Origin of the sequence: Desulfovibrio sp. MES5 (genome assembly GCF_002237645.1) — a bacterium.
Lineage (GTDB): Bacteria > Desulfobacterota > Desulfovibrionia > Desulfovibrionales > Desulfovibrionaceae > Desulfovibrio.
On the sequence record NZ_MJUZ01000014.1, the window covers coordinates 1 to 57,671 of the forward strand.

The 57,671-nt window shown below is 56.3% G+C and carries 46 protein-coding genes and 1 pseudogene (1 of these 47 running past the window's edge); 33 read left to right on the forward strand and 14 right to left on the reverse strand.

Annotated elements, in window-relative coordinates:
* Positions 1-119: pseudogene (locus tag BCS36_RS05115) on the reverse strand (IS3 family transposase); the annotation flags it as partial.
* A gap of 511 nt (positions 120-630) precedes the next feature.
* On the opposite strand from BCS36_RS05115, the gene BCS36_RS05120 reads away from it, so the two are divergent.
* The 3 genes from BCS36_RS05120 (at position 631) to cueO (ending at position 7,306) form a co-directional block, all read left to right on the forward strand.
* The gene (locus tag BCS36_RS05120) at positions 631-2,661 is read left to right on the forward strand and encodes a methyl-accepting chemotaxis protein (protein WP_291301836.1); all 2,031 of its coding nucleotides are present in this window, start codon (positions 631-633) and stop codon (positions 2,659-2,661) included.
* Between the two features lie 491 nt (positions 2,662-3,152).
* Positions 3,153-4,910: a gamma-glutamyltransferase gene (gene ggt / locus BCS36_RS05125; protein ID WP_291301837.1), complete on the forward strand. Its 1,758-nt coding sequence runs from the start codon at positions 3,153-3,155 to the stop codon at positions 4,908-4,910.
* A gap of 638 nt (positions 4,911-5,548) precedes the next feature.
* Complete coding sequence (gene cueO, locus BCS36_RS05130; protein ID WP_291301838.1) at positions 5,549-7,306, forward strand: multicopper oxidase CueO; 1,758 nt, start codon at positions 5,549-5,551, stop codon at positions 7,304-7,306.
* 334 nt (positions 7,307-7,640) lie between these two features.
* On the opposite strand, the gene BCS36_RS05135 is transcribed toward cueO, so the two are convergent.
* Both BCS36_RS05135 and cooS read right to left on the reverse strand, forming a co-directional pair.
* The gene (locus BCS36_RS05135) at positions 7,641-8,441 is read right to left on the reverse strand and encodes a P-loop NTPase (protein WP_291301839.1); all 801 of its coding nucleotides are present in this window, start codon (positions 8,439-8,441) and stop codon (positions 7,641-7,643) included.
* 120 nt (positions 8,442-8,561) lie between these two features.
* On the reverse strand, positions 8,562-10,457 hold the full coding sequence (gene cooS, locus BCS36_RS05140) for an anaerobic carbon-monoxide dehydrogenase catalytic subunit (RefSeq protein ID WP_291301840.1): 1,896 nt from the start codon (positions 10,455-10,457) through the stop codon (positions 8,562-8,564).
* Between the two features lie 160 nt (positions 10,458-10,617).
* Here cooS and BCS36_RS05145 point away from each other — a divergent pair, with 160 nt between their 5' ends.
* On the forward strand, positions 10,618-10,911 hold the full coding sequence (locus BCS36_RS05145) for a hypothetical protein (protein WP_291301841.1): 294 nt from the start codon (positions 10,618-10,620) through the stop codon (positions 10,909-10,911).
* Here BCS36_RS05145 and BCS36_RS05150 read toward each other — a convergent pair.
* Complete coding sequence (locus BCS36_RS05150; protein ID WP_291301842.1) at positions 10,908-11,591, reverse strand: Crp/Fnr family transcriptional regulator; 684 nt, start codon at positions 11,589-11,591, stop codon at positions 10,908-10,910. The genes BCS36_RS05145 and BCS36_RS05150 overlap by 4 nt on opposite strands.
* 448 nt (positions 11,592-12,039) lie before the next feature.
* Positions 12,040-13,662, reverse strand: coding sequence for a sigma 54-interacting transcriptional regulator (locus tag BCS36_RS05155; RefSeq protein ID WP_367209212.1), 1,623 nt, complete (start codon positions 13,660-13,662; stop codon positions 12,040-12,042).
* A 630-nt stretch (positions 13,663-14,292) separates the two neighbouring features.
* Here BCS36_RS05155 and nifH point away from each other — a divergent pair.
* The 11 genes from nifH (at position 14,293) to BCS36_RS05210 (ending at position 27,326) form a co-directional block, all read left to right on the forward strand.
* The gene (nifH, locus tag BCS36_RS05160) at positions 14,293-15,114 is read left to right on the forward strand and encodes a nitrogenase iron protein (RefSeq protein ID WP_291301843.1); all 822 of its coding nucleotides are present in this window, start codon (positions 14,293-14,295) and stop codon (positions 15,112-15,114) included.
* 165 nt (positions 15,115-15,279) lie between these two features.
* On the forward strand, positions 15,280-15,606 hold the full coding sequence (locus tag BCS36_RS05165) for a P-II family nitrogen regulator (protein WP_291301844.1): 327 nt from the start codon (positions 15,280-15,282) through the stop codon (positions 15,604-15,606).
* Positions 15,607-15,615: 9 nt separating this feature from the next.
* Positions 15,616-15,993, forward strand: coding sequence for a P-II family nitrogen regulator (locus tag BCS36_RS05170; RefSeq protein ID WP_291301845.1), 378 nt, complete (start codon positions 15,616-15,618; stop codon positions 15,991-15,993).
* An 11-nt stretch (positions 15,994-16,004) separates the two neighbouring features.
* Positions 16,005-17,594: a nitrogenase component I subunit alpha gene (locus tag BCS36_RS05175; protein ID WP_291301846.1), complete on the forward strand. Its 1,590-nt coding sequence runs from the start codon at positions 16,005-16,007 to the stop codon at positions 17,592-17,594.
* Between the two features lie 2 nt (positions 17,595-17,596).
* On the forward strand, positions 17,597-18,961 hold the full coding sequence (locus BCS36_RS05180) for a nitrogenase component 1 (protein WP_291301847.1): 1,365 nt from the start codon (positions 17,597-17,599) through the stop codon (positions 18,959-18,961).
* A gap of 59 nt (positions 18,962-19,020) precedes the next feature.
* Positions 19,021-20,463 carry a nitrogenase iron-molybdenum cofactor biosynthesis protein NifE gene (gene nifE / locus BCS36_RS05185; RefSeq protein ID WP_291301848.1) on the forward strand — a complete coding sequence of 481 codons (1,443 nt, stop codon included), beginning with the start codon at positions 19,021-19,023 and terminating at the stop codon, positions 20,461-20,463.
* A gap of 36 nt (positions 20,464-20,499) precedes the next feature.
* Positions 20,500-23,433, forward strand: a complete 2,934-nt coding sequence (gene nifB / locus BCS36_RS05190) for a nitrogenase cofactor biosynthesis protein NifB (protein WP_291301849.1) — start codon at positions 20,500-20,502, stop codon at positions 23,431-23,433.
* An 84-nt stretch (positions 23,434-23,517) separates the two neighbouring features.
* Positions 23,518-24,630: a hypothetical protein gene (locus tag BCS36_RS05195; protein ID WP_291301850.1), complete on the forward strand. Its 1,113-nt coding sequence runs from the start codon at positions 23,518-23,520 to the stop codon at positions 24,628-24,630.
* Positions 24,623-25,486 (forward strand): hypothetical protein, encoded by an 864-nt coding sequence (locus BCS36_RS05200; RefSeq protein WP_291301851.1) that lies wholly within the window; start codon positions 24,623-24,625, stop codon positions 25,484-25,486. The genes BCS36_RS05195 and BCS36_RS05200 overlap by 8 nt, the downstream gene beginning before the upstream one ends.
* A gap of 59 nt (positions 25,487-25,545) precedes the next feature.
* Complete coding sequence (locus BCS36_RS05205; protein ID WP_291301852.1) at positions 25,546-26,268, forward strand: Fe-only nitrogenase accessory AnfO family protein; 723 nt, start codon at positions 25,546-25,548, stop codon at positions 26,266-26,268.
* Positions 26,265-27,326, forward strand: coding sequence for a hypothetical protein (locus BCS36_RS05210; protein ID WP_291301853.1), 1,062 nt, complete (start codon positions 26,265-26,267; stop codon positions 27,324-27,326). Before BCS36_RS05205 ends, BCS36_RS05210 begins: the two co-directional genes overlap by 4 nt.
* 79 nt (positions 27,327-27,405) lie before the next feature.
* On the opposite strand, the gene BCS36_RS05215 is transcribed toward BCS36_RS05210, so the two are convergent.
* On the reverse strand, positions 27,406-28,287 hold the full coding sequence (locus BCS36_RS05215) for a hypothetical protein (RefSeq protein WP_291301854.1): 882 nt from the start codon (positions 28,285-28,287) through the stop codon (positions 27,406-27,408).
* Positions 28,288-30,019: 1,732 nt separating this feature from the next.
* Here BCS36_RS05215 and BCS36_RS05220 point away from each other — a divergent pair.
* Positions 30,020-30,373 (forward strand): helix-turn-helix domain-containing protein, encoded by a 354-nt coding sequence (locus BCS36_RS05220; RefSeq protein ID WP_291301855.1) that lies wholly within the window; start codon positions 30,020-30,022, stop codon positions 30,371-30,373.
* A 178-nt stretch (positions 30,374-30,551) separates the two neighbouring features.
* On the opposite strand, the gene BCS36_RS05225 is transcribed toward BCS36_RS05220, so the two are convergent.
* Positions 30,552-32,558, reverse strand: a complete 2,007-nt coding sequence (locus BCS36_RS05225) for a bifunctional diguanylate cyclase/phosphodiesterase (RefSeq protein WP_291301856.1) — start codon at positions 32,556-32,558, stop codon at positions 30,552-30,554.
* Between the two features lie 882 nt (positions 32,559-33,440).
* Between BCS36_RS05225 and BCS36_RS05230 the strand changes: the two genes are divergently transcribed.
* Entirely contained in the window at positions 33,441-34,403 is a 963-nt protein-coding gene (locus BCS36_RS05230; protein ID WP_291301857.1) for a GGDEF domain-containing protein, read from the forward strand.
* A 397-nt stretch (positions 34,404-34,800) separates the two neighbouring features.
* On the opposite strand, the gene bioF is transcribed toward BCS36_RS05230, so the two are convergent.
* Positions 34,801-35,967, reverse strand: coding sequence for an 8-amino-7-oxononanoate synthase (gene bioF, locus BCS36_RS05235; RefSeq protein WP_291301858.1), 1,167 nt, complete (start codon positions 35,965-35,967; stop codon positions 34,801-34,803).
* Between the two features lie 2 nt (positions 35,968-35,969).
* Complete coding sequence (locus tag BCS36_RS05240) at positions 35,970-36,671, reverse strand: 6-carboxyhexanoate--CoA ligase (RefSeq protein ID WP_291301859.1); 702 nt, start codon at positions 36,669-36,671, stop codon at positions 35,970-35,972.
* Between BCS36_RS05240 and BCS36_RS05245 the strand changes: the two genes are divergently transcribed.
* The 3 genes from BCS36_RS05245 to BCS36_RS05255 all read left to right on the forward strand — a co-directional run bounded on the left by BCS36_RS05245 (position 36,670) and on the right by BCS36_RS05255 (position 38,171).
* Positions 36,670-37,140 carry a hypothetical protein gene (locus BCS36_RS05245; protein ID WP_291301860.1) on the forward strand — a complete coding sequence of 157 codons (471 nt, stop codon included), beginning with the start codon at positions 36,670-36,672 and terminating at the stop codon, positions 37,138-37,140. The genes BCS36_RS05240 and BCS36_RS05245 overlap by 2 nt on opposite strands.
* The gene (gene tatA / locus BCS36_RS05250; protein WP_291301861.1) at positions 37,128-37,322 is read left to right on the forward strand and encodes a twin-arginine translocase TatA/TatE family subunit; all 195 of its coding nucleotides are present in this window, start codon (positions 37,128-37,130) and stop codon (positions 37,320-37,322) included. Before BCS36_RS05245 ends, tatA begins: the two co-directional genes overlap by 13 nt.
* 663 nt (positions 37,323-37,985) lie before the next feature.
* On the forward strand, positions 37,986-38,171 hold the full coding sequence (locus BCS36_RS05255; protein ID WP_291301862.1) for a molybdopterin-binding protein: 186 nt from the start codon (positions 37,986-37,988) through the stop codon (positions 38,169-38,171).
* Between the two features lie 482 nt (positions 38,172-38,653).
* On the opposite strand, the gene BCS36_RS05260 is transcribed toward BCS36_RS05255, so the two are convergent.
* The 5 genes from BCS36_RS05260 to BCS36_RS05280 all read right to left on the reverse strand — a co-directional run bounded on the left by BCS36_RS05260 (position 38,654) and on the right by BCS36_RS05280 (position 43,222).
* Positions 38,654-38,953, reverse strand: coding sequence for a hypothetical protein (locus BCS36_RS05260; protein ID WP_291301863.1), 300 nt, complete (start codon positions 38,951-38,953; stop codon positions 38,654-38,656).
* A gap of 1 nt (position 38,954) precedes the next feature.
* On the reverse strand, positions 38,955-40,307 hold the full coding sequence (locus BCS36_RS05265) for an acyclic terpene utilization AtuA family protein (protein ID WP_291301864.1): 1,353 nt from the start codon (positions 40,305-40,307) through the stop codon (positions 38,955-38,957).
* A gap of 128 nt (positions 40,308-40,435) precedes the next feature.
* Entirely contained in the window at positions 40,436-41,287 is an 852-nt protein-coding gene (locus BCS36_RS05270) for an ABC transporter permease (protein ID WP_291301865.1), read from the reverse strand.
* Between the two features lie 6 nt (positions 41,288-41,293).
* The gene (locus BCS36_RS05275) at positions 41,294-42,325 is read right to left on the reverse strand and encodes an ABC transporter substrate-binding protein (protein ID WP_291301866.1); all 1,032 of its coding nucleotides are present in this window, start codon (positions 42,323-42,325) and stop codon (positions 41,294-41,296) included.
* A gap of 117 nt (positions 42,326-42,442) precedes the next feature.
* Positions 42,443-43,222, reverse strand: coding sequence for an ABC transporter ATP-binding protein (locus BCS36_RS05280; protein WP_291301867.1), 780 nt, complete (start codon positions 43,220-43,222; stop codon positions 42,443-42,445).
* Between the two features lie 855 nt (positions 43,223-44,077).
* Here BCS36_RS05280 and BCS36_RS05285 point away from each other — a divergent pair.
* The 13 genes from BCS36_RS05285 to BCS36_RS05345 all read left to right on the forward strand — a co-directional run.
* The gene (locus tag BCS36_RS05285; protein ID WP_291301868.1) at positions 44,078-44,947 is read left to right on the forward strand and encodes a PD-(D/E)XK nuclease family protein; all 870 of its coding nucleotides are present in this window, start codon (positions 44,078-44,080) and stop codon (positions 44,945-44,947) included.
* Entirely contained in the window at positions 44,947-45,603 is a 657-nt protein-coding gene (locus tag BCS36_RS05290) for a hypothetical protein (RefSeq protein ID WP_291301869.1), read from the forward strand. Before BCS36_RS05285 ends, BCS36_RS05290 begins: the two co-directional genes overlap by 1 nt.
* Positions 45,604-45,964: 361 nt before the next feature.
* Complete coding sequence (locus BCS36_RS05295; protein ID WP_291301870.1) at positions 45,965-47,374, forward strand: phosphomannomutase; 1,410 nt, start codon at positions 45,965-45,967, stop codon at positions 47,372-47,374.
* A gap of 138 nt (positions 47,375-47,512) precedes the next feature.
* On the forward strand, positions 47,513-48,940 hold the full coding sequence (locus tag BCS36_RS05300; RefSeq protein ID WP_291301871.1) for a mannose-1-phosphate guanylyltransferase/mannose-6-phosphate isomerase: 1,428 nt from the start codon (positions 47,513-47,515) through the stop codon (positions 48,938-48,940).
* 116 nt (positions 48,941-49,056) lie between these two features.
* A complete protein-coding gene (gmd, locus tag BCS36_RS05305) occupies positions 49,057-50,205 on the forward strand; it encodes a GDP-mannose 4,6-dehydratase (RefSeq protein WP_291301872.1) in 1,149 nt (382 codons plus the stop codon).
* A 6-nt stretch (positions 50,206-50,211) separates the two neighbouring features.
* Positions 50,212-51,153: a GDP-L-fucose synthase gene (locus BCS36_RS05310; RefSeq protein ID WP_291301873.1), complete on the forward strand. Its 942-nt coding sequence runs from the start codon at positions 50,212-50,214 to the stop codon at positions 51,151-51,153.
* A 5-nt stretch (positions 51,154-51,158) separates the two neighbouring features.
* The gene (locus BCS36_RS05315) at positions 51,159-51,980 is read left to right on the forward strand and encodes an ABC transporter permease (RefSeq protein WP_291301874.1); all 822 of its coding nucleotides are present in this window, start codon (positions 51,159-51,161) and stop codon (positions 51,978-51,980) included.
* Positions 51,981-51,989: 9 nt separating this feature from the next.
* Positions 51,990-53,255 carry an ABC transporter ATP-binding protein gene (locus BCS36_RS05320; RefSeq protein ID WP_291301875.1) on the forward strand — a complete coding sequence of 422 codons (1,266 nt, stop codon included), beginning with the start codon at positions 51,990-51,992 and terminating at the stop codon, positions 53,253-53,255.
* 75 nt (positions 53,256-53,330) lie between these two features.
* Entirely contained in the window at positions 53,331-54,293 is a 963-nt protein-coding gene (locus tag BCS36_RS05325) for a hypothetical protein (RefSeq protein ID WP_291301876.1), read from the forward strand.
* Positions 54,274-55,446, forward strand: coding sequence for a glycosyltransferase (locus tag BCS36_RS05330; RefSeq protein WP_291301877.1), 1,173 nt, complete (start codon positions 54,274-54,276; stop codon positions 55,444-55,446). The genes BCS36_RS05325 and BCS36_RS05330 overlap by 20 nt, the downstream gene beginning before the upstream one ends.
* A gap of 14 nt (positions 55,447-55,460) precedes the next feature.
* Positions 55,461-56,351, forward strand: coding sequence for a class I SAM-dependent methyltransferase (locus BCS36_RS05335; protein WP_291301878.1), 891 nt, complete (start codon positions 55,461-55,463; stop codon positions 56,349-56,351).
* Between the two features lie 18 nt (positions 56,352-56,369).
* The gene (locus BCS36_RS05340; RefSeq protein ID WP_291301879.1) at positions 56,370-57,440 is read left to right on the forward strand and encodes a glycosyltransferase; all 1,071 of its coding nucleotides are present in this window, start codon (positions 56,370-56,372) and stop codon (positions 57,438-57,440) included.
* Positions 57,441-57,587: 147 nt separating this feature from the next.
* Positions 57,588-57,671 carry the 5' portion of a glycosyltransferase family 2 protein gene (locus tag BCS36_RS05345; RefSeq protein WP_291301880.1) on the forward strand. 768 nt of this gene lie beyond the right edge of the window, so the window shows 84 of its 852 coding nt (coding positions 1-84); its start codon is at positions 57,588-57,590; its stop codon lies off the right edge, out of view.

A 57,671-nucleotide genomic window follows, 5' to 3' on the forward strand; every position in this document is an offset into this window, starting at 1 on the left:
TGCTCGGTTACAGCAATTTTGCGGCAAGCCAGGGCAATACTTTCGCCTTGTCCCACAAGAACTTCAACCTCGCGAAGCTTGAAAATGATTTGCTCTGGAGTAAATGCTTTGCGACCCATTTGATGCCCTCCATGGCTCCACCTTATACTAACTTTTTAGGCGGACCAGTTTTTTGGGGGCAGGTCAGCCACCGCCACAGCCGCAGATGTAAAAAGCCCCACACCCCCGACAGATGAAGCTTGTCATGCAGGCGTGATCGGCTTTCCTATCTTCTCGGTGGGACATGCAGGCCATTGCCGCGTACCGTTGTTTTTCGGCATTGCGCTGAGATGACATATTTTTATTCGATTTTTTATCTATCCTTTTGACTCCGGCTATAATGCATTTTATAGTCTTCCCTAAATAATTATCCCTCCCCAATAATGCGATGTTTAAAAACGCCCCGCATTAGAGCAATTCTTGATTCTGGCAAATTTCGTCTGTATTATTGCATGGTTGCAATTTTTTCACACACAGACTTTACTAAGGAGTCGCCTTTGTAACAATTCTATTCTGCTGCATGTATCTCCAGCGTGTTTTTATTGAGGCAATGACATAATTTCAATATGCCGCAAGCATGAGGAGTGGCAGATGCGTTTGAGCCTTACCCACAAATATGTCGGATCCCTGTTTTCAGCTCTCATTACCTGTTGCGCCATTGTTTTGTTTGTATCCATCTATTACATGAAGAAGCCGATACATGAAGAAATGCGCAACAGCATACACCGCATGCAGAATATTGTTCACTCCGCCAATGAAATGACCATCCAGCGGTTTGCTCAAAGTGCCGCCTTTATTGCCGATAACGAGCGCCTGGCCCGCGCGATGGCCTCCAGTGATCATGATGAAGTGTTTACCCTTTCTGAAAAAGCCATGAAGATGGCCAACTCAGACTTTATGTCTGTGACGGATGCCCAGGGTATCGTTATTGCGCGGGGGCATGCCAAGGACAAATACGGCGACAGCATCGCCAAGCAGGAAACCGTCGCCAAAGCCATGATGGGTGTGCCTGCACAGGCTGTGGTGACAGGCCCGCTCAATCCCTTCACGTTGCGCGCATCACAGCCGGTTCTTTACGAAGGGCGGCTGGTGGGAACCATATCCATCGGCGTATCGCTCACCACCCCTGTCTATCTGGACTGGCTCAGTCAGCTTGCCGGGGCCGCAGTCACCATTTTCAAGGGTGATACGCGCGTCATGACAACCATTCTTTTTGAGAACAAACGCGCCGTGGGTACAAAGCTTGATGCCCCGAACATTATTGACGCAGTGCTCGAGCGTGGCGAAACGGTTTTTGTGCATGACAGCATTCTTGGTGTCCCGTATCAGTCAGCGTATTGGCCGGTGAAGGCTGCCGATGGAAAAATTGTTGGCATGTGGTCTACCGGAGCGCCCATCAGCGAACTGAAAAAACTTGAAAACGAGGCGATGTTTACGGCCATCAGTGTGGCCGCCGCTTTGCTGCTGGTGCAGTTGGGCATTTCGGTCTTTGTCGGCTTGCGTGTGAGCGCGCCGGTACGAAAAATAACCAGGTATGCCCTTGATGTGGCCGATGGCAAACAGGATAGCGCGCTGACGGTGCGCGGTTCGGATGATATGGGCATGCTGGCCGATGCCTTGCGCGGTATGGAAAAAAACTTGCGCACACTGGTGTTGGAAACCACTGAAAAGGCCCGAGAAGCCGAAAAGAGCGGTGAAGCCTGTAGAAAGGCAATGCAGGAGGCAGAGTTGGCCAAGGCAAAGGCGGAGCAAGCCAGATGTGATGGCATGTCAAGCGCGGCGGCGCATATTGAAGAAGTTGCCGCCAAGCTCAGCGATTCGGTTTCAGACATTGGCGAGCAGGTGGAAAATACTGATCTCGCTCTGAACCGCGCTGTGTCCAAGCTGGCCGAAATAGCTTCAGCCATGGAAGAAATGAACTCCACAGTGCTTGCGGTCGCCACCAATGCGAGCGGCGCTGCGGATATTTCAGATGCGGCGCGCAAGCTGGCGGAATCTGGCTCCGGCGTGGTTTCTCAGGCCGTATCCAGCATCCAGCAGGTGCAGCAGCAATCGCTGGGCCTCAAGGGCGGCATGACCCAGCTTGACGAACATGCAAGGGCCATCAGCCGCATCATGAACGTCATTTCCGATATTGCCGACCAGACAAACCTGCTGGCCCTTAATGCAGCCATTGAAGCTGCCCGCGCTGGCGACGCTGGCCGGGGATTTGCCGTTGTGGCTGACGAGGTTCGCAAGCTGGCGGAAAAAACTATGACATCCACCACGGATGTGGGCGAGGCCATCCGGGCTATCCAGTCCAGTGCGGCGCAAAGCATTCAGCAGGTTGATGACGCCGTGAACAATATCTCTGTAGCCACGGATTATTCCAATAAATCCGGTCAGGCGCTGCAAGAGATCGTGGGCATGGTGGATAAAACTGCTGACGAGGTGCGCGCCATCGCCACAGCCAGTGAGCAGCAGTCAACCGTAAGTGACGAGATCAGCAAGTCCATTAACGATGTGAACTATCTGACCCACAATACTTCAGAATCTATGAAAGTGGCCCTGCATGAGCTTGATGCGCTACGCCAGCAGACGCAGAGCCTTATGGATCTGGTGGAAAATCTAAAAAAATCCTGACCAGCTGCCTGATTGCGACGCCTTAAAAGAGAAAAGGCCGCGATCGGGTCAAGCCCTGATATGCCCCCATCGGAGCAGACAACGGTATAAAGGCCAGCCCGGCTGAACGTTGTCCCCGATGGGGGCATTTTATGATTAGCAGAAAAAGGCTTTTACAACATTGCGTTCACGCAGAAAACGGCCGGCGATACCCTGAAGAAGACATTCTGGGCAGGGGCGGGCAATGAGAAGTCACGTCCATTGTCGCTAACGTGGCTTGCTTACAAAGCCCCAAATAGCAGTACAGTCGCGCATGAGCGCCTCCACTACGGAACAGGAAAACTTGTAACAAAAATGTTTTGTTGGTGAAGGCGTAAAACAATAATGTATTACGTGACAGCATTAAAACTATTCAACACGTTAATATAAAACACTATTTAAAGTGGAACAAGTAATGCAATTGTTCGAGGCAGTTATACGTCATAAACATCCCGTTCAATAAGGAGTACCTGATGTTCATGAGTTTTCTGTCTCTGGCAAAACGCAAGACATTGCCGGTCATGGTGGCCTGTGGCCTGCTCGTGCCCACCACGGCAAGCCCGGCGCAAGACGCGCCCCAGTATACGGCAACCATCTCTGCCGCCACGAACCCCTTAAGCACACGGGGCATTGTCACCTCGCCCAACTACCTTGCCTCGCAGGCCGGGCTTGAGATTCTGCGCAAAGGCGGAACCGCCGTGGACGCGGCCATTGCCACGGCCTCCACTCTGGCGGTGGTGTATCCGCAGATGTGCACACTGGGCGGCGACAACTTCTGGTTGATCTACAATGCCAAAACCGGCGAATTGAAGGCCCTGAACGCCAGTGGGCGCTCTGGCGAAAAAGCCACCATAGATTTTTACAAATCCAGGGGCGTCTCCAAAATACCTTCGCGCGGCTATCTGGCGGCCAATACTGTTCCGGGCGTCGTCTCGGGCTGGGGAGCGGCGTACGAGTTCAGCAAGGACGGCATGAAGAGCCCCCTGCGCTGGAAAGACCTGCTGGCCTCGGCCATCGACTATGCCGACAAGGGCTTTCCTGTCAGCACCTCGCTGGCTTTCTGGAGCAAGATCAACACCAACCCTGCAGACTCTGAATTCCGCAACCTGCAACGGTTTGACGCCTTCCGCAAAACCTATCTGCACCCTGACGGCAGCCCGTACACAGTGGGTCAGGTCATGCGCCTGCCAGAACTGGCAGCCACACTGCGCCAACTTGCCGATAAAGGCTCCAAGGAATTTTATACAGGCGACATTGCCAAGCGTATTGTGGCCGATTTGCAGGCCAACGGCGGCCTGCTGACGCTCAGCGACTTTGCGGCGCATAAGGCGGACTGGGTAAAGCCCATCTACGCCGACTACCGGGGCTACAAGGCGGCGAACTTTCCCCCCAACACCCAGGGCATGGCTTCGCTGGAAATCCTGAACGTCCTTAACAATTTCGACATCAAGGCCATGGGCGAAGGCACGGCAGACTATTACCATGCCCTGATTGAAGCCACAAAAGAAGCCTTTGCCGACCGCGACAAATACCTTTCTGACCCCGACTTTGTAAAAATCCCTCTGGATTATCTGCTTTCTGCGCAGCATGGCAAAGAGCAGGCCGCACGCATACGCATGGACAAGGCGGCTGAAAAGGTGACTCCCCTTGACCCCAAGGGCGACACCATCTGGCTTGGCGTCGTGGACTCTGAAGGCAATGCCGTTTCACTGATCCAGAGCATCTATCACGACTTCGGCTCGGGCATCGTTGCGGGCGGCACAGGCGTGCTGCTGCAGAACCGGGGCAGCTTCTTTTCGCTTGACCCAAGCCATGTTAACCATCTTGAGCCCCGCAAGCGTACGTTCCATACGCTCAACCCCGCCATGCTGCTCAAAGACGGCAAACCTTTTCTGGTATACGGCACAATGGGCGGCGAAGGCCAACCCCAGACCCAGGCCGCCATTGTCACGCGCGTGGTTGATTTTGGCATGACGCCGCAAGAGGCCATCTCCGCGCCTCGCTGGCTCTATGGCCGCACCTGGGGCGCTGCTTCCAATGACCTCAAGCTCGAAGGGCGAATCCCCCAAAATGTCGTGGATGAACTGCAGCGTCGCGGGCATCCTGTGCGCTCGGTCGAGGACTACACCGATACTATGGGGCATGCCGGGGCCATTCTTGTGGATCAGACCAGCGGCGTGCTCCAGGGGGCGACCGACCCCCGTGGCGACGGCCTCGCCGCTGCGTATTAGAGCGGAGTACCTTTGAAACCCTTGTGGGGGAGGGACCCTTTTGCAAAAGGGTCCCTCCCCCACGTCCCCACCCCCTAAAACTCTTGGCGTATTCCAGCAGTGCGCAAAGAGTTTTCTGATCTGAAGCAGAGGTTGCAGAGACAAGAATGCTCCGCGCCCCCCTGGTCACAACACTCGCCCGGGTACAATCCGCAGTTGCGCCTGTGCAGCAAGCCTTCGTACGACACCCCCTGTACGCTCACACGTCTGAAATGCCTTGTGGGGCTCCCCCCCACACGCATTAACCAATGGCAAAACTGATGCGAGTGCCCGTTGATTCTTTCGACACAACTATACGTTTATCCGACAGCGTGCGATGGCGCGTGAATAATTCTTCAACGACATGCGTAAAATTTCAGCCCGGCTTTGCGCCATAAAGGGAAGAGTTACACGCCCGACATTATCAGCAGTATCACTATCAGCTTTTAATTTGCCTGCCTCCATCAAAGCCATTTTCTCCGTGTAGCATTGCCGACCCCTTGGTGCTAACGTATTCATAAGCATTGCCGCGCCACAACGGTGCGACAAGCATTCACGCCTAATCCCATCATAAAGAGGCTCCTTTTTCCAAAAAACACATATCAGCCAGGAGGCAGATTATGACGCGCCGCGATCTTATCAAACTCCTCAGCATATTGGGCGTCGGCAGCATGCTGCCCTTCGGCCCCAGCGCTTTTGCCGCCCCCCAACCCTCATTGCCCATTCCACCCCTGCTCAAGCCAGACGCCAGTGGCCGTATCCGTTTGAAAATACAACAAGGGCAAAGCCAATGGGGTCATCACCCCACAACCACCTGGGGCTATAACGGCCCCTTGCTAGGCCCGGCCCTGTCCCTCCAGCGCGGACAGAAAGTACAGATGGAAGTGGAGAATGCCCTGAACGAAGACACCGTCGTACACTGGCATGGGCTCAAAATTCCCGGCATGGTCGATGGCGGGCCGCAGACCTCCATTGCCCCCGGCGCACTATGGAAACCGGAACTTGTCATCGACCAGCCCGCAGCGACGTGCTGGTTCCATCCGCATCCGCACGCCAAAACGGGCCGCCAGGTGGCTATGGGCCTTGCGGGACTGGTCCTCATCAACGACGAAGAAAGCCAACGTCTGCCCCTGCCTAAAACCTGGGGCGTGGACGACATTCCGGTAATCCTTCAGGACAAGCGCCTGAACGCCACCGGGCAGATCGACTACACAATGGACGACATCAACGCCGCCATTGGCTGGTTTGGCGATCTTATGCTGACCAACGGCAGCCTGTACCCGCAACACGCCGCCCCACGCGGCTGGCTGCGCCTGCGACTGCTCAACGGCAGCAACGCCCGATCCATGCGGCTGGCCGCCAGCGATGGCCGCCCCCTGTACGTCATTGCCAGCGACGGAGGTTTTCTTGCAGAACCTGTAAAACTCACGGAACTGCCTATCCTCATGGCCGAACGTTTCGAAGTGCTTGTTGACCTGCGCGACGGCAAAGCCTTTGACCTTGTAACCCTGCCAGTCAGGCAAATGGGCATGACCCTGCCGCCATTTGACCGCTCCCTGCCCGTGCTGCGCATACAACCTACTGAAAACAAAGGCCATGCAGCGATGCCAGACCAGCTTGCCGCGCTGCCGCCCTTGCCGGGACTTGAAGGCCTGCCCGTCAGAACGCTGAAACTCTCTATGGACCCCAGACTCGACCAGCGGGGTATGGAGCAGTTGATGCAGCGGTACGGTCACGCGGCAATGGCCGGAATGAGCATGGACATGCACGGCGGAGCAATGGCTGCCTCTGATCCGCATGCGGGGCACGGATCAATGAACATGCCCGCCTCCGGGCAGGGCATGGGACACAACACGGCCCAAAGTATGGATCAGGGCATGAATCACGGCATGAATGGCGGTATGGGACACAGCATGGGGCAAGGCCAGGATGCCGGCATGGGCCACGGCATGTCCGACATGCCCAATCAGGGGATGAACCATGGCGCTATGAATATGGGCGCATCACAGCAAGCCTCCGGCCCCTTTGACCTCTGGCGCAGCAATTACATCAACGGTCAGGCCTTCATGATGAACAAGCCCATGTTTGACGCCAAAAAGGGCCAGTACGAACGCTGGATTATCTCTGGCGTCGGCGACATGATGCTGCATCCCTTCCATATTCACGGCACGCAGTTCCGCATTTTGTCAGAAGATGGAGCGCCGCCGCAAAAGCACCGCAGCGGATTCAAGGATGTCGTCCGCGTTGAGGGCAAGGTGAGCGAGGTGCTGGTGCGCTTTGACCACCTTGCCCCCAAGGAACACGCCTACATGGCCCACTGCCATTTGCTTGAGCATGAAGACACCGGCATGATGCTGGCATTCACGGTGAGCGGCTAGGAAAACGCTGATTTATTCCGTTTGGCGGCGTTGCTTCACTTTTTTTGAAACAGTCGAGGACGGAAGAGTCCACTCCTGCTTCAAAAAATGATCGCGCCTTGCCAAACGAAACAACTGCGCGTTTCCAATAGCTCTTTAATCAGTGCTTTCCTAAATTTGCAGGTTGTGCTGTCCTGCGTGGTGACATTGCATTGCAGGTAATACGATAAAGGGAGGCTATTGCCTCCCTTTATCGTCCAGAACGTATCTCTCGGCCGTAGTGATAAAAATCTATACGTGCATCCGTCAGCAGCGAGGCAGCGCCGTTACCCCATTGTGCTGCTACCCCATTGTACTACTGCTCAAACTCGCGCAGCAGGCTTTCCATAAAGGCATCCAGCTTGTCCTGCGCGGCCTGATCCAGGCCCAGCACAGTGGCTGAATGCAGCTGCTTTTCGCTCAACTGATCAATCACGGGCAGGGGCACACAACGGCCCGGCAAATGGTCCAGAGCGGGAAGATTGGCGGCCTGTTCGGCGCTGGCCCGGTTAAGAATCAGCGTCTGCCTGTTCAGCCCAAGATCCGCAGCCATGCGCGACACTTGCCCCGCTGTTTGCAGCGAACGCATGCTCGGCTCCGAAACCACAAGCAGGTGATCCACATGCGCCACCGTGCCGCGACCAAGGTGCTCTACCCCGGCTTCCATATCCACCAGAACCCAGTCGTTGCGCTCAAGCACCAGATGCGCCAGCAAGGCCTTGAGCAAGGCGCTGGCTTCACAGGCGCAGCCTCCATTGGCCGAGGTAAGCGCCCCCATAACCAGCAGGCGTTTTTCGCCCACGGGTCTCTCGCCCAGCGGCGGCCCGCAGACCTTCAAGGGGGCGGAAAGTATTTCAGGCAAATCACTGACATGCGGGTTCAGCATCATCATGCCGCCCTGCCCCGCTGGCCGTATGCGTTCCTGCACAAGCTCGGGCCGCTGGCTCAGGGCAATGGGCATTGCAGCCATGTCCAGCCCGCAGGCCTGACCAAGGGACAAAGCCGTGTCCGCATCCACCAGCCACACGTTATGCCCCTGGCGTGCGAGGTAGTCGCCAAGCCAGGCCGTCATGGTGGTTTTGCCCACGCCCCCCTTGCCGGAAACAGCAATCTTCATAACAACTCCTGAAACAGTTTGGCGTGAAAGAACCCGGGCGCATCGTAAACAGACATTCTGACCGTGGCGGCGAAAGTTCGCCGCCTCCGCCGCCACGGCGGAATGCCGGATTGCAGCGTCTTACGCGTTCAGGCCAAGCGCCAGACGCTTGCTTGTGATGCGCTTGTTCAGCAGCTCTGCCGCCTTCACCGGGTCTGGCTCCACCACAAAGGATGCGCCCACCAGACCTTCCAGACCGTTCAGGGCTATATCCGTCACCAACTGCGAGCCCAGAATATTGGGCGGCAGGCCCAGGTGCGTGTATACGCCGCTGGCCACGGCATACATGCCAATGGCCGCGGCCTTTTCCGAGTACCATTCCGGCGCGGAAGCAACCACAGGCAGATCAGAAATATCCACGCCAAGGCTGTTGGCGATCAGCGCGCACAACTGCATGATACGGGCGTTGTCCACGCAGCTGCCCATATGCAGCACTGGCGGTATGCCCAGCGCGCCGCACAGACTGCGCAGCCCCGGACCGGCCATTTCGGCCCCCTCGGGCATCAGCAGCCCGGCCTTGCCCGCCGCCGTCGTCACGCAGCCCGTAACAAGCACCATGATATCGTTCTTGATGAGCTCCTTGATGATGCCCACATTGGACGAATCCTGCTTGATCTTGGGATTGTTGCAGCCCACCACCGCCGCAAAGCCGCGCACTGTTCCCCCCTTGACGGCGTCCAGCAGAGGCTCGAGCGAACCGCCCAAGGCTTCAAGAATGGCCTCGTTGGAAAATCCGGTCATGATGTCCACCGGCTCAACGGGAATGTCCACCCGGCCGGGATCGCGCTCGACAAAGGCGTCAATGGCCATGTGCAGGATTTTGTGCGCCTCTTCGCGCGCGTTTTCTGGCGTAAAATTCATGTGAATGGCCCCGGTAAAGCGGGCCTTGGCGGCAGTATCAATGAAGCGGGTGTGGTAACAGGCCGAAATCTGCACAAGGCTTGGCATGATGCACTGGTAGTCCACCACTACGGCTTCCACCGCGCCGGTCACAATGGCCAGTTCGGTCATCAGGTGGTTGCCCGCCATAGGAATGCCCTGGCGCATGAGCAGTTCATTGCCCGTACAGCACAGCCCGGCCACGGTGATGCCCTGGGCTCCGGCCTTTTTGGCGCGTTCGACCATTTCCGGCTCACGGGCGGCCATAAGTATCATTTCGGAAACAACAGGATTGTGCCCGTGTACCAGAATGTTGACGGTTTCCTTTTTAATGACGCCCAGGTTCACTGTGGATTTGCGTGGGGTGGGAGTGCCGAAAAGGATGTCGCACAGCTCGGTGGCGATCATTGACCCGGCCCAGCCGTCGGACAAGGCGCAACGGGCGGCGTGCAGCAGTGTGTTGGGAGCGTCGTTGTCGCAGCCCATATGGGTGCGGTGCATCATTTCGGCAATTTCACGGTCAACGCCGCGCGGCATAATATTCAGCTTCTTCCAGATTTCCTTGCGCTTGGCAGGAACACGCGACACAAAGTTCACTGCTTTGCGTCTGCTGCCGAAGTCACTGTAACAGGCGTCCACCACATCGGCGGCCACGTCGTTCATGGCGCGGCCTTCAACGGCTATGCCCAGTTCCGCCGCGATGCGCAGCAGTTTGGCCGCATCACGGATCTGATAGTCTGCGGCCTTGCCTTCCACCACAGCCTCAAGGGTTTCAATAACGTCCCGCCCGTGATCGGAATGCCCGGCAGAACCCCCGGCAATAAAGCGCCCGAAGTTGCGCGCCACAATGACATCCGCATCTGCCCCGCACACCCCGCGTGAAAGTTTGCCGCCGGGTTCGGCCTTGGCGCTGATGCGGCACGGCCCCATGACGCAGTTACGGCAGGTTGTGCCGAGTTCGCAAAAACGGCAGTGCGGCGTCTGCTGCGCCAGCCTGTCCCATGCGGTTTCGACGCCGTCTTTGCGCGCCTTTTCCAGCATACGTTTGGCGTCATCCCAAATGGACATTTCGTTAATGTCTAACAGCTTGTCGTTCATAATGCCCTCGCTCGCGCTGAGTGTTGCTGCCCTCAGGCAGGGCACGCAGATGCATGCCTTTGATACCAACATAGCATTCCGCAAGGAATTCGTCTGTCAGCTACCCGACAAAGGGAGCAATCCTTTTCAAGGGGCCGTCACGCCGCATCAATGACAAAAAATGATCTGGCTGACGCAGGGCTGCGCGGTAGAAAACCAGGCGGCAATATATACGCGGGTTTATGGCGGTTGCGCGGGACTGCGGGCCGCTGTCAGGCTGATACGTTCAGGGTCAGAAAGGTTCAAGGAAGCACTGATTAAAGAGCCTCTTGGAAACGCGCAGTTGTTTCGTTTGGCAAGGCGCGATCTTTTTTTGAAGCAGGAGTGGACTCTTCCGTCCTCGACTCTTGCATCCTCGACTGTTTCAAAAAAGTGGAGCAACACCGCCAAACGGAATAAACCAGCGCTTCCCTAATGCAGCAGTTCGCGCAAACGGTCTTCGTCCAGAATGCGGTACAGGCCGCGCTGCTCTTTTTGCAGGATGCCCAGACGGGTAAAGTCGGTAAGCAGGGTGGAGATGGTCTGGCGTGACGTGCCGAGCGTCTGCGCCAGCATTTCGCCGGAGAGGGGCAGCCGGATAAGCCGCTCCTGCGAGTTGCCTTCATTTTCGTGGGCAAGGTCGATGAGCAGCCGTGCCAACCGCACGGTCACGTCACGCAGGGCAAGGCCGTCGATAATGCTGAAACAGCTTTTCAGCATGCCGCCCAGCACCCGCACAATAGGTACGGTAAACTCGGGTATGGTCATCATACACCGGTTGAACGTCGGCGTATCAAGCAACAGAAGAACGGCGTCTTCCAGCACCTGCACAAAGGCGTTTGAGTGGCTCACATAGAGGTCGCCGGGCTTGAGAAAGGCAATGGTGAACTCCCGGTCGCCATAGGAAAGATAGATGCGCACCAGGCCGGATTTGACTATGAAGACAAAATTGCCCTTCTGCTGTTTCTCCTGCTCCTGCTCCGCAAGGTCGTCATCATATTGGGGGGCGAAAATAATGGCCTGCCGGGCATAGCGTTTTTCATGAAAAGCAGACAGCAGGGGGGCCAGCTCCGGCCGGGCAAGTTCGTCCAGTAGATTGATATTACTGAATTTCATGCAGCCCCCTTTTTTCATGGCCCTTGCTTGCCGCAAATCGGCACTGCCACGGTTTTCATATCTTTCCTGACCCGGAGCAGTTTGCCGCCCCCGCTCGCAACCAGAGGCGAGCAGACAACCCATGCAGGCATCAAAAGAGAGCGGACACCAAGAGAATAGACGCTGCACGAAGAGTGTCAACACAAAGGGGCATGCTGGCTTCTCTATGCCAACATGCCCCTTTGCGAATGAATCCGGCCGCGCGCCTGCGGACGGGAATATTGCCCCAGAGCAGTCAACGTAGGAAACGGGTTAACTGCCCTGCAAGGATTTTCAGAAAAATCCCAGCCTCGAAACGTGAGCAGGCAGGCTTTTCAGCCGTATGCGAGTATTTCAAGCGTTACCTGCTTTAAGGTTTTTCCGGCGCCATGCCTGTAAAACAGCCATCCGGCAATAATCCGCCCTGCCGCTACGAAGCGCCGCGCGCCTCTGATCCTGGCGTCATCACTACCGTTCTTGAACCCATTACGCTCGAGGGCAGATATTTTTTGAAATCAATATCGTATTTTTTCATTTTATAATAAATAATACGATATGTTATATTCAAATCTCGCGCGGCCTGGTGTATGTTGCCTCCGGCCTTGGCCAGAGCGCTGACAATGAGTTCACGCTCCACATTGGCCACGGTTTCCGTCAGGCCCAGAGCGCCCGTCGTCCAGATGGGCGTGCCGCTCTTTTCACCCTGGAGCATGCCCGGCAAATGGTGCGAGCGCAGCACGGCGTCGTCGCAGATAAGCACCGCCCTTTCCAGCACGTTGCGCAGCTCGCGCACGTTGCCGGGCCAGTGGTAGGCAAGCAGGATATCAATGGCCGGGGTTGAGACGCGCCGCACAGGCCTCCCGTATTCCTTGCTGAACATCTCTATAAAGTGCTCAACCATAGGCAGTATGTCTTCCGGCCGCTCCCTCAGAGGCGGAATGAACACGGGAAAAACATTGATGCGGTAGTACAGGTCTTCACGAAACAGCCCCTGCTCCACCAGTTCTTCCAGCGGGCGGTTGGTGGCGCAGACCAGACGCACGTCGACCTTGATTCGCCGCTCATCGCCCAGAGGCTGAATCTCGCCCTCCTGCAGGGCCCGCAGCACCTTGGCCTGGGCTATGGCCGACAGATCGCCCACTTCATCCAGAAAAAGCGTGCCCCCATCCGCCTGACGGAACAGGCCCGCCCTGTTCTGCACGGCCCCGGTAAAGGCCCCCTTGCGCCAGCCGAACAGCTCGCCCTCGATAAGCTCTGAGGGCAGGGCCGCGCAGTTGAGCATCACCAACGGATTATTACGCCGGGGGCTGGCCGCGTGCAGGGCCTGCGCCATAAGCTCCTTGCCCACGCCCGACTCGCCCCGCAGCAGCACCGTGGCCTTGCCCGCCCCGGCCTGCGTCAGACGTCGCAATACATGATGCATGCTTTTGGACCGCGCGATGATGGAGGATGGCAGCCCGCTGGCCACGGGTTCGTCAGCCAGTATGCAGGCGTGCCTTCTGCTCAGCTCTTCCTGCAGCCAGGCCACCTGCCTGCCCACCAGCGTGGCCACGGTCTGTAAAAAATGGCGGCGCAGGTCCAGTTCGTCCTGGGGCGCTGTGGGCGTATCGGCGCTGAGAATGCCCACCACCTCGGACTTGTCGCCGTTTTCCACATGCACAGGCACGCAGATAAAGGCCAGGCGGGCCATTTCTTCTTCACTGCGGCCGAACAGACGGTTCTTGAAATCCGCCCGCCCGCGCATACAGGACACAATAATGGGACGCCCCTCGGCAAAGACCTGCCCCGTGATGCCCGACCCCGGCGCATAGGCCGCCTCCGGCGCGTCGGCCTGATCGTAGGACAAAGACAGCCGCAACTCGCCGCTGTCAGGATCCTGCACCACGATGTGCGGCCTGTCGAAATGCATGTCTTCAGCAAGGGCCGCCAGAAGTTCCTGCAAGGATTCTTGAAAGGAATGGCCGGGCGAAAGGGCCGTCAGCACCCGGTCAAGGGTATCGAGACATTGCCCCGCATTCATAAATAACAGGGAGGGTGACGCATCGCACTGCACGGTGGCCTCGCTTCCAGGATTGAACCGGAATTCCCGGTACGGGCGATATCCGCACAAAAGGCGGAAACGGCATGGCCGCCGACTGGCGGAGCATGCGACGCACGGCAACAGGCATACCCGCCTGCCGTTGCCTGACTGAAACCTGGGGGGAGGTGGAGCCGAAAGACTCCATAGGTACAGCGACATCTCGGAATTGCAGCATGGCCCTTGCGGCCAGCCGGAGCCGACCCGAAGGCTGGTCTCCTTGTTCGCCTGAAATATATCCACAGGCCGACCTGACGTCAAAAAGAATCCGCATGCCCAATCCGGGGGGCGTGCGGCCTCCCGCGTACCCGGCGCACAGGCCCGCATGCCGCGCCTTACCCGCCCCTTTCAGCCCTCTGCATACAAAAATGTACCGTTACAGCCCGAGCAGGTTCATTTTTTGCCTTTTAAGCAAATAAATGCAGCTTATTGACAAAATTATCCTCCCCGTGGAGCACACAGCCCGCATAGCACAAATTGGTACCGCACACCCTCCACCATTATAAATAATACAAAGTAAATAAACATCTTATGTGAAGGGCACACTTTCTGCACAAAGCGTGACAAGCGCATAGGCGCGCAACCATCAAAGCAAGAGGGGATCTCATGCGCCAGGTAGCAATTTACGGCAAGGGCGGCATCGGCAAGTCCACCACCACACAGAACCTCAATGCCGGTCTCGGCGAAATGGGCAAGCACATCATGATCGTGGGCTGTGACCCCAAGGCGGACTCGACCCGTCTCATCCTCGGCGGCCTTGCCCAGCAGAGCGTGCTCGACACACTGCGTGAGGAAGGCGAGGACATCGACCTTGATCTGGTGCTCAAAGAAGGCTTCAAGGGCATCCGCTGCGTGGAATCCGGCGGCCCAGAACCGGGCGTGGGCTGCGCCGGGCGCGGCATCATCACTTCCATCGGCCTTCTGGAACGCCTCGGCGCGTACACCGAGGACCTTGACTACGTGTTCTACGACGTCCTCGGCGACGTTGTCTGCGGCGGCTTTGCCATGCCCATCCGTGAAGGCAAGGCCCAGGAAATCTACATCGTGGCTTCTGGCGAAATGATGGCGCTCTACGCCGCCAACAACATCTGCAAGGGTGTAAAAAAATACGCCAATACCGGCGGCGTGCGCCTTGGCGGCATCATCTGCAACAGCCGCAAGGTTGACGGCGAGGCCGAGCTTGTGGCCGCCGTTGCCAAGGAAATCGGCAGCCAGATGATCCACTTCGTCCCGCGCGACAACATGGTGCAAAGGGCTGAAATCAACAAGCAGACGGTCATCGAGTTTGATCCCTCCTGCGGACAGGCCGACGAATACCGCACCCTGGCCCAAAAGATCGACGGCAACGACATGTTCGTCATTCCCAAGCCTCTGAGCCAGGAAAGGCTTGAAGAACTGCTGATGGAACACGGCATCCTGGACGCATAGAGATTTTGCGAAAGAAATTGTGCGACGGAACCACGCATTCCACAGGCAACCGTCCCTCAGAAATGGCGCAACGCAAACAGACCGCGCCTGAACAACAGGGACGGCTTCCCCAACTGCCGGAACAGCTCTGCTGCTTCAGGCGACGCAAGACAAGGGAGAACACACATGCAGATGATCCGCACCATCATTCGCCCCGAAAAAACCACTGAAGTGCTTTCCGAGCTCATGTCCGCCGGGTTTCCCGCGGTCACCAAGCTGGATGTGGTGGGCCGGGGCAAGCAGAAAGGCATCATGGTCGGCGATGTGCAGTACGACGAAATTCCCAAGCAGATGCTCATGCTTGTGGTCAACGATGAAGATAAGGACGACGCCATCCGCGTTATCCTGCACGTAGCCCGCACAGGCGAAAACGGGCACTACGGCGACGGACGCGTCTTTGTGTCCTCCGTCAGCGAGGCCTGGACCATCAGCACCGGCAAGGCCGGTTTGTAGGAGGCCGCCATGCAGGAGATTGTCGCCATTGTGCGGTCCAATATGGTCGGCCCCACAAAAAAAGCCCTGACCAAGGCGGGCTGCCCCTCATTCAGCTGCGCCAAATGTCTTGGCCGGGGTAAAAAAGGTATGGATAACGCTACCCTGCGTATGGTTATGGAAAACGGCGAACTGCCGCGCACCCCCACGGGGGAATCGCTGACCGAGGTGGGCCGGCTCATCCCCAAGCGCCTGTTCAACATCTGCGTGCCCGACGACAAGGCCGAAGCCGTGGTTAAGGCCATCATTGAAGCCAACGGCACAAGCCACCCCGGCGACGGCAAGATATTCGTCATGCCGGTGGAAGAATCCTACGTGGTCCGCACGGGCGAGCGCGTTGACGCATAAGGAAGGTAGTTATGACTATGGACGCCAGCGCCAAAGTGCTTGAGCGCTATAACGCCAAGGTATTCAAGAACCGCAAGGAGCACATGCTCCGCATCAATCCGGAAGAGGCGCAGCAGATTACGGCCAACACCCGCGCCATCCCCGGCATAATGACCAACCGCGGCTGCTGTTACGCAGGCTGCAAGGGCGTGGTGCTCGGCCCCATCAAGGATATGGTGCTCATAACCCATGGCCCCGTGGGCTGCGGCTTTTACAGCTGGGGCACACGCCGCAACAAGGCCAGGGCTGAAGAAGGCGAACCCAACTTCATCCAGTACTGCTTCACCACCGATCTGCAGGAGCCGGACATCGTTTTTGGCGGCACCAAAAAACTCAAGACCGCCATTGACGAAATCATGCAGCTCATGAGCCCCAAGACCATCATGATAGCGGCCACCTGCCCCGTGGGCCTCATCGGCGACGACATCCAGGCCGTGGCCGCCGAGGCCGAAGAGCAGTACGGCATCCGCTGCGTGGCCTACAACTGCGAAGGCTACAAGGGCGTCAGCCAGTCCGCCGGGCACCATATCGCCAACAACGGCCTCATGAAGCGAGTCATCGGCACGGGCAGCTACGAGCCAGCTACCAAGTATTCCGTCAACATTCTTGGCGAATACAACATCGGCGGCGACGGATGGGAGCAGGAACGCATACTGCAAAAGATTGGCTATGAAGTGGTCTCCGTCTTCACGGGCAACGGCGAGATCGAGCGCATCGCCAGTTCCCACAAGGCCAACCTAAACCTTGTGCAGTGCCACCGCTCCATCAACTACATCGCCGAAATGATGAAGACCAAGTACGGCGTTGACTGGCTCAAGGTCAACTTCATCGGTCTTGAAGGCACCATCGAAAGCCTGCGCCACATGGCCGCCTACTTTGGCGACCCTGCCCTCATCCAGCGCACGGAAGAGGTCATTGCCGAGGAACTGGCCGAGGTTCAGGACGAAATGGCCGCCGCCAAGGCCCGCCTCAACGGCCTTACCGCCGCGCTCTTCGTGGGCGGCAGCCGCTCGCACCACTACCAGGGGCTGCTCAAGGAACTGGGCGTGCGCACCGTGCTGGCGGGCTATGAATTCGGCCACCGCGATGACTATGAAGGCCGCGAAGTCATCCCCGACATCAAGGACGACGCCGACAGCAAGAACATCGAACACATCACCGTCGAAAAGGACGAAAAGAAGTACCACGCCTATCTCACCCAGGAAGAGTACGACAAGCTAGCCGCGCTGATTCCTCTGGAAAAATACGACGGCATGATCCGCGACATGGACGCGGGAACCTTTGTGGTGGACGACCTCAACATGTACGAGGCCGACAAGTTTATGGAAGTTCTCAAACCGGACATGTTTTTCTCCGGCATCAAGGACAAGTACGCCCTGCAAAAGGCCGGCACGCTCTCCCGTCAGTTGCACAGCTATGACTACAGCGGCCCCTACGCTGGCTTCAAGGGCGCTGTGCAGTTCGCCAAAGACGTCTGCCTTGGCTACTTCACCCCGGCGTGGCGCATGGTCACTCCGCCCTGGAAGACCCGCGCCACCCTGCAAGGCACAGTGGGAGAATAGTAATGCTCGACCTCACACCCAAGACCCACATCAATCGTACGGGCGCGCTCATCAACCCCTGCAAGACCTGTCAGCCCGTGGGCGCGCTGTTTGCCGCCCTTGGCGTGCGCAACTGCATGCCTTACAGCCACGGGTCGCAAGGGTGCGTATCCTATCACCGCACCTATCTGAGCCGCCATTTCAAGGAACCGGCCATCGCCTGCACAAGCTCCTTCACCGAAGGCGCGTGCGTGTTCGGCGGCGGCCCCAACATCCGCCAGGGCGCCAAGAACGTCTTTGACGTGTACGATCCAGACATCATTGCCGTGCACACCACCTGCCTTTCCGAAACCATCGGCGACGACCTCAATACCTATATTGAGGAAATGGACATCCCCGACGGCAAGCTTGTGGTGCACTGCAACACGCCAAGCTACGTGGGTTCGCACGTCACGGGTTTTGCCAACATGATGGCGGGCTTCATCAAGTATCTGGCCGCCAGGGGCACGGGCACGGAGACGGTGGGAGTGTTCCCCGGATTTGTGAACCCCGGCGACATCCGCGAATACAAGCACATGCTCAAGCGCATGAAGATCAGAAACATCATGTTCCCCGACTGCTCCAACGTTATGGACGCCCCCATGACCGGCGAATACAAGATGTATCCTGACGGCGGCACCACCATTGATGAAATCCGCGCGCTGGGTTCCTGCCGCAAGGTGGTGGCCCTGGGCCGCCTCACCAGCGAGGAGCCGGCCAGCCAGCTCAAGCGCAAGTGCGGCGTGGACTACGACCTGCTGCCCCTGCCCCTCGGCCTGGCGGACACCGACACCTTCATCATGGCTCTGGCCTCGCTCAACGGCGGCGAGGTGGACTCCTACCTTGAGGAAGAGCGCGGCCGCCTGCTGGATCTCATGCTGGACGCCAACCCCTACTTCTACGGCAAAAAAGTGGCTGTGTACGGCGATCCGGACACGGTGCTCGGTCTGGCCCGTTTCTGCCTCGAACTGGGCATGATTCCAAGCTACGTGCTCACGGGCACGCCCGGCGAAGCCTTTGTGAGGCTGGCCGGAGCCCTGTTCAAGGAATACGGCAAGGAATCGCAGTGCCAGGCCTTTGCCGCCAAGGACCTCTTTGATCTGCACCAGTTCATCAAGAATGAACCCGTGGATCTTCTGCTGGGCAACTCGCACGGCAAGCAGATAGCCAAGGCCGAAAACATCCCTCTGGTGCGGGCGGGCTTTCCCGTGCTCGACCGCTACGGGCACGGCTCCCAAGCCATCGTGGGCTACCGTGGGGCCTTCAATCTGGCCGCCAAAATCGCGGACGCCCTTATGGACGAATACGACCGCCACTGCGCGGATGAAGATCTGGAACTTGTTATGTAGGGCCGCAAGGCCGCAATCGGGCGGGGCCGTGACGGCCCCGCCCCGCGAGGGGGTTCCCCATGTCTGCTGAAATACTTGAAGAACGTCGCCAATCCATCCACACCAAGGAAGAAAAGGGCGCGAAAAACACGAAGGGGAACAGTGGCGGCTGCGGCGGCAACGGCATGCGTTGCGACACGGCCAGCGTAGCCGGGGCCGTGAGCCAGAGGGCCTGCGTATACTGCGGCGCGCGCGTGGTGCTCAACCCCATTACCGACGCCTTTCATATCGTGCACGGCCCCATCGGCTGCGCCAGCTATACCTGGGACATTCGCGGCAGTCTGACCAGCGGGTCTGAACTGTACCGCAACAGTTTTTCCACTGACCTTCAGGAAAAGGACATCGTCTTCGGCGGCGCGGAAAAGCTCGCCGCCGCCATTGACGAAGCCGTGGCCAACTACGCGCCCAAACTCATTTTTGTATACGCCACCTGCATCGTGGGCGTTATAGGCGACGATATTGAGGCCGTGTGCAGCCAGGCCGAAAAAAAGCATGGCATCCGCGTTATCGCGGTCAAGGCTCCGGGTTTTTCGGGTACCAAGTCCACAGGCTACCGCATGGCCTGCAACGCCCTCATGCAGCTCATGCTGCCGCACGCGGGCCAGCCCAAGGTACAGGGCGTCAACATCCTTGGCGATTACAACCTGGCCGGGGAAATGTGGATCATCAAAAACTACCTGCGCGCCATGGGCATTCCCGTTGTCGCCGCCATCACCGGCGACGCGGCCTATGAGGCGCTTATCAAGGCTCCGGCTGCCCAGCTCAATATCGTGCAGTGCGCAGGTTCCATGATGTACCTCGCCCGCCGCATGGAAGATGAACTGGGCGTGCCCTGGATGCGCGCCAGCTTCTTCGGCGTTGAAGACACCTCAACGGCCCTGCGGCAGGTGGCCGAGCGCCTGGGCAACGCGCAGGCCCTGCACCACGCAGAGGCCATTATCGGCAAGCGCGCCGTTGAAGCCACGGATTTTCTTGACCGCTACAAGCCCCACTTTGTGGGCAAAAAGGCCGCCATCTTTGTGGGCGGCGGCTTCAAGGCCATTTCGCTCATCCGTCAGTTCAACGAAATGGGCATCGAGACCGTGCTTGTGGGCACCCAGACCGGCAAGCCCGAAGATTATGAAATCATCGCGGGCCTGGTGAATCCCGGCACCGTCATTCTGGACGACGCCAACCCGGCGGAACTGGAAGCTTTCATGAAGGAAAAGGGCGCGGACATTCTGGTGGGCGGCGTCAAGGAGCGCCCGCTGGCGTACAAACTGGGCATCGCCTTCTGCGACCACAACCACGAGCGCAAGCACGCTCTGGGCGGTTTTGAAGGCGTGGAGAACTTCACCCGCGAGGTGAACCTCTCCCTCAGCAGCCCCGTTTGGAAACACACGCGAGGGGCCGATTCCTACGCGGCCACGGCCGCCATACAGGCAGACCTGGTGCGCCAGGCCCTGTCAGCCACCCCCGCATAGCCAATCGGCAATGTCTGGCAGCAATGCCAGGCGACAATGCCAAGCCGCATTGCCAAGCCGTACAGCCCTGACGTGCAGCAAAACCGCGCCGCTTCCGCCCGCGTAAACAAGGAGACCACGATGAGCGCCAACCTGGTAAACCTGAACACCAACCCCTGCAAGATGTGCATGCCCCTGGGCGCGGCCACCGCTTTTTACGGCATCAGAAAGTGCATGACCATTCTGCACGGTTCGCAGGGGTGCAGCACCTATATACGGCGGCACATGGCCACCCACTACAATGAACCCGTGGATATCGCCTCCTCCTCCCTGACAGAAGAGGGTACGGTGTTCGGCGGCGCAAAAAACCTCATCAAGGGGCTGGAAAACCTCATCCGGCTGTATCAGCCAGAGGTCATAGGCGTGGCCACCACCTGCCTGGCCGAAACCATTGGCGAGGACGTGCCCGCCATCATCAGGGATTTTTATGAAAGCCACCCGGACGTGAAGGCCGCCATCATATCCGTGCCCTCGCCCGGCTACGGCGGTTCGCAGTACGAAGGATTTTTTCGCGCGCTGCACGCCGTGGTGCGCCAGGTTTCAATGAACCCCGCGCCCAACGGCCGCGTCAACATCATCACCGGGCATCTTTCCGCCGCCGACACGCGGGCGCTCAAGGCCCTGCTGGACGCAAGCGATCTCGGCTACGTGCTGCTGCCCGACCTTTCGCAGAATCTGGACGGCGGTCATGAGGAAACCTACAACCGCCTGCCCCAGCACGGCACGACCCTTGAAGACATCGCCCTCATGGCCGGAGCGCGCATAACGCTGGAACTGGCCCCCTTCTGCCCTGAAGAATACTCCCCCGGCGCATACCTGCGCGAAGCTTACGGCGTGCCCCTGCTGCGCATGGGTCTGCCGGTGGGCCTGAATCTTACCGACGCCTTTGTGTCCACCCTTGAAGCCCTGGGCGGGCATATCCCCGCCAGCGTGCGGGAAGACCGCGCCCGGCACCTGGACGCCATGATAGACGCCCACAAGTACAATGCCCAATGCCGCGCCGCCATCTTTGGTGAGCCGGACATGGCCCACGCCCTTACGCGCGCCTGCTGTGAAAACGGCGTGACGCTGCTGGTCGTGGCCACGGGCGCGCGCTGCTCCGGTCTGGATGCGGCCCTGCGCCCGTCCTTGACCAGGGCCGCTGAAACCCAGTTTGTGGACGGCTTCGACATTCTGGATTTTGCCGATTTTACGGCCATTGAAAACGCCCTGCTGCGCCACGACGTGAACCTCATGATAGGCAATGGCGATGGCCGCCGCATTGAGGAGCGCCGCCACATCCCCCTGCTGCGCTACGGCTTTCCCATTCACGACAGGATGGGCGGCCAGCGCACGCGCCTTCTTTTGTACGACGGGGCGACCTCATTGATGGAGGCCACCGCCAACGCCATGCTGGCGCGTACAGAGGTCAGCTTTCGCGAAGAACTGTTCCACAAGTACTACAGGGATGAAGAGGAAAACACCGCCAGCGCCCCCGCCTGTGGCCCCTCCTGTGGCCCCGTCAGCGCCCCAACCAGCGCCCCCTCCTGTGGCCCTTCCTGTAGCCAGGTGGATCCGCAGGCCGTGCCGCACACGGCACGGCCTGCGCCATCGCCTGCTGTTCCCAGCGTCAGCGAGCGCACGGCGTCCCACCCCTGCTTTAGCTGCGGCGCCTGCGCCACGTCCGCCCGGCTGCACCTGCCCATTGCTCCCCTGTGCAACCTGAGCTGCAACTACTGCCTGCGCAGGTACGACTGCGCTAACGAAAGCCGCCCTGGCGTGACCACCGCCGTGCTTTCGCCCGAACAGGCCTTCGCGCGCTTCATCGAGGTGCGGCGCGACATGCCCAATCTTACCGTGGTGGGCATAGCCGGGCCTGGCGACTCCCTTGCCAATGCCGAGGCCACCTTTCGCACGCTGGAAATGATCCGTGCAGAAGATCCGGCCATCACTTTCTGCATGTCCACCAACGGCCTGGCCCTGCCCCAGTATGTCGAAGACATGAAGCGCGTGGGCGTGAGCCACGCCACCGTGACCATCAATGCCGTGGACCCTGCCATCGGGGCGCGCATCTACCGCTACGCCGAATTCAACGGCACGCGGTACACGGGCGAAACCGCCGCTGCCCTGCTTCTGGCAAACCAGCTGGCGGGCCTGCGGGCGCTCACGGCGGCAGGCATTGTCTGCAAGGTCAACACGGTGCTGCTCAAGGGCATCAACGACCACCATATCCCCGCAGTTGTGGAGACCGTGCGCGACCTTGGCGCGCATATGACCAACATCATGCAGCTTATTCCCGTCAAGGGCAGCGCCTTTGAACACATGCCCCTCGTGAGCAACAGGGAACTTACGGACATGCGCAAGCGCTGCGAGCCTACCCTCAAGCAGATGTACCACTGCAAGCAGTGCCGGGCTGACGCCATTGGCCTGCTGGGTGACGACCGCTCCATAGACTACCGGCCCGTCAAAATTGACGCGGGGCTTGACGCGGGGCTTGTCACGGTTCCTGCCCCAGTCCCGGCCCCTGCGGCAGCCCATGCGGCAGATCATGCGGCGGCCCCGACAGCGGCTCCAGTGGCGGATCCAGCAGCCAGCCCCGCGCCCATTGCCCGGCGCATACGCATTGCTGTGGCTTCCAAGACGGGCGGCACCGTGGACCAGCACTTTGGCCAGACAGACCAGTTCTTCATCTATGAAAGCGACGGACGGCAAGCCAGCTTTGTGGAAACGCGCAGCGTGTCCCGCTACTGCAAGGGCATGGATGACTGCGGCGAAAAGACGGAGCGTATGGACGGCATCCTGGCCGCCGTGCAGGACTGCGAAGGCGTGGTGGCCCTGCGCATCGGCGCAAGCCCACTGGAAAAACTGCAAAACAGGGGCATCAGCGTATTTACACGTTACGAGAAGGTAGACAAGGCCGTTAATGAGGCAGCCAGGGCCCTTTGCGGCTGAGTTCATCCTTCTCGCGACGCGGCCCGAGGCTTGGCGGGCCGCGTCGCCCTCAGGGGCACTACCAGCCAAAGGCAGGCATGCCACATGCATACGTTTCAACTGCTGGACACCACGCTCAGCCTCTTCAGCACTGCCATGGGCCCAGGTTCGAACCGCCGCAGGCCCCGGCTTTCGCGCGAGGAATTTACCCCCTGGGCCGTGAAATGGTTGGCGCTTTTACAGGACATGGGCTTTTTTGTGGAAATCCCGCCCGACCTGCCGGAATCGCTCCATGCCGACGCGGCCACCGTGCATATCGCGCCCACCATACCCACCGTGCCTACCGTGAGACAGGGCACGTTTTATGCCAATCAGTACGAACCGCTGCCAGATGCCGACGCTGGCGGCGAATACATAACAGACACCCCGGGAATGGACGCGGGCATGACTTCAGACGGTCAGGCATCCTGGCTGCGTCTGCGTGGCTGCGACTACGCCCTCCCCTACACGGAATGCGGCTTCTTTGACAGGCTCATGCCCCTGCGCGACGTGCTGGAATTCTGCCCAGGCGATCAGGCGGGCTGCGCCACCGCTCTGGCGGTTTTATGGCTTTTGCGTGGCGGCAGGCGGGTGGCGGGCAGCATAGGCGGGGCAGCCCTGCACGGGGCATCCTCTGGCCCGGCGCTGGAAGAAGTGGCCCTGTGCCTTGAAAATCATGAGGCGCCTACGGGCCTGCGCAACCTGCACCGCCTGCCCGAGGCAGCGGCCCTGCTGCACAAGGTGGGCTTTACCGTCTCACCCCACAAGCCTGTGCTGGGCAGCCAGATATTCGCCGTGGAATCGGGCATTCATGTGGACGGCATTGCCAAAAATCCCGCCCTTTATGAAGCCTATGCGCCCGAAAGCGTCGGGCTTGAACGCAGCATTGTGGTGGGCAAGCACTCCGGCAGGGCCGCCCTGCGCCTCAAGGCCGCCCAGTTGGGCATTGATCTGCCCGAAGCGCGCGAAGGCCGCCTGCTGGCTGTTGTGCAAAAAATGGCCGTGCGCCAGCAGCACAGCCTCAACGACAGGCAGTTTGCCACGCTCTGCGAGTCCATCGCCCTGCCCCTCGGCAGAAAACAGCGTGCCGTCACTGCGGGCGCGCCCACCGCAACTGCCGCGACCGCCGCAAAGGGCGCAAAAGGCGCAACAGCCCAGCCGGAGAAAAGGCATGGCTGACATCATCCTTGTGGACACCACGCTGCGGGACGGAGAGCAGGCCCCCGGCTTCGCGTTTTCGCGCGGTCTCAAGGTGCGTCTGGCGGCTCTGCTGGACGCTGCGGGCGTGGGCCAGATAGAGGCTGGCATCCCGGCCATGGGGCCTGGCGAAAGAAAAACCCTGTGCAAGATTATGGACGTCTGCTTTCAGGCCCGCGTTTCAACCTGGAACCGGCTTTGCGAGGCTGACATCAAAAACTCCCTTGCCTGCGCGCCGCATGTCATCCACGTATGCTGCCCTCTTTCTGACCGGCAGATATTCTGCAAGCTCAGGAGCGACAGGGACAAGGTCATGGCCGCCCTGCGCCGGTGCATTGAACTGGCCGCTTCCGGCGGGGCCGAGGTCAGCGTGGGTTTTGAGGACGTATCGCACGTTACGGCCCAACAACTGGCGCAGGCGGCAGCCGCGGCAGCCCAGGCCGGGGCCCGGCGCATACGCCTCAGCGATACGGTAGGCAGATACACGCCGGATGCCGTGGCCAAGGCCGTGCGCCTTGTGCTCCGGCAGGGGCTGGAGGCCGAGATACACGCTCACAATGACTTTGGCATGGCTGTGGCCAATTCGCTCATGGCCGCATGCGCGGGAGCGCGCTATGTGGACACCACCCTGTGGGGCATTGGCGAAAGGGCGGGAAACTGCGGCATGGGGGCATTTACGGCGGCTCTGGACCGCCTTGAACATCACATCTGTGCAGTCAGTGGTCAGGGCGCGGCCCACCTTGAAAAAAAGGCCGCTCCCTTTATTCCGCGCGCTCTTCTCGAAGCGTGGAATGTGCCCGCCGCCCGCGCGGCGCGGTGCGCATTTCCCGCTTCATGAAGAACGCGTTGTACCTGAAACCGGTTCCGCCCAAACGGAGCCCTGCCAGTGAGGCTCATATGGAATGCACTTGCATTGCCCTTCTGGAAGACGATCAGGAATGCCTGACCACGACCAAAAAGTGTACACGGCTTGCGGTATGGCAACGGCCCCCCGCCGGACACGGCGGCGAATCCGGCCCGCCTCCCCCCGGGCATGGCGGCGAAACCGGCCGGCCTCCCGCAGGCGCGTGGCGGCGGCTGAAAATCATCCCCTTCACTCTTGCAGGCTGTTATGAGCTGGTGGAAATGCGCCACCGGCTGAGGATGATCAAACAGCACCTGCCCCAGGGGGCCGTCATCGCCGGAACCGCCATTTCTGGCCTGGCCTACAGCGAACTGAATCATATGGGCTTCTGCCTGTGTGAACTGGAACGCTTCAGCCCCGAAATTCTTGACGCCCTGGCGGCAGAAGTGGCGGCCTCTGCCGAGCCCGTCGCGCAGGTCCCGGCAGAGCCGGTGGCTGGCGACAGTCCTGGGGCGTACACAATCAATCTTGTGGAGGTGCAGATGGCGCACCCTGAAGTTTCCTCCAAAAAAGCCCTGCGTCCTTTTCTGGCGGCAACGCCCTTTGTGGAGCTTGAGATCATCTGCTCCCACATGCCGCCCTGGCTGGAAGGGCATATGAAGGACCACAATCTGACCTGCTCCCGTTCGCGGACGCAGGATGGCCGCCTGCGCCTGCGCATTTCGCACGCCCTGTGCGATGCCGGGCGCAACAGCGCCGCTGGAGAAAGATCATGAGCATGGCCACAAGGCTTGAACCCGTCATGACGCCCTATGGCTGCATGCACAATGTGCATGTCCTTTCCCGCTGGGAGAATGGCGCGCCACGCGCCTGCCGCTGCCTTGCGGCGGACATGGCCCCCACGCCCCAGGGCTGGCTCATGCCCCTGTATGATGTCTCGGACATACGTCGCGGCTGCGAGAGCAGCTTTACCCTTTACCCCAACGGCATGTGGCGCAGCCTGGAGCTGCAGAACCAGACGCCCGTGGCCACGCCCCTGGGCCTCTTGCCCGCCGAATGGCTGTCCTGGCATCCCGGCGGCGCGCTCAAGCGCATTCTGACCCGCAAGGGCAGGCTGAGCGGCTACTGGACGGAAAAGGACGAAGCAGCGCTGGCCCCGAACCTTACCCTGCTTCTGCCTCCTGGCCGTTTTACGGGCAAGGTGCAGGGTCTGCGCTTTTATCCCGGCGGACAGTGCGCCAGCGTCACGCTCTGGCCGGGCGAAGTATGGAACATCTCCACCCCTGTGGGGCCGCTGCCCATACGGTATGGTTGCGCGTTTTATGAGGACGGTTCCGTGAAGAACTGCGAACCGGCCTGGCCGGTCAGCGTTCCCACGGCTCTGGGGGACATCCGCGCCTTTGACCCGGAGGCTCAGGGCGTTTGCGGCGACGTCAACTCACTGAAGTTCGCCCGACCCGAAACGCTTGAGGCACACCCCGATGCCGACGGGCTTTCTGACATGGCAGACGCGTGCGAGGCGTTCGCGCCGGGGCAGGCACAGGGCAATGCCAGCCCGGTACTGGCCCTCAGCACGGTCAACGCGGCGCTGCACTGCACCAGTGAAGGCCGTACGCTGATTGTACATCCCCGTACGGAAACAGATCAGCTGACAGGCCTGGGCACAGTCATTGTGCCCTTGCGCCTCGGCTTTGGCCCTGACGGTCTGCTCACTATTGACGATGGTCTTGAAGAATATGCGTTTGCAGTGGAGGAGGTGCGGGTTCGGCCCCATATTAGCCTGCCGGACATGCGCGCCATACCGACAGGCGACCCTGCCGATGCCCGGCGGTAGAATGGCCTTGAGGACGACGCGAATGCCTGCTTTTACGCCTGCCCGCGCGCCAGCGCGACTACATCAAACCCTTCCGGGGTCAGATATACTGCCAGTCCTCCTCAGGCTCTTCAACCTCATACTGCCTGAGGTACGTGCGCAGGCGCGACGACCCGCTGGCTGCTATATTATTCCAGTTGAGGCGGCTTGAAGAATTTTCACAATCCAGCTCATACACAAAGCTTACGCGCACAGCCAGGGAGTTTGCCTGCGTCTCGCGCATGTACCCCAGTTTTTGGCCTAAAAATACATAGGGCAGATCGTTGAACGAATCCGACGCCGCGATCATGTACAGCAGAATATCCGGCTCGCCCGATATGCTCTTGATTTCCGGCTCATCGGGAATCCACAGGCATGCGCCGCTGGCTGAAATGTTGACGATGGGCGTTCCGGAAACCGCCGCGCAACGGTGCTCTTGCAGCAGGTTTTTCAGGTCGCAGCCATACTCCGGCGTTCTGGGCACACGCAATGCTCCGGACATCCGGCAGTAGCCTTCGTCCCAGTCTATTCGCTTGTCGCGGCGCATGCGTCTGACAACGCATTTGCTGGCCAGAAGCAGATGCAGCTGACTGACCTCGCCCCGAGAGTTCTTGCTTACGCCGAGTACCCGGCCCTCACCCTTGTAGCCCAGTCTTTCAAAGCCATTTTTGGGGTCTTTTCTGTCCAGGCAGAAAAAGAACTCGCACACATACTGGTGGATCTTGCAACGTCGGGACAGTTCCTCCGCCTGCACCACCACCAGCGTTACCTCTCTGCCGGAGACATTGCGCAAGCGACCGTAAAGGTACACGTCCCTAAGTTTGCCTTTCCAGGGTATACAGCAGAGCACTTTGACAAAAGCCCTGCGTCTTTGGGCTGTTGCAAAAGCTTCATGATTGTCCGCGCTCCAGATACAGCAGGTATCGTCTATCGCTAACCGCATGGCTGACCGAGCTTTTTTGTTTATGCGTTGCATAACCACCAGAACAACATTCTATACGTTATCATAGCCGTATTTGGTGCGGCATATATCCCCGTAGCCATGCCGTGATGATTGCTGATCGCTAACGGCAGGCTCACAACATTTCCTTTTCTGATTGATCATCCAACAGCGTTAAAAACAGCATTTCACATTGCGCAAGCATCAGGCTGCAACATGGTCACATACGCCAACATGTGAGCGCGCATAAACGCATTTTACCTTTGAAAAAAGTTAAACGCTCTCACGCTGCGCAAAAGTGCAGCGCCGCGACATCGCGTGGATTCTGCCAAAAATCGCTTCCTTTGGCAGAATGGCACATTGAACTATGAAGTATCTCAGCGTTATTCTGATCTGGAAATATACATTCTTAAATACTGCAGCGCGCGGTTACTGCGCGCTGCCATGCGGCCAGAACACGCTTGCGCCTAAACGGCGAGCGCGTGCCGCTGCCAGAACCTTGCCCATGCAAAGCGGATATACTGCGCCTGCAGCAGCGTTCTGATCAAAGCCCATACCCATGCGCAACGTCAAAACGCCGACTTTTTTCTTTATGGCAACCATCTAATAATACAAAAAACACTCTGACGTCTAAATTTATGACAGGCTCTATAATACTCAAAAACACTTTGCACGTACTTACGAAAAACTTGTCACATAAAAGACAGGCAGTAAAATTGATACTGCTCTGAATCACCCTGCATTTTGCGTGTTCTTTGTTTAATTTTTAATGCCAACATCAATTTACGTCAATGATAAAACATCACGCCTCTCATTTGTCAATCCAATCAGACCTCTGAACACAAAACCAGTTCCTCCTGTATTTTCTCTGATACAGTATTTCGGATTTCCGGCTTTGGGGCCGCAGGCATGATCTACGAGAACCACGCGTGAATCATGACTTTTTTCCTTAATCCCCTCTATCAATACAAAAATAAGTGATCGCATAGACGCAGAAAATGCGATTAAAAATAATTATCAAATTTATATGCCTATTTTTTAAATCATTGCGCGGCAACATGCGCATTTTCACATAATTATCCAGCTAAAAGCAGTATTGCCGCCATATTGAAAATTTTAATGTGGTGCAGTGAGACTGTACAAACAACGCACTTCAAAAATCTTCGCACTCCCCGTGCAACAGCAAAACATTGCAGGCCTGACGATGGTTTACAACCTTTGTACAAGTACATATATAGACCATTCTACCAATTTATCGAAAGACAAAATTGTTTGACTTAAAATGGATGATACCTTTATCATTTTTTTAAATAGTTTTTCCGAGACTATTTTACCATAGCATTACCTATTTTATGCATGCTACGGTTCCATTTTAAGCAGAAATTTCATCACTTATGGTTAAAAATAGACATATCCAAAAGCGGTTATATATTTATATATTAATTAACTTGTGCGAAAGCGCAGTTTATGCCCGCTCTTGCTACGCCCTTTGTTTCAGAAAGAAATTTCACCTCGCATTTCTGCTCCCCCTTGGGAGGCTCCGGGCTGCCGCCACGGCAGGGCCGCACGCCGGAGTTACTTTGCCCTGCCAAACATCACTCCTCAGGGAGTATCCATATAGCATACAAAAGTGTTTGACTTTATGGGGGAGACGCCTTGAGCGCTTCTGGTCAGAACACTTTTGCCGAAGAAAGCACTCACGCCACGAAACAGTGACGTAAGATCAGGAGCAACAATGATGGACAATAATTTTTTTGACTATTCACTTGCGATGGAGCGCATAAAATCTGTCACAGGGTGCAAGACGCAGCAAGATTTGGCAAAATTTCTTGGTGTGTCGCAGTCATGCATTTCTGACGCCAAGAAGCGCATGGCAATACCTGCGGAATGGCTGCTAAAGCTGCTGAAAAAGCAGGGGATCAATCCGGACTGGGTACGCAGCGGCATGGGAGCCCAATACCTGCACCCCAGCGAGGACAACGTAAATATCCTGCCAAACAGCATGCCCAAGCCATCATCAAGCTGTTTAATGCAAGAATTCTTTTTTGCGCTTGTTAGAAGAGCGATGGACGGCAAAAAGCTGACGTAGTTTAAGGCCGTTGCGTGCTGTTACAGCATGCTGCTCTTCCCGGTCGGGCAATTTGACCGTGTGGAGCAGCACGCCGCAGCAAGGATTCAACCGCTGGCAGGCGCACGCCTGCTGGCGGTTTTTTTATGCAGCCGGGCTTTTGGCCCGGCTGCGCGCTTGCGGCCCGCACGGCAGGCAATTACACCGTACGGGGAAAAACCTTCCCTATCTTGAGCATTTTTCCAAACTCGCGCGCAGGCATGGGCCTGGCGTAATAGAAACCCTGCGCACTGTAGCACCCATGCCGCATAAGGATATTCGCCTGTTCTTCAGTCTCCACGCCTTCACAGATGGCGCTCATGCCCAGTTGCCTAGTCAGTGTGATCATGTTGCCCAATACAATCTGCGCCCTTTCCCCCGAAATGTTCCGCTTCAAGAAGCTTCGGTCGAACTTTATGACGTCAGCGGCAAAAAGCTGCAGCAGACCGAGAGATGAGTAGCCTGAGCCAAAGTCGTCAATGGTTGTTCTGAAGCCAAGACTCTTCAACTGCCGGATCTGTATGTTGGCCGCTTCGGGATTACGCAGCATGGTGCTTTCGGTTATTTCCACTTCCAGCAGACCGTGCGCAATGTTGTACCGTGACGCAATCTCAACGAGCTTGCGGCTGAATTCCGGCCGCTCCAAATGCTGGCTGGAAAAATTGCACGACACGGTGGAAACGTCGATGCCGGATTTTTGCCAGTGTCGCAGGGCGTTGCACACCTGCTCGAAAATGCAGAAATCAACCTGCAGCACATCCCCGCTGCGCTCAAAAAGCGGCATGAACACTCCGGGCAAAAGCAGCCCGCGTGTAGGATGATACCAGCGCACCAGGGCTTCGCTGCCGATAATGGCGTTGGTGAGCATGTCAACCTTGGGCTGAAACCAGACCTGCAGCTCGCCCTTTTCCAGCGCGGCGCAGATGCCGCCCTCCAGATCCTGATGCAGCAGCGAAACCTTGCGCATGCTTTCGTCATACACCACCAGGCGGCTCTTGCCCTGGCGCTTGGCCGCCTGCAAGGCGTATCCCGCCAAGTCCAGCGCCTGCTGGATGTCGTGGACGCTCTCGCTGTCCCCTTCAAAAATATAAACGCCGCAGTGTATGTCTATCCTGCCGGGCAGATTGCTTGCTGCCCGCCATTGCTCCATTATGCCAATAATGTGCCGCACACGCGATTTCAGGGCATCCAGTCCGTCATACTGCACAAGGGCTGCGAACTGGTCGGCAAAGCACCTTGCGCAGATTTCTGAATCTGTAAGGTTGGATTGCAGGGCCGCGCCACATGTTTGCAGCAGCTTGTCCCCTGTGGCGAAGCCGAACTTGTCATTGATTATTTTAAACTTGCTTATATCAAACTGAATAATGGCGTGCGCGTGCCCGCTCTCCTCCTCGAGGTGAGCGGCGCATTCTTCCTTGAATTTTTCAAGGGTGCTCAAGCCCGTGAGCGAATCGCAGTTCAAGATGCCCTGGACCTTGGTCTTGATTTTCTTCTGGCTGGCGCAATAGCAGCCCGCAAACAGAATGCCGGCGGTCAAACCGAGCACGGCCACCTCTTTGCGGGAAAAAAACCCGCCTGCCATAATTCTCTGGCCAATGTCCTCCATTGTGCTGCCGTCGCTTCCAAGCACAGCGTCGAGCCTTGCGGAAAATCCGGTAAGCGACGCCCCGCCGCCGCCCAAAAAGCTCTTGGCCCAGCGGGAATAAGCGCCAGCCGCGCCCATCCAGCGATCCGCAGGGGCACGGCAACGCTGGCCAAGCCACCAGTCATCAGATACGGGGAACAGGTCTTCTTCAAAGGCATGAAGCGGCCCCTGATCACCACCTGAAAAAGCCGGTTCACGACTGGGCGTAAATCTTATCCCGCCAGCGACCCCGCGTGCGTCTTCATCCGGCAGACCTTCCCCCTCAGCCGCCGTGGGCTGCCCACTGCGGCCTGAAGACGCTTCAGAAGAGCGCGACTCAAAATCCCCCCAGCCAGCAGCATGGGCTTCAGCCCCGGATATGGCTCCCACAAAAGCGCCCGACGCAACGGCGGCCAGGTCAGCAAGAACCATGTCGCCTGACACGGAAGAAAATGTTGTCCTGCCCTCATCCTCGGCAACGACAAGAACCGGGGCGCAAGCTAGTAAACACAAAGCGCCCAGCACTGGTAAAATGTACTTCATCTGGCTTCCCGCGATATTTCGGACTGATGCATTGCCCACAGTCAGATACTGTCGCCTTTGCCCAACCAAAACTTGCACATATTCTTTTGTAAAAGGGTTGCTTTTATATGCGCCATGGCAAGGCGTGGCGAATGCAGATCTATTCAGCAATCTTTGCGCGCCCCCCTGTTTTAGAGCCCAAACAGGGGGAAAATTTATTCCACCACCATAGCTAGTATAAATAACTCAAAAAAGTAAACCAGTTCTGCCTGGCGATAAAATCATCTTAGTTATCGACCCCATTATGTGTTGACATCATTTAATGCAGTACTTTATTTTTATATACGAGCCTTTACTCAAGAATAAAATCTGGACAAAACTGACGCTGCAAGCGCATGAACATATCTACGGCATCCTTTTCGTAATCTGCCCAGGCTGTTTTTGCATACTGCGCGCAGCGGCGGTAGTCAGTGCGGAGCGCCATTGAGCATTGCGCCCAGGGCTGTGCGTTTCTACGGCCAGGCCGCCCCAATGGCGCGTAACCGCGCAGGCAGCCTGCTGCGCGGCGTTGGCGTGCATGCGCGTCTTACTGATGGCGGCAATGGGCACAGGGCACACTTGGCATTATTGACAAACGGTCTTTTTTCGCGGCTTCCTGCGCTGTAAAGGCTGAGGCTTTTACAACGCGGCTGCCCTGCCCCCACGGCGACGTCATAAGGGGCAGGCTGGTCCTGCGGTCAAATCCTGAAGTTGCGCCAAAGCCTTTGCGGCTGGCGTCTGCCAAGGCAACCGCGCGGGCGTGCACGATAAAAAATCTCTGAACAAGGGCGGCGCCATGCCTGTCGCCCCCCATTACAGCACTGCAAGAATTGTTGTCGCGTAGTACCAGCGGAGAAACAGCCCATGCCTCAAGACCCCACTACTCATTTCTCTGTGCGCGATGGCGATTCGCAGGCGGAAGAAGTCATAAACTACGTGCAGGCGGTACTGAGCCGCAGCACCGTGGAATGTGTCGGCATACCGGACGCCATCCGCGACCTTCCCGGCATTGAACAGCTGAGTTCACTGCTCTTCGGCATACGCCACATGACAAACGCCCTGAGCCGGGGAGAGCTGGAGTACAGCTGTTCCGAGAGGGGCTACGTCATCGGTTCGCTGAAATCCCTTCAGGCGGATTTACGACACCTGACATGGCAGGCGCGCTGCATCGCCAGGGGCGACTATCAACACCGCGTGAATTTTCTTGGCGACTTTTCCACAGCCTTCAACACCATGGCCGAAGAGTTGGACAAAAGCGTTTCCAGGCTTACCACCCAGTCGACCGAGTACAAGGAGATGTCCAACCGTGACGCGCTGACGGGCCTGCTGAACCGCCGGGCGTTCACCAATCTGGCTCTCGATGCTCTGCAGGCGCATGCGGAAAAGGGCTCGCAGGCCGTTATCATCATGATGGATCTTGATTCATTTAAAAGAATCAACGACACATGGGGCCATGCCTGCGGCGATGAAGTGCTGCGCCATACGGCCCGTCTCCTGCAATCACGGCTGCGCAAGGATGACCTTTGCTGTAGGTACGGCGGCGAGGAGTTTATCCTGCTGCTGCCGCATACTGGCATACAGCAGGGAATTCACGTGGCCGAACAGTTGCGGCAGAGCCTCTGCCAGACCGGCGTTGTTTACGAGGGGCATAAGGTGAACGTGACGGCCAGCTTTGGCGTGAAGAGCGTCAACCTGGACAATCGACATAAAAACCTGAACGCTACTTTTGATAACGCGGTGAAGCTGGTGGACAAAAACCTGTATGCCGCCAAAAAGAGCGGCAGAAACAAGGTCGTCAGCAATGAAAAGCCCTTTGTCAAAGCCTGAGCTGGCCCCCTTCACCTGGCTGGCGGAGTACGCGCGCGCCAGAGCAGCTTCACGGTAAAATTGCCCTGCCACTGCGGCAGCGGACGCTGACCGTGAAGAAGCAAACGCCGTTTATCTGAGCTGTTACACGCCAAAGCGGGCATTCCCAATACTTGGGAATGCCCGCTTTGGCGTGAGCGCTAATAACCTTTAAATCTTAACTTTGGAATGCTGGACAATTCCATTTGTCATTCTGCCCAAAATTGCGACCTTCGGCAGAACAAACGTCACGTTGTGGCGCGCTGCATTCGCAAGCAGCGTTAGAGCACAGTAAGAATTTTAGGGGATGGGGGCGTGCGGGAGGAAACCCTTGTGCAAAAGGCCTCTGCCCCACAAGACTCTTTAAAATTAAAATGCTCTAGTCTGCCCCTGCGGCAGCGAGCGCTTTTTCAAGGCAGTCAGCGGCATAGTCCAGATCCTCGCGGGTATGGGCGGCCATGACCGTGAGCCGCAACCGCGCCATCCCCTTGGGCACCGTAGGATACCGTATGCACGGGGCAAAAACCCCCAGGGCCAGCAAGGCCTCGGCGGCGCGGGCGGCCCTTTCCTCATCCCCTACCATGATGGGAATAATGGGACTTTGCCCGTGGACGCCCAAACCTCTCCGGGCAAGACTTTGCGCAAACCAGGCCACATTGTCCTGAAGCTGGCGCACCAGTTCGGGGTGCGCGGCTATATACTCGATGCCCGCCGCAGCCGTGGCTGCAGTGGAGGGCGAAGGGGCCGTGGTGAAAATGAAGGAGCGGGCCGTATTGCGGATCAGGTCGCAAAGGCTTGCACTGCCGCAGACAAAGCCGCCCTCACTGGGCACTGCCTTGCTGAGCGTCCCCGTGACGACGGGCACGTCTTCGTGACTCAGGCCGAAGTGTTCCAGCGAGCCGCGCCCCGTGGCCCCCAGCACGCCTGTGGCGTGCGCGTCGTCAACCATAAGCGTCAGGCCATATTCCCTGGCTATGGCTGCCAGATCTGGCAGGCGTGCGATGTCTCCGTCCATGCTGAATACGCTGTCGGTGACAATAAAGCCCTGCCGGGGCCGAAAATGGCGCACCTTCTTCAGCAGGTCGTCCAAGTCGTTATGCGCGTAAACTGCGGTGAGCCCTCGCGCCAGGCGGCAGCCGTCAATGATGCTGGCATGGTTCAGCGCATCGCTGAAAATCACGGTATCCTTGTGGCACAGGGCGCTGATGACGCCCACATTGGCCGTATACCCGCTGGTAAAAGCCAGGGCGGCCTCACTGCCCTTGAATTGGGCCAGCGCGGCCTCAAGACGCATGTGCGGCGTCATGTTGCCGGTCACAAGGCGCGAGCCGCCGGAGCCCACGCCGAACTCCTCTATGGCGCGTACGGCCTCACGGCAGATGTGGCCGTTGGTGTTAAGCCCAAGATAGCTGTTGGACGAAAAAAGCAGCACGCGCTGGCCGTCAATGACCACTTCCCTGCCCTGTGACGTTGAAAGGGTGCGCAGCACCCGGTACAGGTGGGCGGCCTTGATCACGCTGATACGTGAGGCAAAGTTGTCGTCCATGCCTACTCCATACAAACCATGACGGGCTGGTTCTCAAGATAATCCATGCATTGCTCCACGCTGTCGGGGCTTCCCCTGAACAGAAAAATGCGCCCGCCCATCTGCATGCCGCAGGACTTGATGTGGTGAATGCGCACATAACCCTTGTCACGGGAAGCAAAGTAGCCTGTCGTATAATCCGGATCGTCGGAAATGCACAGCTCACCGATAATCTGCGGGCAATGGGCCACCTTGCTGGAAAGGCAGAGCGCTTCCTTGAAATGGTTTTTGCCCTCGCCTCTGTTGCCCGTATAGTCCATACATGTGGCCCGCACCCCGCGCCGCTGATCCGGCTCCAGCCTCTGCAGACTGTCCGCGTCCAGCAGCACGGCCCCGCGCATGGGTTCACGCAATCCGTACAGCAGGGAGAGCACGGGGGCAGATTGCAGCCCCATGGCGCAAAGCTCCGCATCCAGCGCCTGACGGGCCTCTTCAAGGTTGCGCACCCTGGGTTCGATGACGGGCAGGGCCTGTATGGTCACAAGGGGCCGTGTGATGGGCCTCACGGTCACGGTCACGCTTTCCGCCGGGCCATTGGGATGCTCCATGCCACGACGGGTCAGGGCGTCCATGGCCTGGGACAGCTCATGCCGCTCCACAATGCGCTCCGCGCCCGAAATATGGCGGGAACCGCTTTCCGCCCGCATCTTGATACTGTATAACATGCCCTTGGCTTCCTCATTTACTGAAGCATCACTGAAGCACCATTGCTCCGCGCTGCCCGCATGGGCGGCGTCGGTTGCGCCCCGCCTCCAGCAGAGACTGATGGCAGTCAGTAGGCGGCGCGGTCCAAAACCGGCACTCTGCGCGCTGGCACTGACGGACGCGATCTTTGTGAAACTGACTTTTTCCCAAAGCGGCTTCCCGGTCAAGAGCGCGGACGGCTGGCTGAAAATTCGCGCGCGGGCTGACCATGCAAATATGCAGGCGCTTTTCACACCGCAACTGCACAAGCAAATCGGGGCGGACCTTAATGGTAAACGCCTGTGCACCCGGCCCCAGAGCGGATTCAAGGCGAATGCGCCAGATTTGCCTTTGCTCGGTCAGACGTCTATGCTGCAGCCGTCAATCAGTAAAGCCTGCACCCCGTCAGGACAAACCCCAACGCAAGGATGCACGACATGGGAGCACTGAGTATACAACATCTGCTTGTTGTGCTGGTAGTCGTTATTTTATTGTTTGGCGCCAAAAAACTGCCTGAAATCGGCAGCGGACTTGGCAAGGCCATTAAAAACTTCAAGCAGTCCGTCAGTGAGCAGGAAGCCAACGACGCGGCCTCCCGCAACAAGGATAAAGACGGCAACAAGCCGGAATGACGCGCTGCGGCTCATAACGGCTTTCCGCCGCCCATAGATTCAGGCTGCGTCTTTTGGCATGCCCGCCCGGAGCGGGCCGGGCTTTACGCGCCGGGCCAGCCTTTCATGCCCTCGCCGCCGGAAGACGCCGCAGAAGCAGCCCCCAATGCGCACTTTTGCGCAAGTCCCCTGCCCGCAGGCTGAAGCTGCTTTTTTGCAGATGGGGCTGCGCACGTTCGAATCTTGCCCGCCTTGGGGCTGCGCCTCACCCTGTTGGCCTGACGGGTCTGTTCGCCATGCAAAGCCCGATGCCCTGCGGCAAGCCGCACGCTTTCCCCCTCCTCACGGCTTCTGAGCCAGAGCGCCTGCCCTGCCGGAAGCCGCGTTTGTATCTTTTTTCATACTCCGCCAAAAACAGCGTGCCGCATGTATGCATACAGAGCCTTGCCTGCCGCTGGACAAAGACGTTGTCAATGTATTTGCGACACGGAAATGGCATTCCACAAAGCATGACGCTCTTATGCAGAGTCAGGGCATTTACAATTTTTAAAAAAGTAAAATATCCCGACAAACTTTATCTGTCTATTGCGGCTGCTTTCATTGATGTCTCCCACGCGAGGTGGTAAAAAAGAGTCACAACCCCAATTCAGGAGGCCAAAGATGAAATACGGCGTACGTAACTCAATGAAAGCCACGGTAACGAAGGTCAAGAAAGGCGATATCATGTCGCAAATCTCATGCAAACTTGCCGAACCGGGGACAATGACGTCCATCCTGAGCACCGAGTCCCTTGAGGAGTTGAACCTGAAGGAAGGGGATCAGGTGGTACTGCTGGTCAAGGCAATCCACGTCATTCCCGCAAAGGAATAACACGCCTCACGGCGAGCACAGCTCGCGCGGCCCCAGAACACTGCAATAAATTGGCCTGGCCCAAATGCCTGGACCAAATGCCTGGACCAGATCTTGGCCCTGATGCTCCGCATTCAGAGCAGAGTATCTTTGAGCGTGTGCGACGCCTGAAAGGCGTTGCCTGTGAAAACCCCGCTCCAGGTCAGGGTAGCCCCTGTGACAGGCTGAAACATCAATGGAAGTTTAGAACAGTTAACGAATGAAGTGAGTTAACTGCTCTGCAAGGATTTTCAGGAAAATCCTTGCAACGAAATGCGAGTAGGCAGGCTTTGCCTGCCGTACACGAGTATTTCAAGTGTTAACTGCTCAAGGCGGTTGTGGGGGGGTGACCCTTTTACAAAAGGGTCACTCCCCCACAAAGCATTTCAAAGCAAAGCTGCCCCGATAAAGTAGTTCCAGCAATCGGGCACCGCGTCTCACGCCCGTCCGCACTGTTCGCGGCATCAGATGTCCATTTCCAACAAGGCCATGCCCAGGGTTTTGCCGTGCTTGTCCACGGCAAGACTGCGGGTCACGCCGCCACCGAGCGCATTTTTCAGCACAAAATTCAGGCTGCTCACGGCATCGGCCTCATAGCGGATGACTTCACCCATACATATGTCGCTGAAGAACTCCCGTACCCTGTCAACTGTCAGCTTTTCCTTCAGCAGCGGATACTGCGCCTCGTCATAGGGTACGACGCAGATATTACAGGTGTTGCCCTTGTCTCCTGCCCTGGCGTGCGCGATTTCTCTCAGTTTCATTTCAGATCTCGAACAGTTCCACGGTCGGGGTAACGTCCGCCCGGGGGATGAGGATATTTTCAACGGAGATCACAGGCCCGAATTCGGAACGGATGCCGCCCCCGCCCGCAGGGCCGTTGATATAGAGGCAATCCACCTCGCGCGTCATGCGGGCCACGGGCTCCGGCGTGGAGGAGCGCCCCGCCACGCGCATGCGCACCTCGGCCGGAGCCTGCGGCGCAATGCCGGAGGAAATGGCGTCACGGTACAGAGAATTACAGCCTATGTAGTCCACCCGGAACTCGTCCAGGGCCACGCCCATAAGTTCCAGGCGCTTTTTCACAATTTCCGCCGCAAGCCGTGCTCTGGCCCGGGCGTTTTTTCCGCCATAGCTGATGCTGCCCTCGCCGGTGTAGCAGTCTTTGTAGCCGATATTCACCTTGTAGGTGTCGGGGGCGGGCAGGGCTCGGCCGTGGCGTGCCACTACCCTGTCTTCTCCCGCCTGCTCGAAGGTCACCTGCGAAAAGTCCGCTATGCCGTCAGGCGTGATATAGGCCGAAGGATCGCCGATTTCATATAACAGCTGTTCCTTGCAGATATCCACACAGACGCGGCCGCCGGAACCTTCGACTTTTGTGATGGAAAGTACGCCGCTTTCGTCGATCTCGGCGATGGGGAAACCGAGGCGGTGCATATCCGGCACATCCTTGTAGCCGGGATCGGCGTAATATCCCCCGGTGAGCTGGTTGGCGCATTCCATAAGGTGCCCCAGCAAAATGGCCTGGCCGAGATGGTCGGGGGATTGCTCATCCCAGCCGAATTCGTGCTTGAGCGGGCCCACGAACAGCGAGGCGTCGGCCACGCGCCCGGTAATGACGATATCCGCCCCCAGGTCCAGCGCCTGCCTGATGGGATCGCCGGAAAGATAGATGTTGGCCGAAACGATACTGCTGGCAAGCGTGCGCAAAGGCTGGCCGGAATCCCATAGCGGCACGTCATAATAACGTGGCGTCATGGCGGTAATGTCGTCGCCGCGCACCATGGCCACTTTCAGCCCACGCACGCTCTTCTCCGCCGCTATTTCCAGAATTTTCGCCACTGCGCCCGGCGTGTTGGCTCCGCCCATGTTGGAAATGATCTTTACGCCTTTTTCGGCAGCCAGGGGCAGAATGGCCCGCATCCGCTCCTCAAGCATGGGATTGTAGCCCTTGGAGGGGTCTTTCAGTTTTTCCATCTGCGCGTTGGCGATGGTTCTTTCCGCCAGGCACTCGAAGACGATGTAATCGAGGTCGCCCTTTTCCAGCACTTCAATGGCCGGCTCCATACGCTCATAGGTGCATCCGCCGGAGGCGCAGCTCATTCGGATTTTTTTCATGATTTCTTCCTTACGACACGGGGGCGGCCCTTTGGCTCGCTATCCCGGCGGGGCGGCTCGGCCTGAAGCCTTTTCAGGATGCCTGCAGGGCGCAGCCACAGGGCGGTCGCGCAAAAACCGCTTTCCGGTTATCTGCCCCTGGCGCCGTACAACATCCAGAAAAGCGTTTTACGTTTAATGTATTCATACACCAGCATGATGCACACAAAGACAACGGCGGTAAAAAAGAGGCCCGCCAGCACGCGCGCGTAATCGGAAAAATCGGCGTAGTACTGGATGAAATGCCCCAGGCCGGAATCTGTGGCGAACATTTCGGCCACGGTCAGAAGAATGAAGGAAAAGGTCAATGCCGTTCCCGCGCCGGACAAGATATGGGGCGCGGCTGCCGGAAGGATGACGAAAAACAGCTTTCGCGCGCCCTTCAGTTGCAGGATCTCCGCATTATCCAGGTATTTCTTGTCAATCAAACCTATGCCGGTGATGGTGCCAACAAGATACGGCCAGAACACGCCAAGAAAGATGATGGCGACGGATGAGGCGTAAAACGTGGGCAGCACGGCGATGAGATAGGGCGTCAACATGGACGGGGGCACGGGGCTGAGGGCGAAAATGAGGGGCCGTACCGCCCGCTGCAACCAGGGGTGCATGGCCACAAACACCCCAAGAACAATGCCGCTCAAGGCTCCGATGATATAGCCGGGAACAAGCAGGCTCATGGAACTTACGCAGGATTCAAAAAGCTGCGGCAAAGAACGCACGAGCGCCGCGCCAATCTTGCCGAGCCCCGGAAAGAGCATGGCGTCCAGAAGGCCGAAAACATCGGTGCAGAGTTCGTACACCAGCAGGATTATCCCCACCAGGAGCGCCGTCCCGGCGGCGGCGCTCCAACGGGCGAAAAACCCCTGCCCTTGCGGGGCGGCGGCTTTTTTGCCGCCAGCCCGCGAGCGCAAGTCCTGATTGTCAATAATGGCGCTCATCATGCATACCTATTTGTTGTACTTGACGTAGCGTTCCTTGAACATGGCGTAAACTTTATCATTGGGGTTTTCCGCCGCGAGGGAGTTCAGGGCCTGCTCGTACAAGGCGGAATTCAGATGCTTTTCAATATCAATACCGCCAGTTTGCGCATAGTTGAGGTCACCCAGCAGCTTCCACATATAGCGCACGCCGTTGGTTTTCGGGTCCGATTCGAACACCTGGTTGGTTTCAAGCAGCATCTGCCGCGCCTGCGTTTGGTCGAGCTTCAGGTAGTTGGCATTGATGGGCACGCAGTCTTCAGGATTGGTGATCAAAAAGTGCTCGGCCTTGATCCAGGCGCGGAGGAAGGAAACCACGAGGGCCGGGTTGTCGGCCAGCAAGGATGTTTTGCTCACAGGGCGGCAGCAGACGTGCATGGGGTCAAGGTCATTTGTCCAGGTCACGATCTTGAGCCCGGCGGCAACGGCCTGTAAATAGGTGGAGTTCGTGCCGATGCCCACATCGACTTTTCCTGACTTGACGGCTTCCAGAACTTCCGTGGGTTTTTTGAATTCCAGAATCGTGCACTGCGAGTTGGGGTCCAGGCCCGCCTTGGCCATGGCTCCACGCCAGACGATTTCCGGCGTGTACATACGGGGAACGGCGACGCTGTGTCCCACAAAGGACTGCATGCCCTTGTATTCAAAGTCGGGCTTGGCATAGACAGGCATGCCGCCGGAAACATAGCCGCCGTAAATGGTGAAGTCCGCGCCCTTGGTGACGAAGGTCAGCGGGGCCGTGGTGCCGAAAGAAACGGCAACGTCAACTTTGCCCGATTGCAGCGCGTTCAGCGCATCCGTTGAATTGGAGAAGGGGACCAGTTCGATCTTGATGTTTTCTTCAGCGTCATAGCCTTTTTCCAGGGCTATAAAACCAAGAATATTGCCGGTCTGCGGATTGTACGCCACCTTGAATGTCTGCGGGGCGTCCGCCGCAACAGCCGCAAAGGCACACAAGGACAGCAGCAGGAAAAAAACAATGACACGTGACACATTTTTCATACTGGGGTCTCCACGGTAGTTTGGGTAAAAGGAAATTCATAAGTTCACGCAAGTTGCAACACAAAAGAACATATCCCCTATCAATGGAAGGGCGAACAATATTGGGCCACAAACGGGTCATACCCGCTTCATGATATCCTTGTTCAGATTCCGGATCAGTTCATTGCGCAGGGCAAGGATGGAGTGATCCTCAAACATGTCGTCCAGGGGAGGTTTGCTGTCTTTCTCAAAGCTGTGCGTATAGATGATGCCGCTGGGGCTTGAACCGAACAGCAGAATCTTGTTCGCGAGCAGCAAGGCCTCGTCAACGTCGTGTGTGACAAAAATGATGGTTTTTCTGCTGCCCTCATCCTTCTGCCACAGCGAGAGAATCAGGCGCTGCAACTTGACTCTGGTGATGGCGTCAAGCGCGCCGAAGGGCTCATCCATCAGGAGTACGGGCGGGTCCAGGGCAAAGGCGCGGCAAATGGCGCACCGCTGCCGCATGCCGCCGGAAAGCTCAAAGGGGTATTTGTTGAAGACGCTGGCTTCAAGCCCCACATTCACGAGCCCCTCATACACGATCTTTTTCAGCTCGTTTTCCGTTTTTTCAGGGAACCGCCCCTTCAGGGCCAGCACGATATTTTTGCCATTGGTCAGCCAGGGAAACAGGCTGTAATCCTGAAACACCACGCCCCTGTCCATCCCGGCGCCGGTGACTTCCTTGTCGCCAATAAGAATCCGGCCCTGCGTGGGCCGCGCCAGGCCTGCCAGAATGCGCAAAAGCGTGCTTTTGCCGCATCCGGATTCCCCCAGGATGCAAACGAAGTCCCCGGAGGCAATATTAACGGAGAGATCCTGCAAAACCGGCTCGGAATCGTAGGCAAATGCCACATTTTCAATGGTAATGGCGGACATACTGCTCCACAGCATTGTGCCGTGCGGCACAATGCAAAGACCCCGGCGGCAATGAGCGCCGGGGTGCCATATGGTACAGGCAACATTTTTGCCTGGGTGATCTCAGAACAAACAGGGAATCGTGGACAAGACGATGTGCAAAGGAGCACAGAGAGAAAAGGCGTGAATTAAAGACTGCCGTGTGCAGACGCCGCGCCGCCCGAACGTCAGAGCGTAACGCTGCGCAGAGAAAAGACTTTACTCGAAAGCGTTCCCGACAACCTGCCGGGAGAAAGCGCAGGTTCACGAATCACCCCATCCCGGTTTTTTTCGGACAAGGGGTGAACGTCTTACAGAAGCGTCGCCTCTGGCAAGGAAGAATGCCTTTTGGCTTCTTTCATTATGCAATGGCATGACGTAACTTAAAAAATTACATCTGCCAGGTCAACATCCTTACCCCGACACCCCATGCCTGGGCGGAATCCTCGCAGCGAGTGCCGTGACCGTATGCTCCAGCACCATTGAAAACAACGCGCGGTGCGGCTCTGAGCGGCAAATCTGCGCACTGAAATTTGTCCTGCGATTTCCGCATGTTGATTCCATCAAGATCGATGAAAACCTTGTCCTGTTGTCAGGCAGCGACAATGCCAGGGCTTTGTTGTTCAGAAATACCTTTGCCGTTATGATCCCCAAGGGATATCCCTGCCTTTACGATGCCAGAACATAAAGGGAGGCACAGGTGAGGCGCGTCCACGCTGAACGCAATCTGCTTTTGACGCTGCGGGATTTGAGCCGACGCTTGCTGACGGCAAGGGTGCGCAGCATCCTGACGCCGTCGAAAAACGTGCTTTTTTTACGTTGGTCCAGGGGGTTGTAATGGCGAGAGGCATCAAACAGTCTGCCGCAGTGCTGCGTGCGCAAATGCTGGGCATCGCATCACAGGCATGGCAGCCGGCTCCAGGAAAATTTTCTCATAATGAGGCCATGGTGGAGTTTATTGAAGGCCCATTTTCCACAGCGTTGCTTGAAAGCATCCGTGAGGCCGTCGCTCTTTTATGCCAGCAACAATACGCTGATCTGTTTTCATATGTCTTTATGCCACCAAGCGGCATTTCAAGCCTGTTCGGTCCCGATTGGCCCGGCCACGCCTTGCGCCACCAGCCTGTTTTCTGGCACAGGCCATTAACCGAAGCGGATATTACCAAGCTGACTGTTGCGACATTGCAGGATGACATGCCAAGTGCGCGCGCTTTTTTACGTGCTCTGTATCAAGCCAGTGAATTACCAAAGGACGAAGTGGAAAAGTTTTTGCCCTCAGGCACTGATATTACAATCCGTGCAGAGGATACGTCACAAGAAAATAAAAGGATCGACATCCTTTTTGAATGGGGACGCGCGAAAACCGCAAGGGTTGTTGTGCTGGAAGTAAAGTTTGGCGCAAGCGCTGACAACCCTTTTGCCAGCTATGAAAAACTCGCGAAATCCCGGCTGAAAGAGAGAACAGGAGGGGATCTCCAAAACAATATCAACTATTTTTTTGTCATACAGCACGCATCCAGTGAGAGAGATGTCACTGACAAAGAAAATTTTACACGTAATGCAAACCCATGGCGTATTGTATATTGGCAAGATTTGTTGAAATTGTGGGAGGCGCACTTGAAACAGTGCCATGTAACGTCCATCCCCAATAGTACGGGCGCATCAGTACGTCACAGCATATTTAATAAAGTCTACGGAGGCGTTTGATGTGTCCCGCTATAAACACCGTTACAATTCCTGAAAGCGTACGTTTCTTTTTTTTAGACAACAACCGTACTCTTATTACCGAGTTTGATTTAAGCAACAGTCCCCCACCGCCATTTAATTTAGAAGAAGTAGTAAGCTTTTTCCAGGCAAAACGAAATGCCGCACTGTGTAAAATGGATTTGTTTCAATTTATGGCGGAGGCCTATCAAAAAACATGGTTGCCTGCTTTGGGCGACTGGTTTTCTCCAAAAAAAGTCAAAGATCTCAGTTTTGAAACTGCTGATGAGATTTTCAGCCACGCCGCCGTATGGAAGGACAAGTTTCATGCGCTTTCCTGGGATTTCGCTTCAACTACGGTAACGGGCGCTCAGGTACGCGCAAGCTGCTATATCGCCAGCGTTGAAAGTGATCTCAAACTTTGCGCCTGCTTTTACGTGTGCATTCCTGATAACGAGTGGATAAATGAAGCACCCAACAGTATGCATCTGGATAACTGCTGGGAACAAAATGCCCATGATGACACAGAGTATTGCCTGAAAAAAGAATTTTGCCCCTCGATCAGAGGAAAAGCCTCTCTGGACCTTTCAGGATTTACAAAAAAAACGATGCAGGCCCTCAACGCCGTTAATGGGTATCTCAGAGCCCACTCAGGATAATTCTTGGTCGTTACAACGTCCATTCATGACCGCCATAGAGCCAGCATGTGACGTACAAGCCATGCGGGTCTATGGCGCTGGCCTTGCTGCCGAGACCCCATAACCAGGCCGCCGCCTCCATATCACTGTGGGCGTAAAGGCCCGCTCGATACCGGCCTCCACTTTTTCGATCCTTTGGTCCCCTGCTGGAACGGCGTTCACGGATATACGTTTCCAACAGGCGCAGAGCATATTTTTCTTTATTTTCGCGCTACGGCAGGCAAAAACGGGCTTGGCAATATCCGTTCAAGTTGGATACAACGATGTCACAGAGTATTTATTTCATGATAGCCGCGCAGACGCGGCAAAGCCTGGGAATCGCATGAGTAAAACCCTTTCCTGCTTCAAAGCCTATGATGTTCGGGGCCGTGTGCCCGATGTTCTCAACGCCCCCCTGGCGCATGCCCTGGGCCGGGCTGTGGTGGAAGTGCTTGGCGCGCGCCATGTGGTGCTGGGCCGGGACGCCCGCCTTTCCGGGCCTGCTCTGCGCGACGCGCTTGCCGACGGTCTGCGCCAGGCCGGGGCCAATGTTACGGATATCGGCCTCTGCGGCACGGAAGAAATTTATTATGCCGCCGCCAACAGGCCCTTTGACGCAGGCGTCATGATTACCGGCAGCCATAACCCGGCGGATGAAAACGGCTTCAAGCTCGTTCGCGGCGGGGCCATTCCCGTGAGCGGCGATTCCGGCCTGTTTGCCCTGCGCGACCGTGTGGCCGAACTGCTGGCGGACGATGCCCGCCCCCCCGAAGGGGACGCGGCTCCTTCTGCCCTGCACGGGGACTCCTTCAGGGCCGAATACGTGCGCTGGCTGCTCGACTACAGCGGCGCTGGCCAGAGCGCGTCCGCGCCGGGCCGCAGGCCTCTCAAAATCGTGGCCGATGCGGGCAATGGCTGTGCGGGCCTTGTGCTGCAGGGACTGGCAAAAAATCTGCCCTTTGATTTCACCTGCCTGCACATGGAGCCTGACGGCTCGTTTCCCAATGGCGTGCCGAACCCCCTTTTGCCGGAACGCCGCGCCGCCACCGCCGCCGCCGTGCGCGAAGCCGGAGCAGATATGGGCATTGCCTGGGACGGAGATTTTGACCGCTGCTTTTTTTATGACGGCGACGGCAACTTCATTGAAGGCTACTACTGCATAGGTCTGCTGGCGCAGGAACTGCTGCGGCGCGCTCCGGGCGGCAAGGTCGTGCATGACACGAGGGTTTACTGGAACACCCGTGAAGTGGTGCTGGCCGCAGGCGGCCAGCCTGTCATGGGCAAAACCGGCCATGCCTTCATGAAGGAACGCATGCGCGCCGAAGACGCCGTATACGGCGGCGAAATGAGCGCCCACCATTATTTTCGGGATTTTGCCTATTGCGATTCCGGCATGCTTCCGTGGCTGCTGACGGCGGCATTGCTGCAGCGCACCGGGCGCCCGCTGGCGGAACTTGTGGCCGAGCGCATGGACGCCTATCCGTGCAGCGGCGAAATCAACCGTCGCGTGCAGGACGCGCCCGCCCTCATGCGACTGGTGCATGACAACTATGCGCCCCAGGCCGTCCACGAGGACAGCATTGACGGCGTGAATCTGGAGTTTGCGGACTGGCGTTTCAATTTGCGCATGTCCAACACCGAACCGCTCCTGCGCCTCAATGTGGAAACCCGCGGCAACCTCCCTCTGTTGGAAGACAAAACCGCCGAACTTCTGCACCTGCTGGAAGAACGGGGCGGGGCTGTTCCTGCATAGACGGGGGGCGGGCCGCCGCTCCCCTGCGGCAACCTTGTTCTGTATACGCGAATCGTGTACCTTCAGGCCAACCATCACAGCGAATATGCATGAGATCTGCTGTGTGAAACGTCCACCTGAACACATATGAGTAACTCCATGCAAAACATTGCTCCCGTCATACTTTGCGGCGGCAGCGGCACACGTTTGTGGCCGCTTTCACGCGAAACCTATCCCAAGCAGTTTGTGGATCTGGGCGAGGGACGCACCCTGTTCAAGGACACGCTCCTGCGGGCGCATGGCACGCCGGCAAGCCTGGAGCCTGTCGTCGTCTGCAATGAAGACCACCGCTTTTACGTGACAGCGGCGCTGTACGAATGTGATGTTCGCGCCACCATCCTTTTGGAGCCTGCACCGCGCAACACCGCGCCGGCTATCGCTCTTGCGGCTTTTGCCCTTGCCTGCGACGGGACGGACCCCCTGATGCTGGTGCTGCCCTCCGACCATGCCATCAATGATGAAGACGTATTCTTTAAAGGGGTCGAATCTGCCGCTGCTCTGGCGGAGCAAGGGCATATCGTCACCTTTGGCATCACGCCCACAAGCCCCGAGACGGGCTTTGGCTATATTGAGCAGGGCGAAATTTTGGGCGACGGGTACCGCGTGGCCCGCTTTGTGGAAAAGCCCGATGCGGCAACCGCGCGAACCATGCTGGATCAGGGCGGCTTTTTGTGGAACAGCGGCATGTTCCTGCTGCGCGCCTCCGTGTACCTGAAAGAGCTTGAGCGTTTCGCCCCCGAAATACACGCAGCCTGCCGCGCCGCCTGGGATAGGCGCACGACGGACGGCGCGTTCTGCCGCCCGGACGCCGCCGCATTTCTGGCTTCGCCATCCGATTCCATTGACTATGCGGTGATGGAGCAGACGGACCTTACGACTGTTATCCCTCTGACCACAGGCTGGAGCGACCTTGGCTCGTGGGAGGCGTTTTACCAGGCAGAACAGGGCGATGACTGCGGCAATGTCTGCCACGGCGACATCCTGACCCAGGATGCGGAAAACTGCTATTTCAACGCCCAGCACCGTCTCCTTACCGCCATTGGCGTGCGCGACCTTGTGGTTGTGGAGACGAGCGACGCCGTTCTGGTGGCCCCGCGCGAACGGGTCCAGGACGTCAAAGCCATTGTGGGACGCCTGCGTGCAGCCCAGCGGGCCGAATGCAGACAGCATCCACGGGTCTACCGCCCCTGGGGCAGCTATGAAACCCTCGTTATGGATGGCCGCTTTCAGGTCAAACGCATCCTTGTCAATCCCGGCGCGGAGCTTTCCCTCCAGATGCACCATCACCGCGCCGAACACTGGGTGGTTGTCAGCGGCACTGCTGAGGTGACCAACGGCGACGAAACCCGACTGTATTCAGAAAACCAGTCCACCTACATCCCGGTGGGAACGCGGCACCGGCTGAAAAATCCCGGCGTCATCCCCCTGGTGCTTATTGAAATCCAGTCCGGCGCGTACCTGGGCGAAGACGATATTGTACGATTTGCCGATGTGTACGGGCGGGAAGAGAAAACAAGGGAATCATGAGCGGACCCACAGATTAACGAGTAGACAATGGTTACAACAATGAGTATTCTTATTCGTTTGATTCTTTGACAATCAATCCAACCACACAAAACTATACGTAATTACAACATAGAACTATGAAAAAAGCGCTTATAACGGGCATCACTGGTCAGGACGGAGCCTATCTGGCTGAATTTCTGCTGCACAAAGGCTATGAGGTGCACGGCATCAAACGCCGCGCCTCACTCTTTAACACAGACCGCATTGACCATCTCTACCAGGACCCGCACACCAATGCGCGACATTTTATACTGCATTATGGCGACCTGAGCGATTCCAGCAATCTTATCCGCATCATGCAGGAAGTGCAGCCGGACGAGGTGTACAATCTGGCGGCGCAAAGCCATGTGCAGGTGTCTTTTGAGTCGCCGGAATACACGGCAGATGTGGACGCCCTTGGCACTCTGCGCCTGCTGGAGGCCATTCGTGTTGCCGGGCTGACAACAAAGGCCAAATTCTACCAGGCGTCCACCTCTGAACTTTTCGGCCTGGTGCAAGAAGTGCCTCAAACCGAAAAAACGCCCTTCTACCCCCGGTCCCCGTACGCCTGCGCCAAACTCTATGCCTACTGGATTACGGTCAATTACCGTGAAGCCTATGGCATGTATGCCTGCAATGGCATCCTTTTCAATCACGAATCGCCCATCCGCGGCGAAACCTTTGTGACGCGCAAGATCACTCGCGCTCTTTCCCGTATGGTGCTGGGGCTTCAGGATTGTCTCTATCTCGGCAATATGGATGCCAAGCGCGACTGGGGCCACGCCCGCGACTACGTGGAGATGCAATGGCTCATGCTGCAGCAGGAAAAGCCGGAGGATTTTGTCATTGCCACGGGGCGGCAGTTTTCTGTGCGGGACTTTGTCAATACGGCAGCGGCTGAAATGGGCCTGACGCTCACATGGCAGGGTGAGGGCGTGAACGAGACCGGCACGGTCGCCAGCGTGGACGTGGCCAGACTGCAACAGGCGGCAGGCAACCGGCAGGGCTTGGAGTGTCGTGTCAAGCCCGGCGATGTCATCGTGCGGGTAGACCCACGCTACTTCCGCCCCACCGAAGTGGAAACCCTGCTGGGCAATCCGGCCAGAGCCAAAGAAAAGCTGGACTGGGAACCGCGCACAACCTTTGAAGACATGGTGGCCGAAATGGCTCGCGAAGACCTGGCCCTCAGCATGCGCGATGCCGTGTGCAAGGTGGCCGGGTTCAAGACGTTCTGCCATAACGAGTAGCCCCGCATGGACAAAAGTTCGCTTATCTATGTAGCTGGACATCGCGGCCTTGTGGGCAGCGCCATATGTCGCGCCCTTGCCCGGGCTGGCTATAACAATCTGCTTACGCGCACCCATGCGGAGCTTGATCTGTGCGATCAGGCCGCCGTAAGTGACTTTTTTGTGCAGCACAGGCCCGATATTGTGGTTCTTGCTGCCGCCAAGGTAGGCGGCATCCATGCCAATGCCACCTATCCGGCGGAGTTTATCTACGAGAACCTGCAGATACAGAATAACGTCATTGACAGCGCCTACCGCAATAGCTGCAAAAAGCTGCTGTTTCTTGGCTCGTCATGTATCTACCCCAAGATGTGCCCCCAGCCCATCAAGGAGGAGTATCTGCTCACCGGGGCTCTGGAACCCACCAACGACGCTTACGCCCTGGCGAAAATCGCGGGAATCAAGATGTGCCAGGCCTATCGCAGGCAGTACGGCTTTGACGCCATCAGCGCCATGCCCACCAACCTGTACGGTCCCGGCGACAATTACCATCCTGAAAACAGCCATGTGATACCGGCGCTCATCCGGCGGTTTCATGAAGCCAAGATCTCTGAAGCCGAGAAAGTGATCATATGGGGCACGGGCAACGCTCTGCGTGAATTCCTGTATGTGGACGACATGGCAGAAGCCTGCGTATTCCTGCTGAAAAACTACTCGGATTTTGAACACGTCAACGTAGGCTGCGGCTCTGACATCAGCATCATTGAGGCCGCCCGTCTTATCGCCAGGGTTGTGGGCTTTGCAGGCAAGATTGACACTGACCCCACAAAGCCCGATGGCACGCCGCGCAAACTTATGGATTGCAGCAAACTTTTCAGTATGGGCTGGAAGCCGCGTGTGGGTTTGGAAGAAGGCATGCAAGCTGCGTACAGCGACTTTTTGCAACACCAGCATAAACGAGGTTATTAGCGCCCATGGCTCACGAGCTTGTTATTGAGGCCGGTCACGCCGAACGGCAATACTGGAAAGATCTGTGGCGCTACCGGGAACTTTTTCTCATCTTAACATGGCGCGATGTGGCCGTGCAGTATAAACAGACTGCGGTGGGCATTTTGTGGGCCGTGCTGCGTCCATTACTGACCATGGCGGCCTTTACCTTCGTGTTTGCCAAGGTAGCAAAGCTACCCTCGGAGGGGGTTGCGCCCTATCCGCTGATGGTTTTTGCGGCCATGCTCCCGTGGCAGCTGTTTGCCACCGCCATTGCGGCTACGGCCAATAGCCTTGTTGTTAACAGCAACCTTGTTTCAAAAGTGTATTTTCCTCGAATTATCGTTCCCGCCGCCACCATTGGCGTGGCTGTGGTGGACTTTGTAATATCCCTTGTGCTGCTGGCATTAATGATGGTCGCTTATCAGTACGTGCCCCCCATACAGGCACTGGCTGTTCTGCCCCTGACCTTGCTTGCCGCCCTTGTGGCCTTGGGGCCAGGCCTTATACTCTGCGCGCTTAATGTCACGTACCGCGACTTCCGCATTATTGTTCCCTTTATCACCCAGTTTGGCCTCTATCTTTCACCCGTCGGCTTCTCATCAAGCATAGTCCCCGAAAAATGGCGTCTACTTTATGAATGCAACCCAATGGTTGGCGTTATCGACGGGTTTCGCTGGGCGGTGTTGGGCTCCATCGAATTTCCGCAGCGAGCCTTATACATAAGCATCTTCTGCGCGTTTATTTTTTTGTTTTTGGGCATCAAAATCTTTCGTAAGACCGAGCGCACCTTCGCGGACGTGATTTAGGATAGACATATGAAACCCATTATCTCCGTTGAAGGGCTCGGCAAGAGCTATACCATCCGACATGAAGGGCAGACGCCCTACAAATCGCTGCGCGAAGAGATTTTTAAACTGCCCAAGCGTTTGTTGCACAAGGGCAGCCAGAGCCAGGAAGAATTCTGGGCATTGAAAGATGTGAATTTCGACATCATGCCCGGCGACCGCGTGGGCATTATCGGACGTAACGGCGCGGGTAAATCTACCCTGCTCAAACTGCTTTCGCGCATTACGGAGCCCACGACCGGGCGCATCACGCTTCGGGGCCGCGTTGCAAGCCTGCTTGAAGTTGGTACGGGCTTTCACCCGGAGCTCACTGGCCGGGAAAATATTTTCCTCAATGGCGCTATCTTGGGCATGAGTCGGGCAGAAGTTCGCCGTAAGTTTGATGAAATTGTGGATTTTGCGGGGGTGGAAAAATTTTTGGATACCCCAGTGAAGCGCTATTCGTCAGGCATGTATGTGCGTCTTGCCTTTGCCGTGGCGGCCCATCTTGAACCCGAAATTCTGATCGTGGATGAAGTGCTCGCCGTGGGCGATATCGATTTCCAGAAAAAATGTCTCGGCAAAATGGAAGGGATCGGCAAGGAAGGACGTACCGTTCTATTCGTCAGTCACAATTTAAGTTCAGTGCAGCAATTGTGTAATAGGGCTGTTCTTCTGCGCAATGGATTAGTTGTGATGGACGATTCCGATGTTCTTTCGGTGATCTCAAAGTACACCAACGATGGGAGCGCAATGCTTACTGCCTGGAAGAATACTGGGATGTTTCAAAATGCTGAAGTCGTTCCAATGGAAATGTGTCTAAAATTTCCATCTGGGAATATTGTTGATCGGCCAATAGAGTATGATGAAGAAGTTTACATTGAAATTTTGGCAGAAATCAGGCAAGCTCCTGTTTTTTTCGATATCGCATATTCTGTTTTCTCTGAAGATGGAACGCAACTTTATTCAAATAATTTTTGCGAGCTTACCGAGCAAAGTAGTACAGAATATGAGCAAGGTCTCTGGAAATTTAGAACACAGCTTCTTCGTGGAGTTTTGAATGAAGGCAGATACCGCATCGAATACGCAAGTTCTTTATGCAACCAAAAGTGGTTAGTGCCGCCAGGCGTTGGGCCTTTTTTGACAGTTGATATAAAATATAAAAATAAATTCAATAGATATTGGCCACATGGTCGTTTCGGACTTCTTGCCCCATACCTACCATGGGAAATTAGTCGACATGAACAATTAAAATAAATTCACAGCGAATATTTTGTTGTTATTCTGGACAATTACTCACCAAGAACGACATTGATTTCTTCCGGAGGGCACATGCCTGGTGGCGAATACGCTCCTATTGCAGTTTTTGCCTTTAACCGCCCTGACCATTTGCGGCAAACATTACAAGCCCTAAGTCAGAATGATCTAGCGGAGCTCAGCCATGTGACGGTGTTTTGTGATGGGCCTCGGCATGAAGGAGAGAGGGATGCCACAGAATCCGTGCGACAAGTGGCACGGACAGCGCGGGGCTTTGCCTCATTGCGGGTGGTGGAGCGCAAAGAAAATATGGGGTGTGGCCCATCAATCATTGCTGGCTTGCAAGAAATGTTTGTAGAGCATGAGTCTTTAATTATCATTGAAGACGATATCGTATTAGCAAAAAATGGGCTAAAATGGTTCAATGTTTGCCTTGAAAAGTATAAGAATACGCCAGAAGTACTTGCCATTGCGGCTTGGTCGTATCCTGAACGTTTTATGTCCTTCCCTACCGACTATGCTTATGATGCATACTTTTTGCCACGCTTCCAATGCTGGGGATGGGCCGCGTGGCGAGATCGCATTCAAGGTATAGACTGGATGGTGTCTGACAGTGATTCGTTTTTTGCCTCTCCGGAGCAAATGGCGAGATTTGCACAGGGCGGGGAGGATCTTGTGCCCACCTTGAAAGCTCAAGTAGCTAAGCAAATTAACACATGGGATATCCAGGTTGCATACAGCGCTTTTAAGCGCGGACTGTATACCTTAGCTCCGAGATATCCGTACTCCACGAATATAGGAACCCAAGGCGAAGGGACACATGTGGGGAATAGCAAGGATAGACATCCATCACTCTATATTGATCTATCCCAAGCCCTGGACATGCCCCATTTACCAGATCAGTGCATTATCGATGAAAGAATCTTAGCTAACTTCAGGGAATCACTGCACAAGTATACTCCCCGCGCACCTTTGTGGCAACGTGTGCGGGAGCGGATTAAAAAAATTGGAAGAAAATATGGTAAAAAAAATTTTTAAAAAAGTTTTGCCCCCTACAATACGCTCGTATTTAAGGTCTTTTTTACGTCACCTAGAGCGGACTTTCATAAAAGATTATTTCCATACCGGCCGAGATAAAAAAGTATTAATATCTTATATCGTTGCTCCCTTTATAACCTCTGGATTGAACTCTCACACTAATTTTCAAGAATGCTTCGGAATTGCAAAAATTTTTGATGAGATGGGTTATTCCATTGATATCATAGATTATAACAGTTCATATGTCCCTGATTATTCCAAATACAGTTGTGTTTTTGGCTTTGGAGACCCTTTTTGCGCCAGTTTTTATCATCATGTTCCTGGCATGGTGCGCATTCATTATGCAACGGGGGCTCATGTGCATGTGCAAAACCCAGAAACACTTAAACGCGCCATAGATACATACAAAAAAAAGGGACAATGGCTGCTAAGCTCTTGCCGAATTGTAAAACCAACATGGAGTGAGCAGACAACGCTTTCTAATGCTATGATCGTCCTAGGAAACGACTGGACGCGCAATACTTATGCACCATACTTCGACGGACATATATATAATCTTCCCACATCATATAATGCAGCATTGCCACAGTCAATTCTTGATGTGAAAGATTTTGACCGAGTCAGAAAGCACTATTTATGGTTTGGAAGTGCGGGCGCTATTCATAAAGGCTTAGATTTGGTGCTTGATGTTTTTTCTCAACATACAGACAAAACTTTGCATGTTGCAGGATTGAACAATTCAGAAAAAGAGTTTATGAACAGCTTTCACAAAGAATTATCCTTACCCAATATTATTATGCACGGCTTTGTAGACGTCTCATCTCCGCAATATGCCGATTTAATAAACAATTGTGCATTTGTCATCATGCCTTCATGTGCAGAAGCAGGCTGTACATCTTTGGTTAATAGTATGTGCAACGGACTAATTCCTGTTTTTACCCGCCAGTGCGGTGTGGATATAAAAAACTATACTTTGGAAATACAAGATTTGAGCAGTAGCGCCGTGGAGGACGCCGTAGCACGTTGCGACGCCCTGGACATTGCCACTTTGAGACAAATGTCGAATGCATGTCGACAGGACATCAGAGCAACATGCTCTTTTGAGGCCTTCCAAAACAATATAAATACCATTCTACAGAAAATACTAAGTTAAAGCCTGGGAATCATATGTCCACATCAAAGCCGCATATTGCTGCTATAACATGCCCGATTTGTACAAATCCTATGCCGTTTGTCTTTTACAAAGAGTTGCTAGGGCGTCATATAGTTGCTTATTATCGTTGCCCAAAGTGCGAGTTGCTCAAAACAGAAGAACCCTATTGGTTGGAAGAAGCCTATTCGACCGCCATTGCGGACACGGATGTGGGCCTTGTTGCAAGAAATATGGCAATGCGCGCGAGTTTGCCTGGGATTTTGCACTCCTTGTTTGATCCAAAAGGTTGTTTCCTGGACTATGCAGGTGGGTACGGAATGCTTTGCAGAATGATGCGTGATGTTGGCTTTAATTTCTACTGGCAGGACAAGCATTGCCAGAATCTGCTGGCTAAAGGTTGCGACCTACCGCCCAATCATGGTGCTATCGAAGGAATTACCGCGTTTGAAGTGATGGAGCACTTGCCAGATCCATCTATTTTTATACAAGAAATTTTTTCAAAACATAAACCACAAGCACTCATCGTAACGACAACTCTATACCAGGGAGAAACCCCTGGGTTGGACTGGTGGTACTACAGTTTTGAAACGGGTCAGCATATCAGTTTTTTTACCCTCCGAACCCTCAAAGCGTTGTGTCTTCAGTTTGGACTTTTTCTAAGCAGCATTGGCAGTATACATATATTTTCAAAAAAACCTTTACCAAGATGGAAGCTACGGCTACTCAATTCAGAAAGGCTATTGTCACTATCGACTAGACTCGCGGAACGGCATATGCGCTCACTACTAGAGAGTGACTATGAACACGCAAAAAAGTCTTTAACTATTGTGCAAGGTACCAGTTCCAAGACAAATTCGGTGGAGGGCGAAATGCTTCTGCGCCATGAACACTGTGTAAAACAGTAATCCGGATGGGGCAATACTTTGGCTCATATCGCATACGTTGACCATTCCTTCCATCAAAAAAGCTGTTCTTCGGCTTTTTTGCCGGAAATACTGCGCCGACACGGCCACACCGTGGATGTCTATTGGGATCATGGCTGGGAAAGGGGAGAGCAAGTGCCTCTCCATACGCTTGTAGATTACGATGCGCTCATTCTTTTTCAGATTACAGGCTCTTTCTTGGGCCTTTTATGTGATCTTAACACAAATATTACCTTTGTCCCTATGCTTGACGGATATGGAATCACCACGGGGCATGCATTGCCACGCACATACTGGCGCAAATTCGCAGGTGTAAAAATATTAAATTTTTCGAGAACATTGCACTACATCGCCATAGAGAACTCATTGGTCAGCCAATGCTACCAATACTATCAACCTCCGCTATTTGAATCCCGAGCCCCACAAACCGGGCTACATGGTTTTTTCTGGTGCAGAAGGCCTGAGGATATTTCCTGGAAGCACATACGCATCTTGATTGGTGAAACCACGTTCGACTCCTTTCACCTACATCTGGTGCCTGACCCTGGGCAACCGGAGCCAGAGCGTCCTACAAAAGATGAAATCATGCAACACCACATGACCATTTCCACGGGCTGGTTTGAAACCAAGGATGAAATCCTGCAATTGCAAAAGAAAGCAAACGTTTTTTTTGCGCCCCGGCTTGAGGAAGGGATTGGACAGGCTATGCTGGAGGCTTTTTCTCTAGGTCAATGCATTGTCTCCCCTGATACGGGTACTATGAATGAATATATTGTCCACGGCGTCAACGGTCTTCTCTATAACCCTGCCGACCTGAGGGCTCTATCATTTGAAAATGCTGTGAACCTGGGGCAATGGGGACGCGAATCAGCAATCACAGGGCGCTCGCATTGGCAGGAATTGGAGCAAAAACTCGTAGAGTATATTCTTACTCCTTCCCGACTGTGCTATGAGCAAGCGTTACTCCCAACCCGACCTCCGTGGATTGAACGTGTTTGCAGCCATCCCATCACGCAGAACTGTAAGTCGAAATTGCGGCCTTTTGTTCGCCGGTTGAAGCAACTCACTTAATCCGGGAATTTTACACCTTAAGCGATTTCGCTTTGTCACCAACCATACTGCATGTCTCACACTGCTAGTTTTTGTTGTTATGCTTTCCGCTGGGTCCAAAAATGAATTGAAGCAAATTTTTCAAAGAACTGATTATTGGTATCTCATATGCAAGTAGCACATACGGCGTTTTCTGTAGTCATAGCTGTATATAATGCGGGCAAAGTCTTGCCTCGCCTTCTCGATTCGCTT

Coding starts and splice junctions, on each gene's coding strand:
- BCS36_RS05120 (WP_291301836.1), top strand. CDS start 631: ATGCGTTTGAGCCTTACCCACAAATATGTCGGATCCCTGTTTTCAGCT.
- BCS36_RS05225 (WP_291301856.1), bottom strand. CDS start 32,558: ATGAAGTACATTTTACCAGTGCTGGGCGCTTTGTGTTTACTAGCTTGC.
- BCS36_RS05145 (WP_291301841.1), top strand. CDS start 10,618: ATGATCTGGCTGACGCAGGGCTGCGCGGTAGAAAACCAGGCGGCAATA.
- nifE (WP_291301848.1), top strand. CDS start 19,021: ATGTCTGCTGAAATACTTGAAGAACGTCGCCAATCCATCCACACCAAG.
- nifH (WP_291301843.1), top strand. CDS start 14,293: ATGCGCCAGGTAGCAATTTACGGCAAGGGCGGCATCGGCAAGTCCACC.
- BCS36_RS05290 (WP_291301869.1), top strand. CDS start 44,947: ATGTGTCCCGCTATAAACACCGTTACAATTCCTGAAAGCGTACGTTTC.
- BCS36_RS05150 (WP_291301842.1), bottom strand. CDS start 11,591: ATGAAATTCAGTAATATCAATCTACTGGACGAACTTGCCCGGCCGGAG.
- BCS36_RS05240 (WP_291301859.1), bottom strand. CDS start 36,671: ATGTTATACAGTATCAAGATGCGGGCGGAAAGCGGTTCCCGCCATATT.
- BCS36_RS05320 (WP_291301875.1), top strand. CDS start 51,990: ATGAAACCCATTATCTCCGTTGAAGGGCTCGGCAAGAGCTATACCATC.
- BCS36_RS05285 (WP_291301868.1), top strand. CDS start 44,078: ATGGCGAGAGGCATCAAACAGTCTGCCGCAGTGCTGCGTGCGCAAATG.
- ggt (WP_291301837.1), top strand. CDS start 3,153: ATGTTCATGAGTTTTCTGTCTCTGGCAAAACGCAAGACATTGCCGGTC.
- tatA (WP_291301861.1), top strand. CDS start 37,128: ATGGGAGCACTGAGTATACAACATCTGCTTGTTGTGCTGGTAGTCGTT.
- BCS36_RS05195 (WP_291301850.1), top strand. CDS start 23,518: ATGCATACGTTTCAACTGCTGGACACCACGCTCAGCCTCTTCAGCACT.
- BCS36_RS05260 (WP_291301863.1), bottom strand. CDS start 38,953: ATGAAACTGAGAGAAATCGCGCACGCCAGGGCAGGAGACAAGGGCAAC.
- BCS36_RS05280 (WP_291301867.1), bottom strand. CDS start 43,222: ATGTCCGCCATTACCATTGAAAATGTGGCATTTGCCTACGATTCCGAG.
- BCS36_RS05255 (WP_291301862.1), top strand. CDS start 37,986: ATGAAAGCCACGGTAACGAAGGTCAAGAAAGGCGATATCATGTCGCAA.
- gmd (WP_291301872.1), top strand. CDS start 49,057: ATGAAAAAAGCGCTTATAACGGGCATCACTGGTCAGGACGGAGCCTAT.
- BCS36_RS05210 (WP_291301853.1), top strand. CDS start 26,265: ATGAGCATGGCCACAAGGCTTGAACCCGTCATGACGCCCTATGGCTGC.
- BCS36_RS05220 (WP_291301855.1), top strand. CDS start 30,020: ATGATGGACAATAATTTTTTTGACTATTCACTTGCGATGGAGCGCATA.
- BCS36_RS05215 (WP_291301854.1), bottom strand. CDS start 28,287: ATGCGGTTAGCGATAGACGATACCTGCTGTATCTGGAGCGCGGACAAT.
- BCS36_RS05245 (WP_291301860.1), top strand. CDS start 36,670: ATGCCCTTGGCTTCCTCATTTACTGAAGCATCACTGAAGCACCATTGC.
- cueO (WP_291301838.1), top strand. CDS start 5,549: ATGACGCGCCGCGATCTTATCAAACTCCTCAGCATATTGGGCGTCGGC.
- BCS36_RS05335 (WP_291301878.1), top strand. CDS start 55,461: ATGTCCACATCAAAGCCGCATATTGCTGCTATAACATGCCCGATTTGT.
- BCS36_RS05230 (WP_291301857.1), top strand. CDS start 33,441: ATGCCTCAAGACCCCACTACTCATTTCTCTGTGCGCGATGGCGATTCG.
- BCS36_RS05315 (WP_291301874.1), top strand. CDS start 51,159: ATGGCTCACGAGCTTGTTATTGAGGCCGGTCACGCCGAACGGCAATAC.
- BCS36_RS05270 (WP_291301865.1), bottom strand. CDS start 41,287: ATGATGAGCGCCATTATTGACAATCAGGACTTGCGCTCGCGGGCTGGC.
- bioF (WP_291301858.1), bottom strand. CDS start 35,967: ATGGACGACAACTTTGCCTCACGTATCAGCGTGATCAAGGCCGCCCAC.
- BCS36_RS05300 (WP_291301871.1), top strand. CDS start 47,513: ATGCAAAACATTGCTCCCGTCATACTTTGCGGCGGCAGCGGCACACGT.
- BCS36_RS05135 (WP_291301839.1), bottom strand. CDS start 8,441: ATGAAGATTGCTGTTTCCGGCAAGGGGGGCGTGGGCAAAACCACCATG.
- BCS36_RS05175 (WP_291301846.1), top strand. CDS start 16,005: ATGACTATGGACGCCAGCGCCAAAGTGCTTGAGCGCTATAACGCCAAG.
- BCS36_RS05180 (WP_291301847.1), top strand. CDS start 17,597: ATGCTCGACCTCACACCCAAGACCCACATCAATCGTACGGGCGCGCTC.
- BCS36_RS05310 (WP_291301873.1), top strand. CDS start 50,212: ATGGACAAAAGTTCGCTTATCTATGTAGCTGGACATCGCGGCCTTGTG.
- BCS36_RS05165 (WP_291301844.1), top strand. CDS start 15,280: ATGCAGATGATCCGCACCATCATTCGCCCCGAAAAAACCACTGAAGTG.
- nifB (WP_291301849.1), top strand. CDS start 20,500: ATGCCAAGCCGCATTGCCAAGCCGTACAGCCCTGACGTGCAGCAAAAC.
- BCS36_RS05330 (WP_291301877.1), top strand. CDS start 54,274: ATGGTAAAAAAAATTTTTAAAAAAGTTTTGCCCCCTACAATACGCTCG.
- cooS (WP_291301840.1), bottom strand. CDS start 10,457: ATGAACGACAAGCTGTTAGACATTAACGAAATGTCCATTTGGGATGAC.
- BCS36_RS05295 (WP_291301870.1), top strand. CDS start 45,965: ATGAGTAAAACCCTTTCCTGCTTCAAAGCCTATGATGTTCGGGGCCGT.
- BCS36_RS05205 (WP_291301852.1), top strand. CDS start 25,546: ATGGAATGCACTTGCATTGCCCTTCTGGAAGACGATCAGGAATGCCTG.
- BCS36_RS05200 (WP_291301851.1), top strand. CDS start 24,623: ATGGCTGACATCATCCTTGTGGACACCACGCTGCGGGACGGAGAGCAG.
- BCS36_RS05275 (WP_291301866.1), bottom strand. CDS start 42,325: ATGAAAAATGTGTCACGTGTCATTGTTTTTTTCCTGCTGCTGTCCTTG.
- BCS36_RS05265 (WP_291301864.1), bottom strand. CDS start 40,307: ATGAAAAAAATCCGAATGAGCTGCGCCTCCGGCGGATGCACCTATGAG.
- BCS36_RS05325 (WP_291301876.1), top strand. CDS start 53,331: ATGCCTGGTGGCGAATACGCTCCTATTGCAGTTTTTGCCTTTAACCGC.
- BCS36_RS05170 (WP_291301845.1), top strand. CDS start 15,616: ATGCAGGAGATTGTCGCCATTGTGCGGTCCAATATGGTCGGCCCCACA.